This is a genomic window from Zhongshania guokunii (assembly GCF_040892635.1).
Lineage (GTDB): Bacteria > Pseudomonadota > Gammaproteobacteria > Pseudomonadales > Spongiibacteraceae > Spongiibacter > Spongiibacter guokunii.
Map to the genome: position 1 here is coordinate 57672 of NZ_JBFRYA010000013.1, position 57671 is coordinate 115342.

Below are 57671 nucleotides of genomic sequence, written 5' to 3' on the forward strand. Positions count from 1 at the left end.
GGGCATCCCCAGCCGAGTGGCGTTTGGCATGGCCTATAACAACGAGCGATTTTTAGGGCGCAAATATGTCTTTGTTCCCCACGCTTGGGTGCAGGCATGGACAGGGAATAGATGGCAGAGTTTTGACAGTGGCTTGGGCAAGTTCACCGCAGGACATATTACGCTGGGTGTCAGCAATGGTGAGCAAAGTGAAGTTTTAAAATTAAACGAACAATTACATCAAATTAAAATCATTTCGGCGGTGCAAATAAAAAGCCGCTGAATGCTACAGCGGCTTTTTAAAGATCACACAAAATACTTAACACATTACTCGTAAGCGACAGGCATCTCTTGCAAGCTTTCATCGCCAGCCACATCAATGTCGGCAATAACAATAGTAGCGCTTGAGCGCACGGCACCAACAACGGTCACCTCTTCAATTAATTGCGTAGGCTCATCGGCAAATACACCCAGCGGCAACAAAAAGACAGCAGCCAAGGAACAGGCCACAATTTGAATAGATTTAACACCAACACGATTAGATAACATACACACTCCGCCTTTTTGCAGATCAATATCAAGATAGAAAATAAAAGTGGCCAAAACACCGCAGCCAGAGGAGGAATTATCGTGTAAAAATGTTACATGCTAATGACGTTAATATGACAATTTCAGAGAAACGTAGACATAAGTAAAAGGAAGCTCTCCTCGTGAGTGCAATGTATTACTTAATTGCACACTCTAAAATGCTTATACTTATAGACTTTATTAAACCCCGCCTTAACAAGCATCCCGTCTTAGACAAGATTCAACACGCAAACTATATTCCAATAAGTAGTTCCGAATTCGACCAATCTGGCAATGCCGGAGGGTAAGAATATGGCCATGTCACCCAGAATTGCAGCTCACCTATGTAAAGTTGGCGTTCATTTCGACTTAGTCAGCCACGCCCACACTCGCAACAGCAAGCAATCCGCTGCAGCAGCTCAGCTGCCCCTAGAAAAAATCGCCAAGGCTATAATTGTATGCGATGAAGATCGCTATCGAATGTGCGTCATACCCGCTCACCACCGCCTTATGCTAGACCGAGTTAATACTCATATGCATAGCCACTACCGACTGGCGACCGAGGAGGAATTAGCATCGCTCTTCGATGACTGCGAAGTCGGTGCGGTACCTGCACTAGGCCAGGTTTACGGTATGCCGGTTAGCTGGGACGAAGAATTGAATGACACCCAAGACATCTATATTGAGAGCGGCGATCACGAGCACTTAATCCATCTCAATCACGGCGCTTTTTTAGAGCTGATGGGTGGCCAAGATCACTTCCAAATGAGCTGCCCAGAAGACGACCACCTCAGTTGGATGATTCACTAAGCTAGTGTCTACCCTACCTGCCTAGCTTAGCTCCTGCATCCACAGGGGCAACGTTAATTTGCGATCATCACTGCGTTGGCGCAGCGTCGCTAGTTGAGGGCGCACTGGTGGGCACGCTCAGCGCAGACGAGCCCACGCTATCAATTAAATCTCCGCTTAACACCAGCCCTGCGTTGGGAATATTCAAGGTATCATCGAGCAAACTGCCGCTGAGCATGTCACCGCCAAGCACCAAGCCGACATCAAGCAGGCCATTCGTACTGGCTAAAAAATCACTGACCACCGGTAGGCTTTGCGCCGACAGGGCACCGCTCCCCGCCAGCGCAACTATAAACACAGCGCTCGAACAAATTCCTTTCGCATTAATAGTAAACATATTCCCCTCGCAAGCTTTAGCGCTTCAAAACCATATAAAAACAGTAAGTTAGCACAAAATGTCAAATAGGGGGCAATGAGCGTGCACCACCAGCACTGGCAACGTGAGAGGCTTCACACTTTTGGAAACGCTAGGCTAGGTGCCTTAATTATTGTGGCTCGCCGCTCCTAAGCCCGCAGCCAAAAACTCGACCAAGAGTTTTATCTTCGGCGATAAATTGCGGCTATGCGGAAACAGTGCCCAGATACCCTCTTCGGGCTCACGAAAATGGTCTAGTAAACTGATCAAACTGCCTTCATTAAGGTGGGCCTGCACATAATAATCGGGCAACTGAATTAGCCCTACCCCTTTTAACGCGGCATCAACAAGCGCATGACCGCTATTGCAGTGGATATTGCCCGACACGCGGATATTCCGCGACTTGCCCGCCTCCTGAAATCGCCAGATGTCGGAGCCGCCAACCAAGCAATTGTGCTGTTCTAATTCAGCCAATGAGTGAGCAATGCCATAGCGGTTCAAATAACTCGGCGCAGCACAAACATAGCGGGTTCGCGATGCCAGTTTTTTTGCCATCATCGCCGAATCGCTCAACGTGCCGATTCGAATCGCCAAGTCGTAGCCTTGGGTCACCAGATCGTCGAGCTGGTTGCTAAGCTGGCAATGCAACTCCAGTTGCGGATACTGCAACACAAAATCATTTACTAGCGGCATTACGCTCTCTTCGCCGTAGGTAATCGGCGCGGTCATTTTAATTTTACCGCGCGGTGTAGCCTGTAAATCTAAAATAGCCCGTTCAGCCTCTGCCAAGCCATCCATCAAGCTCCGGCAGTGTTGGTAGTAAACACCGCCATTCTCCGTCATAACCACTTTGCGGGTGGTGCGGTAAAACAACTTGGCGCCTAGGCGGTCTTCCAAGCCGCTGACTTGCCGGCTGACCTGCGCCACTGATACCGCCAAACGCCCAGCCGCCGCAGTAAAACTGCCGGTTTCGGCTACGGCAACAAATTCAGCAAGGCCCTGCCACTGATTCATTATTACATTCTCGTAAAAGTGTTTTGTATTTAAGGCCATTATCATCAATCGAGAAACAATTACAATGTAGGCATTAAAATCACACCAGCTATACCGCAGCCACCACAGAGAGATCGCCATGTCTGAGCAATTTATTAAATCCAAAGCCGCTATTGCTTGGGGTCCCGGTCAGCCACTTAAAATCGAAGAAGTCGATGTAATGCTCCCCAAGGCGGGCGAGGTATTGATTAAAATCGTCGCCACTGGTGTTTGCCACACTGACGCCTTCACCCTCTCTGGCGACGACCCCGAGGGCATATTCCCCTCCATTCTCGGCCACGAAGGCGGTGGTATTGTTGAACAAGTCGGTGAAGGCGTCACCAGCGTAAAAGTCGGCGACCACGTAATTCCTCTGTACACCCCCGAATGCCGCGAGTGCAAATTTTGTAAATCGGGCAAGACCAATCTTTGCCAGAAAATTCGTGAAACCCAAGGTAAAGGCCTGATGCCCGACGGCACCACTCGGTTCTACAAAGACGGCCAACCGATTTTCCACTACATGGGTTGCTCAACCTTCTCTGAATACACCGTGCTGCCCGAAATCTCCCTCGCCAAAGTGAATCCTGCCGCGCCTCTAGAAGAAGTTTGTTTGCTTGGCTGCGGCGTCACCACCGGCATGGGCGCTGTGATGAATACCGCCAAGGTAAAAGAGGGCGACACCGTTGCTATTTTTGGTTTGGGCGGCATTGGCCTGTCGGCCGTGATCGGCGCGGTGATGGCCAAAGCCAGCCGCATCATTGCCATCGACGTTAACGAGAGTAAATTTGAACTGGCCCGCAAGCTCGGCGCCACCGATTGCATCAACCCGAAGAACTTCGACAAGCCGATTCAAGAGGTGATAGTTGAACTGACCGACGGCGGCGTTGATTTCTCTTTTGAGTGCATTGGCAACGTTAACACCATGCGCTCGGCTTTAGAGTGCTGCCACAAGGGCTGGGGCGAGTCGATTATTATTGGCGTAGCCGGCGCTGGCCAGGAAATTTCAACCCGCCCCTTCCAACTAGTAACGGGACGAGTCTGGCGCGGCACCGCCTTTGGTGGCGTACGCGGCCGCACCGAACTACCAGACTACGTAGAACGCTATTTAGCTGGCGAATTTAAGCTCAGCGATTTCATCACCCACACCATGCCACTCGAAGACATTAACGAAGCCTTTGAGTTAATGCATGAGGGCAAGAGTATTCGCTCAGTTATTCACTACTAGTCCTCCAGCCCCCACAAGGACGCGCCGCTGAAAAGCGGCGCGAATCGCAAATGAGCATAGAAAACATTAGCAACAACAAATGCTTTGGCGGCTGGCATAAGCAGTATCGCCACCGCTCTAGCACCCTCAACTGCGAGATGCGTTTTGCCGTTTTTTTGCCCCCCCAAATCAATACCGGCGTAAAAGTACCGGCACTGTACTGGCTATCGGGACTAACCTGCACCGACGAAAACGTGATGCAAAAAAGCGGTATACAGCGTGTTGCCGCTGAACTTGGCATCGCCATTATCGCCCCCGACACCAGCCCTCGCGGCGACGACGTCGCTAACGACGACAGCTACGACCTAGGCCAAGGCGCAGGCTTTTATGTTAACGCCAGCCAAGCGCCGTGGAATCGCCATTTCCATATGTACGACTATATCGTTAAAGAGCTGCCGGAAATTATCGAGCAACACTTCCCCATATCTGAGCAGCGTGCCATTTCCGGCCATTCCATGGGCGGCCACGGCGCACTGACTATCGCCTTAAAAAACCCCGAGCGCTACAGCTCGGTATCGGCCTTCAGTCCAATTAGCTCACCGGTAAACTGCCCTTGGGGACAAAAAGCGTTTACGGCGTATTTGGGCGCTGAACAAGCAGATTGGAAGGCCTACGACAGCTGCGAACTCATTAACAACGCAACTCGGTTTGTACCCGCACTTGTCGATCAAGGCAACGATGATCAATTTCTAATTGAGCAGCTCAAGCCGCAACTATTAGAAGCCGCAGCCAGGGCTAAAAACTACCCACTGCAACTCAATTACCACGACGGCTATGACCACAGTTATTATTTTATCGCCAGTTTTATAGAGTCACACCTGCGTTTCCACGCCAAGTATTTACGCTAACCCTAAAACGCTAGCTAATTCCTTGGCGTTAGAACGCCAAGGAACCAAGCCTGCCATTTCGAGTCAAAGAAGTTCATTCACAACGCCCCTACGAACACCGTGTTTCCTGCTCAAGCAGAATCAGCGGCGCTCGCCCTTAATCGCGTGGAGTAATGCATGATGAACAATAAACTAGGCCGAATTGCCGGCTATTCACTTATCGCCGGCCTGGGTCTGTCGTTATTAACCGCCTGTGGCGGCTCCAGCAGCAACGGCTCAGCCAAATCATCTACCGCGTCATTTTCCGTCACCGACGCACCTGTTGATGACATTGACGCCGTAAAAATCACCTTCAGCCGCATCGACCTCAAACCCGCCAATGGCGACATTGTCAGCCTGACCTTTGATGAGCCCGTGGTCATCGACAACCTTCTCGACCTCACCGGCAATGCCGCCAGCCCGATTATTTCTGACGCTGTAGTACCCGCTGGCGACTACCAATGGCTGCGTATTTTTGTGACCGGTGGTTTCCCCGATTCTACTGTGCTGCCCAAGCTCGGTAACGAAACCGACCTCTTTATACCCGGCCAGCAAAATGGCAATGCCAATAACAATGGCACGCCGCGCTCATTAAAACTGAATACCGGCTTTACCGTTCCCACCGGTGGCAACGCCGATTTCACCATCGACTTTGTACTTCGCAAAGGCCTAACCAAACCCGCTAACTCAGACCACTATCTACTGCGGCCGGCGATGCGCTTAGTGAACAATGTCGAAGTTGGCACTATTAGCGGCACCGTAGACAACACCGTGATCGCCAGCAATGCCTGCGGCCCCACCGGTATCAGCGTGTACCTCTACGAAGGAGATTTAAACGCAAACTCACAAGTACCGGACGATATCTACGACCCCAATATTAATGCGGATATAGATGAAGTGAGCGACGACGTGAGCGGCCAGCGCCCCATTAGCAGCGCTGAAGTCAGCATGAATGACAGTAGCGTTTACACCTTTGAAATTGGCTTTGTGCGCGCTACCGAGGCCGGCTATAGCCTAGCACTCACCTGTCAGTCGAGCTTAGACGACGCAGCCTCAGACGACGACATTAACTTTATTGAGGTATTGCCAGTGGTAGTCACCGCCAATCAGACCTCCGAGCTGAGCTTTACACAACCACTATAAGCACCGCCACATTACAACGCAGGGACGCGTTGTAATCGGCAAACTGCTGACCATCACTTTGCTAAATATTGATCCCAACACACCCGCCGCGTGCGGCGAATATACTCATACGTCGAGCCCGGCCAGTTATTGGTGATTTTATCGCCATCTTTATACCAACTTGCGTTAATCGTATTCCATGCCATATTGGCCAAACGCTGCTGAAGCTCGGCATTGTATTGTTGCTCTGCCTCAGTTTTCACCTCAATCGAACGACGCCCATCCCTATCTAAAACCTGAATACAGTCTGTGATATAGCGCGCTTGAGCCTCCGACATAATCACAATCGAGTTGTGGCCTAAATTGGTATTGGGGCCATACATCATAAATAAATTTGGGAAACCAGCAGTCATCATTCCCAAATATGCCTGAGCACCGCTACCCCATGCCTCGCGCAGACTCAGGCCATCCTTACCCACGATCGTCATTGGCGCCAAAAACGGATTAGTTTTAAATCCTGTGCCATAAATGATGACGTCGGCGGGAATTTCTCGGCCATCTGCGGTTACCACACCGCATTCAGATAAGCGCGCAATACCGTCTACATCCAGCTCAACATTTGCTCTCGCCATCGCCGCATAATAGTCATCAGACACGAGTATACGCTTGGCGCCCATCGGGTAGTCGGGGGTTAACTTGGCCCGTAATACGGGATCACAAATATATTTTTTTATATAACGACGATGCATCCACAGAGCAATGCGCCGATGCAAGCTTCGGCCCTGCATTATTGGATAAATCAGCAGCTCATTGCGCAACCAAATACTAAATCGATAGTAGCGAGCCACAAGGGGGATACGCGCCGACAGCCACTGCTCCCAAGCTTTATAGGGCCTGTCGAGTTTGGGAATAACCCAGTTCGCACTGCGCTGAAAAACCGTGAGCTTCGCCACTTGCGGCGCAATTTTCGGAATAAACTGCAGCGCGCTGGCGGCATTGCCAATCACCACCACACGCTTGCCTGCGAGTTCAACGCTGCTATCCCACGCCGCCGAATGAAACTGCGGCCCCACGAAGCTAACTTGCCCCGGCAGTCGCGGCGTAAATGGATGATGTAACTGCCCTACCGCAGTAACTAAAAACTGGCACTGCCACTCATCACCGTTAGCGCTGCGCAAATGCCAGCACTGCGCCGCCTCATCATATTGCGCGCTGCCAAGCTCCACGCCAAAATGAATATGCGCATACAAGCCGTATTTTTTGGCGGTGCCCTTTAAATAATCAAATATCTGCCGCTGTTCAGCCCATTTATACTGCCAGTCAGCATTGTGTTCAAAGGAGTAGCTATACAGCGCCGAGGCAATATCGCACTCCGCGCCCGGATAGTGATTCTCTCGCCAAGTACCACCAACCTCGTCGGCTTTTTCCAAAATAGCAAAATCACTGATCCCTGCTTTTTGCAAATGGATAGCGAGACCCATACCCGAGAATCCGGCACCAATAATGATGATTTTTCGCGCATTAATCTCTGCCACTGCCAATCCCCAGCTTGTTGTACTTTAGATCCTGCAAAGGTAGCACCGCCACCGAAGGCATTGCTAAGCTGCCCAGCCAAACATGGCCGTCGTACTCATTTGCGCTGGTCACCGTATGATAACTTCCACTCGCAGACTGAAAATTGAATTTAACGCTGCCATCCAAGCTTAAACCGACAACAAAACCATAGTGATCCGCGGGCACAAGTAACTCGGCAGGTAGGCCACCCAAAAGCTTCCTTACAAAAGGATGATCCGCTAAAGCATCAATTGCCCTGTTGCGTACGGCGGGCATCGCCAGCCAAAAAGTATCAAGGCCATTAAAACTAATGTTATCCGGCATACCAGGTAAACCGTCTATAAAGGTATCGCTTGATCCGGCCTTCGCCCCCTTCAGCCACAATCGTGTCACTCTCGATGCGCCCGTTTCATTGACCAATACATATTGATCTTCAGGGCCGAGCGCAACACCGTTCGCGAAATACAAATCTCGCAAATGCACTTTAGTTTGACTGGTCGCTGGCGAATAACTCAGTAAACGTCCTGTAGCGCTGGCCTCAATTAAATCGTAAATATAGTCGTGCAAACCAAAGCGGCCTGAGGCATCGCTAAACCAAATAATGCCATCCTTAGCCACATCCACGTCATCAATAAAACGTAACGACGGATCATCGGTATAGGCGACCAATGTGCTTACCTCCCCCGTGGGTGATACCGACAGCAAGCCCTTAAAAGCATCTGCCACAATCAAATTTCCTACGCCATCAAATTGCATGCCCAAGGGGCGACCGCCGGTATTAACAAACTCCTGCGCACTGCCCTCCACCAAGCGACCATCATCCACGGCAAAACGTACAATACGACCATCTTGATAACCGGTATAAAAACGACCATCAGGACCTCTTACGATATCCTCTGGGCCTGTGCCGATATTTAGCAAGTGTATGAATGCCGCGGCTAAACGCTCATTCTCCGCGAACACACCACTCAACCCCTCATTGGCAGGAGCGTTAAACGCCACCGGCTGAATAGGCGAACGGGCATGTAGCGCTAGGCACCCAATGACTATTAGTAAAACTACAATAGCGCTTGCTCGGAAAAAGCGTCCCATTACACATCCTCTTATCATTATTAATTGCCCATATACCGCAGCAGCATTCTCTGCCACGGCTGGCGTTTAAGGTTAGCGCAAAGAACTGGCGGCGCCAGCGCAATAGCGCTATGCTAAATTTAGCATTTGACGACAAAATTGTTTTCAAGCAAGGACCCAGACCATGCGCCCCGTTATTCGCTCGTCCTCCCTCAGTGGCTATCAGGAGCTAGTTCGCGAACTGGGCGCAGACCCGATCCGCTTCATAGAGCAATTAAACCTAGATCCACAACGCTTAGGTGATTTCGATTACTTAATTTTTTACCACCAGCTGATGCAAATATTAGAAACCTCAGCCGTAGAATTAAATTGCCCCAACTTCGGTTTACTATTATCTAAAAAACAAAATCTGGAAACCTTGGGGCCAATAGCCATTATGGCCAAGGCTTCCAACACCGTGGCCGATGCCATGGTCTGCATTGCTCGGTATATTTCCTACCATAGCCCCGCCCTAAAACTCTCGCTTGACGACAAAACCGCCCCCAGCTTCCCCCGTCTCGTAATTGAAATCAATGTGCCAGAGTTGCCCTATCGACGCCAAACCATAGAGCTGGCAATGGGCTTAGCCGCCAATGTGCACGGACTGCTCACTGAATACCGCTACAAACCCGATGTGGTATTATTCCGACACACCCGTGAACTCGACATCAAGCACTACCGCCGTCACTTTGGCTGCCCAGTTTTATTCGGCCAAGAAACAAATGCACTGGTCTTAACCCCCGAACAAATCAATTTACCCATTCGCACCGCCAATACCTTCCAGCGCGAGATGATGGCCAACTATGTCATTAAGAAAAATCGCGCCAACCCAGTCACCTTGGTCGAACAAACTCGATTTATTGTCAACCGCTTAATGCCTGCGCAACGCTGTAACATCAAAAACATCGCCAGCGAAATGTCCATGCACCCGCGCACCCTGCAGCGCAGGCTCAAAGACGAGGGCCACATCTTTGAGCAAATTCTCGATGAAATACGCCGCACCGAGGCGCAGAACTTATTGGCCGAACAGCGTATGCCTATGGCGCAAATTGCAGGTTTACTGGGCTACCAGGAACAAAGCTCGTTTAATCGGGCGGTAAAACGCTGGTTCGGCGTAACCCCAAATAACTACAGAAAGTCCTTTCAAAACAAGGAAATCCCAGCAAATTAAACTAGGCTATAGGAGGTAAGTCCTGCCAAGGGGGCTCCATCGACTGTCATTATTGCCAGCCGCACCTGTCATCAAATGCCAATATTATGTCGTCAAATGCTAATATATTCACTGTAAACTTCGGCATTGTGCATCTTCAAATATCAAACACAAAAACAAAAATATCTCTGCATTAATCTGGAAGGATTTTAGCCATGCCAAAACGCTCTATTTTGCCAATGCTCAATGGGAAAACACTATTGCGCAGCAGTCTCTACATAGCCATTGCCACCAGCGCTAACGCCGTCAGCGCGGCCGCCATGCTCGAGGAGGTCCTCGTTACCGCCCAAAAGCGGAGCCAGAGCACCCAAGATATACCCGTAGCCGTCACCGGCATGACCGACACCCAGCTGGACAAATACGGCTTTGAAAACGCCAGCGACATCGCCGCTCAAGTACCTAACATGCAGGTCAGCGGCCCCTACGGCGACATTCAGCCCATTTTTTCGATTCGCGGCGTGAGCATGTCCGACTACAGTTCCAACCAAGCCAGCCCCATTGGCGTCTACGTTGACGAAACCTACCTCGCCCCCGTTTACAGTCACGGCGCCAACTTTTTTGATATCGAGCGTTTAGAAGTACTGCGCGGCCCCCAGGGCACGCTCTATGGTAAAAACACCACCGGTGGTGCTATCAACATCATTACTCGGACACCACAGTTCAGTGATGAGCCTAGCAACTTCATTAAACTCGGGGTCGGCAGCTACAATGCCACAGTCGCCGAAGCTGGTGCAGAAACCATCGTCATTGATGACATTCTCGCAGTGCGCGGCGCAGTCAGCTTTAAGCGTGACGACGGCTACGCGGAAATTGTCGGCAGAGATGAAAATGGTGCCCAAACAGACTTCCAAGGTGGCAGACTCGCCCTGCACTTTGCACCTAACGATACTTGGGACGCAGTGTTCAAATACACCGTTTCTGGCAACGACGCTCTTAGCACCCCTGCCAGAAACGAAGGTCGTACCGATCTTATCAACTCGCCCCATTCGGACTATACCGGTTATTCTCGCGAATCACGCAACTTAGACTTCAATGAAACCGAAGCTAACCAGGTTGGCGCGCTGATCACGAATACCAGTATTGGCGGGCTAACGCTAAGCTTTGCTGGTGACAATTTCACCATCACCTCGGTGTCGTCTTACTACGACGCAGACTATTACCAAAAAGCCGACACAGACGGCTCACCCGACGATATGCTAACCATCACGTGGTCGTCAGACGCCATCGGCTACAGCCAGGATCTGCGCTTCTCATCTGAGTTCGACGGCATGTTTAACATTATTGCCGGCGTCTACTACGGTGCCGAAGACCAGTATATGAATAATCTATATAGCGTCTTTGAAACGCCACCGGACGTGCGCGTTGGATTTGCAAAACCAGACACCGCACAGCAGTACCCTTTCCTACTGGACTTCGGCATACTCGATCAGCGCTTGGAAACTCAAAAAACCAGTGCGGCCGTTTATTCACAAATGCGCTTTGACTTAACCGAGCGCTTTGGTATGGACCTTGGTCTGCGTTACACCAAAGACGACAGCACCCTGTCCTACTTTAACATTTCTCGTCTTGGCTACGATGGCAGCCCTCGCGGCACCTATGTTCCCGGAAATACTACAGGGGTTGATGACGCGTATATTTCTGCGCCACTGTCGCAGTCACAAATTATTGATTTGCTAAACGATCCGGCATCATTATTGACGTACACCAACGCTGGCTACACCCACGGCGCCTACACGCTGGATTCGGCACCGAAATTAAAAGCCAGCGAAGCTGAATGGACAGGCAAACTAGGCGCCGATTACCGCATAAATGAAGACCTTATGGTGTACGCCAGCGCCAGCCGTGGCTACCGCGCAGGCAGCTATAATGGCGGCGCTTACTACATAGCACGACCACTAGAAACCGCCTATGCCTCACCAGAATACATCGAGGCGCTCGAGCTAGGCTTTAAAGCCGACCTTCTGGACAACACCATGCGATTGAACGCCGCACTGTTTTCCTACGACTACACCGATCAGCAGTTTATTAACGTGGTTGGTTTCTCCAACTTCCTAGAAAACGCTGGCGGCTCAACTATTCAAGGCTTTGAAGCCGAACTGTGGGCTCGACTCGGCGAGCGGCTAACCCTGCAAATTGGCCTTGGTTATCTAGAAACCGAGTACACTGAACTTACCTTGGCCAATACCGAGACTATCGCCGATGCCGACGACCGTGTTGACCTCAGCGGCAATGAGCTGATATTGGCGCCCAAGCTAAACTACAGTATTTCCTTGGACTACGACGCCCTAATTACCGAAGCCGGCTACCTAAGCATCAATGCCAATACCAACTTCCAAGACGACCAGTGGTTTAGTGCTTACAACGACGACAATGGCTACGGCCAAATCAGCCAAGAAGCCTACTGGGTATTCAATGGCCGAGTAAGCTGGCACGCATCGGATGACAGCTATACTGTATCTGTTTGGGGTAAAAACCTTGCCGATGAAGAGTACGATGTTTACGGTATTAATCTGCAAGCTGGCTTTGGTCACGACAACTACCTGGGCGGCCAACCTCGCACCTTTGGCGCAGAAGCAACCTATCGTTTCTAAGGTTTTAACGTCATATCACTGACGCTAAAACACCGCTCATTCAGTGCTGCGCAGGGAAGTGCAGCACTAACAACCCCCAACAGCACCAACCACGTTAAACGTAGACCCGTCTTTAGCCTCCCCGCCCACCCACAAGCAAACACCCTGACTAAGCTGCGCTATCTACGTATTGAAAGCCCAGCATCGATTTCGGCACTATAGAACTCTGAATCCATCCATTCCGCAACACAGCCGGGATAGGAGCAATAATAAGATGACCCCTACAAAACTTGCCAGTATCAAGCCCAACCCTATTTCACTAGGACAGCTATTGGTATCTGGCGGATTTATTACAACCGGCACCTTGCAACAAGCCCTGAGCACCCAACGCTGGAGTCGCCGCCGACTTGGTGAAGTATTAGTACAACGCGAAGAACTCAGCAGCATTGAAAAAAAGGCCGTACTCAATCTACAGAAAACCCTTACAGAATACGCCCATGCGATTCAACCGAACGGCGAGATGCCCAAGTCATTACAACTTAGCTTGGGCCAGCTACTTTTAGATCACGGTGAAATCACTCAACAACAACTCAATGACGCATTAGCCGAGCATAGCAGCCAGCACCGGCGCCTTGGCGAGGTGCTAATTGACCAGCAACTGCTCAGCCCAGGTCGCCTTGCCTGCTGGCTGCAACTCCAGAAGAAATTATTAAGTGCCGCCGCAGTGGCCGCGTGGATGATAACCGGCAGCTGTAATGTCGCCGCAGACGAAAACCCGCAAAGCCTCTGGCAGAAATTTGTAAGCGGTAACTTGATCCACTCCAACTCCCCCGACAGTAAAAACGCATGGGGGCAGCAAAACACAGACAATTTACCCAGACTAAACATAAAGCACCGCGACCTAAGCGAATTGAGTCGCAGTCGCGACGGCACCCTCACCCTTAAACTTGGCCAAAAAGGCCTGAACATTGTTAAGCGGTTTTAGTTACTCTAATCCCGTTAACCGCTTATAAAACACCCAACATCAAGGCCGCATAGCAACGGCCTCAGAACGCCTTCCCTCGCCCCAAAACTACAATTTTCAAAACATTTAATAGCGTCACGCCCAGACTGTGCAGCACGCTATTTAGGCATATAGCTTGACAGCATACTGATTTATCCATAAATTATACGCATGCTAACAAAATAGCTTCCGCGCAATCCTAGCGCTAGCTGTGAGCCTTGTATTGGAAAAATAAACCAGCACCCCAGCACTAGCACAAACCCGCTACGCTAATGCCAACTCTCTTTAGTTAAAGGCCACACCCCGCCTGTATGGATCTTTCAATAAAAAACACAATTCGCAATGCCGCCACTAAACGGTTACTTGCATTTTCCATTTTTGCTGCCGCCAGTTGCGCGAGCCTCGCCGTTGAGTTGGGCAGAATAGAGGGCTTTGGCCCTGTTTCGCGCGGATTTGCCGGTGGCGGCGTCGCGCATGGCACCGGCGCGGCGGCCATAATATTAAATCCAGCTGAGCTACTTTCTAACGAGCCAGGCCACGAGCTCATGGTGCAAGTGTCTGAGATCCAAGCCGACATTAATGTTCGAAATGAACAGACTCATGAAATTGTGCGCACCGCGAAGTTAGGAAATAATCGCGGCCCCTACGATTTACCAGAAGTAGCCTACAGCTACCGCGGCGACGACTGGGCGTTTGGCGTGGGTCTTTTCGCAGCCGCGGGCTTTGGCATTGAATACGGTCGCGACTCCTTCCTGTCTACAACCAGTACCGGCAATGTTGCCACTGGCCTTGAAACTTCTGCGCGCTTAACAGCGCTGCGAATCCCAATCGCATTCGCTTGGCAACCAACAGAGACCGTCCGCCTAGGTGCGGCCTTGGATATTGTTAATTTAGGCATTAATGTCGCAACACTCTATGACGCTAAACAAGTAAAAATGCTGGTTCAACAAGACCGCGCCTCTGGTGGACTGGCCACCATAGTAGGCGCTCTTCCCACGCTTGCCGGTGTGCATCTTAATTTCGTTAATGATCATCCGATCGCCGGCGGACTGTCGGGCTGGGGAATTGGCGGCAGAGTCGGCGCCTCATGGCAAATGAGCCCGCAAACGAGTGTTGCTCTGGCCTATGAGTTCGAAACTCGGTTAACCGACTTAAGGGGTAAAGGTCGGCTGACGGCTGTCGATATTTTAAATAATCAAATCCCTGTAGATGGCCAAGGCCGGTTTGAAGATATGCAATTGCCCGCGGCATTTGTTGTTGGCGTGTCTCACCAAGCGACACCAAGCTTAGCCGTGGTCGCTGATTTGCGCAGAACTTATTGGAAAAAAATGCTTGGCGATGCTCGCTTTTCTTATCGAGCCGAAGGCGGGCTTTTCGATGGGCAGGAACTGAATGCGCTATTACCAATGGGCTTCAATAATATCACCTCGCTTACGCTGGGCGCCGAATGGTCACCCAACGATAGCTGGACCTTCCGCAGCGGCGTATCCCACGCTGTACAACAATTGGTTAAAGACCGTAACTTTAGCGGCACCTTTCCAACCCTAACCAGAAACCACTTTGTTGCCAATGCCAGCTACCTTTGGCAATCAAAATACGAGCTGACCTTTGGCTGCACCTACGCGTGGACCCCGCCAGTGCACAACCCAGGCAACAATATCGGCAGTATTCCGCCCATCAAAGGACGGAACCACCAGATAACCCCAGTTATTTCATATCGGCTTATGCTTTAAGTGGCGCCGTCGCCCAACTTTAAGATTTGCACTCTTTACCAAGGCGCATCAAAACAAAACAGCGCTTACAAAGAAACGAGTAAATTTAAAGTTTAGGGCGCCCCCTACCTTAAGCCGCTGAGTCCAACGCTTCTAAGGGGCCAAAAAATTCATATTGAATATTAGCCACCGGCACCTCTAGATCTTTCAATGCGCTGTAGGCAGCAACCATAAACCCCTTAGGCCCCAACAAATATACATCTACATTGCGATCTACCGGCAGTAAATTAGTTAACACCGCGTGATTAATCTGACCTTCAAAATGCGGCTTATCACCGGCCTCTGGCTTTTCATAACAGTAACTCACCTTGAGCTTGTCATTGCCTTCGGCCAGCTCATCGACCTTCTGCTTAAAGGCGTGATGCTTGCCATTCATTGCCGCGTGAATAAAATGCACTTCGCGCCCCGCCGTAAGCGCCGGATTCAGCATACTCATCGCAGGCGTTATACCCACGCCGCCAGTTAGCAATACTAAAGGGCGCGCTTCGCTGTTAAGCGTAAAGCTGCCTGCAGGTGGCGTTAACTTAACAATATCGCCTTTATTAAGATTGTCGTGCAGCGCATTAGAGACCACACCGTTTGGCTCGCGCTTAACGCTGATGCGATAATAGTCGTTACCAGGTTGATCAGACAAGCTGTAATTTCTGCGCACCACCGCGCCGTTAACGTCGGTGATAATAGTAATGTATTGCCCTGGCAAGTAGCTGCATATGGCCTTGCCATCAACAGGCGAGAAATAAAAGGAAGTAATAACATCGCTCTCTTTCTGTTTATCCACCAATACAAACTCACGCTCTCCGCGCCAGCCACCATTACGCTGCTCATTGTGCTGATAAACTTGCTCTTCGGCACCAATCAATAAGTCTGCAAGCTGCTGATAGGCCTCTGCCCATGCGGCAATTATTTCGTCGCTGGCCACATCACCCAACACTTCTTTAATGGCCGCCAACAAACACTCGCCAACAATGGGGTAATGCTCCGGCAATATATTTAGTGCCACATGCTTTTGGACGATTAAAGCCACCGCATCACCCAATACCTCGAGCCGATCCAAATTACTCGCGTAGGCGACAACGGCATTGGCTAGCGCTCTGGGCTGGGTACCTTGAGCTTGGTGGGCCTGATTGAAATAGGCTTTAACCGCGGGGTAGCGGTTAAACATCAGCGGATAAAAAACCGCGGTGATTTCATCAACCTTGGGGCCGACTGCAGGTAGCGAGGCTTTAACCAAATCTTTACTGTGTTGTGACAACATTGAGCGCTCTCCAGGTAATTTTCGACTTTGCGCGGCCTAATCCATTCTCTAAGAATAGCGACCTTGCACATACCTTATCAATTACCATACCAACAACTAACTTGTTGATTTTAAAAAACTAATAACGTAACGTTGTCACTTAGACACACCGCATAGGTTGTTTTTTTGACAACACACGAGGTTAATATGACAACCAGCCAATTTACCCAGTCTTTGCTCGCGATCGTTTCTGACCTATCGCAACCCTTATCTGAAGGCGAACGCTACCAGCGCCTGCTGCGCGCGGTAAAACAAGTGTTTCCCTGCGATGCCACCGCCCTGCTACGGCTTGAGCAAAACAAGCTTATTCCGCTCGCCATTAATGGGCTTAGCGAAGACACTCTCGGACGGCAATTTGATATTGACCAGCATCCTCGCCTAGCCGCTATTTTATTGAGTCGCAATCCCGTGCGTTTTGATGCCGACTCGCCCTTACCTGACCCTTACGACGGCTTAATCGACGTTGGCAGAGATGGCCTACACGTACATGACTGCATGGGCGTAGCACTGCATATTGACGGCAAACCTTGGGGCGTGCTCACTCTTGATGCCGCGGCCACCGGCACTTTTGACGATACCCGCACCACGGAGCTCGAAGCCTTTATTCGGCTAGCCGAAGCCACCGTAAAAGCGGCAGAGTTAATACGCAGTTTAGAGACGCGCCTACAGCACGAGCACCAAGTAGTGCAAGCGGTATTGGCCGAACGCAGCGGGCAAACCATGGTAGGCAAAAGCGACGCCATGCAGGTTTTGCGGCGTGAAATTGGCGTAGTTGCCGAATCGGATCTTTCGGTGCTCATTTGTGGCGAAACGGGCGTCGGCAAAGAGCTAGTTGCCCAGCAGATACATCAACACTCGAATCGTGCAGACGCCGCGCTTGTCTATGTAAACTGCGCAGCGCTACCAGAAAACTTAATAGAAAGTGAGTTGTTCGGCCATGTCAAAGGTGCCTTCTCGGGCGCCACCCACTCCCGCGCAGGCAAGTTTGAACTGGCCAATGGCGGCACCTTGTTTCTAGATGAAGTGGGTGAAATTCCGATTGCGGCGCAAGCTAAGTTATTGCGCGCTTTGCAAAGTGGCGAGATTCAGCGCATTGGCAATGATCAGCCGCTATCAGTGGATGTGCGAATCATTGCCGCCACCAATCGCAATTTAAAAGAAGAAGTGTCTGCGGGCCGCTTTCGGGCAGACCTCTACCATCGCCTTAGCGTATACCCCATTCAGGTCCCCCCCCTGCGGGAGCGGCAGCGCGATGTATTACTGCTCGCCGGCTTTTTTGTAGAGCAACAACGACGACGTCTCGGCTTGCAAGCTGTGCGCATAGAACCCAGCGCCCAAACCGAATTACTGCGTTACGACTGGCCTGGCAATATTCGCGAGCTAGAACACACCATCAGCCGCGCCATGCTCAAGGCAAAAAGCCTCCACCCAACAACGCCATCCTTGCTACACATTTGCAACACCGACTTAAACCTAAACCCAAGCAGTACGCCGATCGTTAGCAGCGGCGTCAGCGATGCGCTCGCCGCGCCGGAAGTCGTGAACTTAAAACAAGCAACCGACGATTTTCAGCGTCAAATCATTTCGCAATCTTTAGCCAGTAATAATGGCAACCAAGCGCAAGCCGCCAAGGATATAGGTATGGATAGGAGTAATTTTTACAGACTAAGAAAGCGCTTAAATATTTAAGGCATTCCGATGTCGTGCACACGAAGGACTCATGCAGGCAATTCATCAGAGTAAATCGTAAACCTCAGCCGAACCCGAGGCCCGACTTACTCGTCAAAACTCAATCGTCTTCATTGGCCTCGCGAATCCGCTCGCGGCGCTCGGCCTCTTCTGCCATCACGGCTTTGATTTCCATTAACACCGCATCCACGTCGGCAGCTTCGCCGCTGTCTTCAAATAGGCCCGTTAACTCGGTGTCTTCGTTGAGCTCGCCCTCTTCATACAGCGCCCAAATTTCATCGGCGTAGCGGGTTTGCAATAACTCAGGGGCGTATTGACCGTAGTATTCAGTCATATTGTTCACGTCCCGCGCCAACATACTATGGGCGTTATTATTGCCCGCAGCATCCACTGCCTGAGGAAGATCGATAATTACCGGGCCGTATTCATCGACCAGCACATTAAATTCAGATAAATCGCCGTGAACCAGACCCGCGCAAAGCATAAGCTTAACGTAGTGCATAACCACCGCATGATCTTCTATGGCTTGCTCAGCGGGCATCGACACGTCATTCAGGCGCGGTGCTACCCCACCCTCCTCGTCTGTCACCAGCTCCATGAGCAACACGCCATCAAAACAACCATAGGGCTGCGGCACCCGCACTCCAGCTTTAGCTAGACGATAGAGGGCATCGACTTCGGCGTTGTGCCAAGCATCTTCCTGCTGTTTACGACCAAACTTAGAGCCTTTCTCCATAGCGCGTGCGCGGCGACTATTGCGAACTTTACGGCCTTCTTGGTAGAGCACCGCCTGCTTAAAGCTGCGCTGAGCAGCCTCTTTATAGACTTTAGCGCAGCGAATTTCTTCGCCACAGCGCACCACATAAACCGATGCCTCTTTGCCGCTCATTAAAGGCCTAAGTACTTCGTCAACAATGCCATCGTCAATCAGCGGCTGGATACGTTTCGGTGTTTTCATTGCGCCCTTTTTAGGTCTTGGTAAAGACCGTTGGAAAATAGCTGTGAGTCAGCGCCGTGCAGCCATTGTAAATGGCCAAGCAGAATTAGGCGACCAACGCCACGCACTCAGTTCGTGCAGCTAAAGCTTAATGGGTTTTCATAGCGAAGGCACTGATAATGACAATACGCCTGCCATTTACCCATGTTTGAATACAATCGGGCTTATTGCCAAGGAATAATCACACAAACCTAGACCCAGCCTCTGCCAACTGACGCCGCGCCCCCAGAAGCAAGCTATTTTACGGCGTATAACCGCGAGAAACGACCTTAAATTTCGGCACTTGGCTACGCAGGGCAAATATGGAAGGTTTCCGACAAGCGCTGCTACACCAGCGCCCGCCTCAGAGAATCGCAATCAGGCGGTTTTATTTTCCCAATCGCTGCTGCTGACATCGGAGTTTGAGATTGTGGATGACGACTCCTCAACTGATCTTAGCTGCGGGGCGTCATGCTTCTTTACTTGGCTGGCACCAATGAACTGACCGCCCGACTCAATTACCAATTCGCGCACTTTAATCTCGCCACTCACCTGACCAGATGCGACTATCTCTAAGCGATCCGCATCCACCTTGCCATCGAGAATACCACTGACCAAAACCCGCTTAGCACTTACGTCGCCAGTAAAGCGACCACTGCTGCCAATAGTCACATCGCCGTCGGAGTTTAATTTACCCTCCATCACACCATCGAGATGAAAGTTATCCGTTAGCTTGACGTCGCCGTTAAGGGTGGTGCCAGCTGCGACCACCGTCGTTCTGGGGCTACCGTCTGTTTTCTTAGTGTTTTTGCCAGAGAATCCCATTTGATTTTTTCCTCGCGAGTAAAAAGTACGTCGTAATTTTCCCAAGACCACTCCATGAACGGGCCTGGCGCCAAACGCCGATGTAAATGCCGTACCTCGTAATGCAGGTGTGGCGCACTAGACATCCCTGTATTACCGCTATATCCCAATAAATCACCCTGCCGTACGTAATCACCAATGCTCACTGCAGCTTTGCTGAGATGACCGTACAGGGTAGTAAAACCAAAATTGTGATTCAATTTAACGAGACGGCCAAAACCGCTGTCATTCATACCCGCCCACTCAACCACACCATCGGCGGTTGCATAAACCGGCGTGCCGACACCAGCACGTAAATCGGCACCACCGTGCAGCGCCATACGCCCTAGCACCGGATGATTACGCATGCCAAAGCGACTAGTAACATAGGCATCTGAAAGTGGATAACCGCTGGGGATAGTGCTGAGCATATAGCGCTTTTCTGACGCAGTTTGGCTGGCGGTATCCAAACGCTGATACAGCGCAGCGTCCGGCGCTGGACTAAGACCAATCATGGTTTCGATCGTACCCAGCTCATCGCTCATCACCGACAAAGCAGCCACTTTCTCTTCAACCGTGGCCTGCAATTGCTTCTGCTCGCTCAGTAAGCTCTGATTTTTCTGCTTTATCAGCGCCTGGTAGGCCTGTAGCTCGCCTACTTCCTTATTTAAGCTACCGAGCTGATAAGACAAAAAGTAAATCGCCAAAAAGCCACCTAAAAAGCAGGTCGCCAAGAAAATACCAATACCTGCTACAAATCGGCGCATTAATTGAGTTACGGTATAGTGCTTCGCACCGCTATAACTTGTTATTGTGATTCCGTAGTGCTCTCGCATTCAATTTCTCGTGTATCAGGATGCCAAAAACACCGTTTTAAGCTTTTGCATATAAAGCTACCACAGCTCGGATCTGCCCTGTCGGACGACAATGTTTGCGGGCACAATTCATGCCCAAGTCAATACAGCTGGGCCGATTATGTTATTAGTTCGCATTAGATGCAAATTGTGCGCTAATTCAAACCATTACAAGGGCAAGCCAGATATACCTTTAAGAGCGCCGCCAACACCCAAGCGACCGAGACCACTAAATCGAATTAACGAGGAAAAACACCGTTGAGCGCACTTATTCCCCTCGTGAGCAACCCCGTTTACAGCTATCCCTTCGATGCCCACCACCGCTTCCCCATGGAAAAATTCTCATTATTATTTAACCACTTGCGTGCAAAAGGGATCGCCACCGAGCGCAACACCTTACGGCCAGGCTCGGTGCGCAGCGACATTTTGGCGCTCGCCCATTGCTCTCGCTATATCAACGACTTTTGCAATAATCAACTTAGCCCCAGTGCCGCCCGCCGCATGGGCCTCCCGTGGAGCGAAGCCCTAGTCCGACGCAGCCTTATTTCACCCAACGGCACCTTGCTCACCGCCCAGCTGGCCCTAAAACACGGCATAGCCTGCCATCTTGCCGGTGGCACTCATCATGCCCATTACGAATTTGCCTCAGGCTTTTGCATCTTTAACGATCTTGCAGTTACTGCGCGCACCCTGTTGGCGCAAAAAAAGTGCAACGCATTCTGATTTTTGACTGTGACGTACATCAGGGCGACGGTACCGCGAGCATTTTACAAAACGACACGGCGGCGTTTACCTGTTCCGTCCACTGCGATAAAAACTTTCCCGTGCGCAAGGCCCGCAGTGACCTCGACATTGAAGTGAGCGTCGCTTGTGGCGACAAAGAATATTTAGCGCTAGTAGCTAGCGGTCTGGAGCAGGCCTTGGCGCTATCGCAGCCAGATTTGGTACTTTATGACGCTGGCGTCGATATCTATGAAAACGACCCCCTCGGCCTGCTCGACATCAGCATTGAGGGCATTCGCGCGCGCGACCAACTGGTATTAAAAACGTGCGTAGCACGGGGGATTCCCGTGGCTACCGTGATTGGTGGGGGCTATGACCGCGATCAGCAGGCCTTAGCCGAAAGACATGCGATTGTGGTTGAAGAGGCCGCTAAACTATTTACACACTTAAACTAAAAAGCGGCCCGAAGGCCGCTTAGCGATCACAGCTACGGTGAATTTAAAGTTGCAGCTGACCGAGGAAGCTGCCCAGCAAACCTTGCAATACGGTCAAGGGGTCAGCATTGGGGTTTAATATTAAGGCAGCTTGCAAATCGCTCACCAAACCACAAGTTGCATCAAGCGGTGTCGTTGCTAATGGACAGGCGCCACCGCCAGCCATTGCCGACGCCACTGGGCCCAACAGTATATCCAAGGGCGTACCCGTCAAGCCGTCACCGCCTTGAGCCGACAAAGCTTCTTGAATCGGTGCCAATTGATCCAGCACAGCATCCAGAGGCGTACCTGTTGTACCGCTGTCACCGCCACCAGCTAGCGCTTCAGTGATGGCCGACTGCAAACCAGCAAGTGGAGTGCCGCTCAGCGGAGCAAGCAATTCTTCGCTGCCAGCACCAAACAACTCAGTAAAGTCGCCTTCGGTTAAGCCACTAAGATCACCGCCGAGCAAAGCCGTTAACGCAGCAACCGCCGTTTCAACCTGACTACTAACAATCGGGCCTTGGTCAGCCTGTTCCTCAATAAACGCAATCGGCGCCACCTCGAGCAATAAATTATTCAGCACATTACTTAAGGTAGACGTCACTGCCGCCGACGTAGCATCCGAATCCATCGACTCCAGCGCTGCCGTTGTCGTCGCCAAATTACTAAACGCTTCATTCAAGGTCACCAACATGCCACCAAGCACCGGCGCGTCAACCACCTGCCCGCTTGGATCCTGAGCAATAACCGACGCCAGACCCTCACTAAACGCCGTGCTCAATTGCTGCATCAGCGCCGCTGCTGATGGCGCCTCGCCGCTGCCGCCGCCATTCGCAGCCGCAATCACCGGTGCTAAAGCATCACCGAGTGGCGCCAACGGGGTACCAGCTAAAGGATTACTGCCGCTTTCACCAGCACTACCGCCAGTGCAGCTAGCACCAGTTAACGACGCCAGCGCCGCGGGAAGATCTGTCGCCAACTCCGTCACCGATGCCTGCAAGCCCGACTCAGAATCGGTCAGCAGCGCCGCGGGATCTGCTAAGGCCGCAGGATCTACCTGCACAAGAATGGAATCTAAAATATCGAGAACGTCAGTAACAATGAAGCCGCCAACGCAATTTATCGCACCTTCCAGCGGGGTACCAGCCGCCGCGCCGGCGAGCTGGGTAATAACCTGTTCAGATAAAGGCTGCTGAACTGCATCTAAGGGACCGTCGACCTCGGAATAACCCGACGTAACCGGCTGCTCTGCCGGAGTTGCACCACCCGCTTTACTGCCGCCACCACCACTGCCGCCACCGCAGCCGGTCAACGCCAAACTGGCACCAAAGCCCACTGCCAGTAAGGTTTTATTAGAAAATAAAAACTTCATACTAAATACTCCGTTAATTAGCTTAATTAAAATGATCGATATCCGCTTAAAAACACGTCCATTTACCTTAGCCTTCCGCGGGTTTTGTGTTTATTACAGCGTTTGGGCGTGTTATTGGCAGTAGATCAAAAACGAGCAATAGATGAAGTAAGGGATAACCGAGGAGAAGCCCGCCATTAGCGCGAATAGCGTCACAAGCTGAGCAAATATCCGGTAGCGAGGGCCTTGCCGTATCTTGTAAAAACAACATCGCGCTTTAACGCCCACTAGGGAATAATGTCGGCTTTGCATGGAATTTTTATTTTATGGCCCACGCCTACGACTGGGACTACCCCAGCCCGTTCACCTTAGATTTCAGCGTTGACGCCAGCCATATCGACGGAATCGGCCATGTTAACAACGCGGTTTATGTCGATTGGTGCCAACAAGCAGGCTGGGGGCATTCACTCGCGCTGGGCCTCAATCTCGACAATTATCGCGACCTAGACGCCGCAATGGTGATTCGCCGCGCCGATTACGACTATATTCTGTCAGCCTACGCTGGCGAAGAATGTGTAATGGGGACTTGGCTTACCGGCAATGATGGCAAACTCACCATGGAGCGACACTTCCAATTGCTTCGCAAAGCCGACGGTAAAAGCTTACTGCGCGGAAATTGGCAGTTGGTGTGCATTCGCATGAGCAATGGTAAACCGCGCCGAATGCCGCCCGAATTTAACAGCCGCTATGGCGACGCGGTGATTGCCACACAAACCAGCCATTCCGTGTAGAATAAGATCGACAAAACTTCATCCCCTTATCACAGAGAGAGCCCAACGGTGACCAATCAATACGCCGAACACCCCGCCATGTTTCGGAATAATCCCTTAGGATTCATCCTAGCGGTTATTCTTATTCCCGCTGCCATCGGCATTCTTATATTGATGGTCTGGTATTTGCGGTGCAAGTCCACCAAATTAGAAATAAACGGCAATGAAGTCATATTGGAAAAGGGCTTAATGAGCAAGGAGCGCACCGAACTGTCGGTGAGCGGTATTCGCACTGTAAAAATCAATCAATCCTTTTTTAACCGCTTATTTAAAGTTGGCACCGTGTCTATTTACACCGCAGGCGACAGCCCAGAAATTCAAGCCGCAGGTATGCCCCGCCCAGAAGTGTTTCGCGAACTGGTCAAAGCTGCGCAAGCCTGAGGACGCCAAGCATGAGCGATAAAATGCCCAGCGACGACCGCCAAGCCGTCAAGATTGCAGTAGCGTCAATTGTGATCCTTGCCCTGCTCGGCGTCGCGACCATGCTATTCCTACCGCTGCTTGGCGCGTTTATCGACCAGCACTTTAGCGCCGGCATGGGTTTAAAAGACGCCGCTGTGGTGGCGTTTTTCACCACCGTTGCCACCCTTGTGATCTTTGCTGTGGCCGCCGGCGACGGTCTGTTAGGCGAGCTGCAATTTATGCTCAGCGGCTTCTTCGGCTTTTTCTTGGTGTTGTGGCTGCTAATTGCGTGGATCTTTTAATGGGCAAAATCCCGCTGGAATTTCGCCATGTTTGACCTCGGCGACCTCACCCTAACGTTTTGTTTTTTTGGCGTGCTCGCTTATTTTTGGCGCGCCCAAGGCACCCGCGAACTCGCACTGCGCGCCACCCGAAAACACCTAGACCAGCAGCAACTACAGCTATTAGACGGCCATGTCGCACTGCGTGCGGTGTGGTGCAAGCCTGACGCTAATGGCCAAATTAAACTCTGGCGCCGCTATATATTTGAATTTACCGCCACCGGTCACGAGCGTTACAAAGGCCAAGTCGTTACCCTCGGCAATCGCATTGAAGGCTTTGAGCTGGAACCCCACCGTTTTCCTAACGACATAATTCACTAGGCCGCCCCTCGCCGCCGAATATAAGAAACTCCCTATGCGCCACGGCACTAGCTTTAATCCCGAACAAGATGTTAATTGGAAAACCCTAAAAGAGCTGATTCCCTACCTGTTGGCATTTCGCCAGCGGATTGGCTTTGCCCTGCTCTGCCTCGTGGCCGCCAAAGTCGCCAGCGTCGGCCTACCGTTTATACTCAAACATATTGTTGACCAGCTCGACAGCAAAGATCAGCCCGCCATTGTCATCCTGCCCTTGGCACTGTTGCTCGCCTACGGCGCGCTGCGCTTTGCCAATGTGTTATTTGGCGAATTGCGCGACACCGCCTTTGGTCGTGTCACTGAAAGTGCCATGCGCAATATCGGCCTCACGGTCTTTAAACATCTGCACTCCTTAGATTTAGATTTTCACCTCAATCGCCGCACTGGCGGTTTATCTCGCGACATCGAGCGCGGCACCAATGGCATTAATTTTCTGCTGCGCTTTATGGTGTTCAATATTGTGCCCACCTTTATTGAGATTGGCTTGGTGGTGGTATTGCTCGGCTGGCGCTACAGCATTTGGTTTGCCCTTATCGTACTGATTGCCGTGGTTTGCTATGTGGCGTTTTCCATTTATGCCACCGAGCGCCGTACCACTTATATTCGCCGCGCCAATGAGGCCGAGTCGCGCAGCAGCAGCCGCGCAGTAGACAGCTTGCTCAATTTTGAAACCGTCAAATATTTTGGCAATGAACACTACGAAGCTCAGCGCTATGACGAAGAGCTGGCCAGCTGGCAATTGGCGCGCCGTCAAAACCGCCTCAGCCTGTTTGCCCTCAACGCCGGCCAAGCCCTGATTATTGCCGCTGCGATGACCGCCGCGATGGTCCTCGCCGCCAGTCAGGTGCAGGCCGAGAAAATGACCCTCGGCGACTTTGTGCTGATCAACGCCTTTATGATGCAAATCTTTATGCCCCTCAATTTCCTCGGCTTTGTCTACCGCGAAATGAAAGGCTCTATGGCCAATATCGAAGCCATGTTTGCCCTGCTTCGCCAGCGGCCCAACATCAATGACGTGGCCGATGCCCCCGCCCTGCAATTGCAGGACGGCTGTATCGAAGTCGAAAACCTCTATTTTCAGTACCACGACGACCGGCCTATTCTCAATAACATTAGTTTCAAGGTTGCCGCCAAACAAAAAGTCGCCATTGTTGGCAGCAGCGGCGCGGGTAAATCCACCCTGCTCAAATTATTGTTCCGTTTTTACGACGCCAGTGGTGGTCGAATTCTGATCGACGGCCAAGATATTAAAAACGTTAGCCAAGCGTCACTGCGGACCGCGTTGGGCATCGTGCCCCAAGACACTGTGCTGTTTAATATGTCGATTCTCGAAAACATTCGCTACGGCCGCATCGACGCCAGCGACGAAGATATCCACGAGGCCATTCGCATGGCCCACCTCAGTGACTTTATCGCCCGTCTGCCCAAGGGTGTCGACACCTTGGTTGGCGAGCGTGGCTTAAAACTCTCTGGCGGCGAAAAACAGCGCGTGGCCATCGCCCGCGCCCTGCTCAAAAAATCACCGATTATGATTTTTGACGAAGCCACCTCGTCATTAGACAGCGCCTCCGAGCGCCTTATTTTAGAGGCCATAAAAGATATCGCCCGCGAGCACACCATGCTGGTAATTGCCCACCGCCTCTCTACCGTGGTCGACGCCGACCATATTTTGGTGCTAGACCAAGGTGAAATTATCGAGCAGGGCAATCACGAGTCTCTGTTGGCACAACAGGGACAATACGCCCACCTGTGGTTGATGCAGCAGCGCGAGCGCACGCCCGCCGTCACTGAGTGATTGCCTGAGGTTGGTGAGTCTTATAGTCTGGAGGCAGATTGATGCGCGGCGTATTATTAGTGTCGCGGCGTCACCGCTCAAAATCGCGCACCGCGCCGCTACCGGAGTAATCAGCAAGCAATGAACGACAGCCACGACCTGCGCCTGATTATTGAATCGCGAATACCCGTAATTATTATCGAAACTTGGGAAGAGCGCCGCGCCTTGTCGCTGCTTACCAAGCTTGGTATTCAGCAAGGCTTACCGGTGTTTTCATGGTCGGTCACCGATGGCCTGCGCCGCGCCGATTTTGACCAAGCCGCCAATCTGCCCCACACCGCAGAACCCGAAGCAGTGCTAAAGCATATTCGCAGTCTCGACAGCGCGGGAATTTACGCACTCTGCGACTTCCACCCCTACCTAAATGACGAGCCCCGCAATATCCGCCTCATCAAAGAAATTGCCATGCACGCCGAAGACAGCGGCAAAAGCTTGGTTTTCATCAGCCACGCTTTTAGTATTCCCAGCGAATTTAAACGCCACAGCGCCCGCTTCAGCTTGTCGATGCCCGAGGACCACAAGCTGCGCGCCGCCATTTACAAAGAAGCCCAAAACTTCAGTAGCACCACCGGTCGCAAGGTAAAAACCGACCGCGACGCCCTCGACAAACTTATCAATAATTTACGTGGCCTATCCCTAGACGACGCTCGCAAGCTGGCCCGCGGCGCGATTTTTCAAGACGGCGCCATCACCCACTCAGACCTCAGCAGCGTGAACAAAGCCAAGTTTGAACTGCTGGATATGGACGGCGTATTAAGCTTTGAATACGACACCGAAAACTTTGCCAATGTTGGCGGCCTGAGCAAACTTAAAGACTGGCTAGGCAAGCGCGAACAGGCATTCCAACAGGGCGGCGCCGATTCGCCCAAGGGCATTATGCTGGTCGGTGTGCAGGGCGGCGGCAAAAGTTTGGCCGCCAAAGCGGTCGCCGGTTTATGGGGAATGCCGCTGCTGCGCATGGACATGGGCGCACTCTACAATAAATTTTTTGGCGAGTCGGAACGCAATGTGCGCGAAGCACTTAAGCTTGCCGAGACCATGGCGCCCTGCGTGTTATGGATCGACGAAATTGAAAAAGGCATCGGCAGCGACGATCACGACGGCGGCACTTCCAAGCGAATATTAGCCACACTACTAACGTGGATGGCCGAGCGCCAACACCCAGTATTTGTGGTTGCCACTGCCAATAATATTCAGCGCCTACCCCCAGAGCTGATTCGCAAAGGTCGCCTCGACGAGGTGTTTTTTGTCGACCTGCCCTCAGAACAAGTGCGCCAACAGATCTTTGCCATTCATATTGAAAAACGCGGCTACCCGCTAGCCAATTTCCGCTGCTTGGAGCTGAGCACCGCCAGCGCCGGCTTTACCGGCGCCGAGATTGAACAGGCCATTGTCGCCGCGCGCTACTCGGCCAAGGCTCGCAACGAAGACTTGTGCACTGCCCATATTCTGGCCGAAATCGACGCCACCGTGCCGCTATCCATCACCATGAGCGAACAACTCAACGCCCTGCGCGCGTGGTGCCAAAGTAGAGCAGTAGCGGCAGACTGATAAATAGCGGCTCACCAGCGCAGGCAAAATGGCATAATAACGAGCAGGCACAGCGCCTGCTTTATCGCATCACACTGCTGCATTACTACCAACGGATTATCCATGCCGCTTCTCGCTTTAGAACATTTGCTCTGCCCACTCGACCAGCACCCCTTGCACCGCGACGGCAAAACTTGGCGCTGTAGCAACAACCACTGCTTCGATATAGCCAAGCAGGGCTATGTTAATTTACTGCCGGTGCAGAACAAAAAATCCCTCGATCCCGGCGACAGCCAAATCATGATTCAGGCCCGCCGCCAGTTTTTAGACAGCGGCGCCTATGCCCCCCTCGGCCAAGCTCTGGCAGAAGCCGTTGCTGAGCTCTGCGGCCAACACAGCGAGCTCGCCATTCTCGATGCCGGCTGTGGCGAGGGCTATTATCTCAACACCGTGTGCACGAATTTACTCAACGCCAGACCCGAACTCGCCCTCACCGCCACCGGCTTAGACATTTCCAAATGGGCGGTGCGCACCACCCGCAGCCGTAACTCCGGCATCAACGGTTTAGTGGCCAGCAACCGGCAAATTCCCCTGCCCGACAACAGCCAAGATATTCTGCTCTGCACCTTTGGCTTTCCGGTATTCAGTGAATTTCAGCGGGTAGTCAAAGCCGGCGGCCATATTGTGATGGTCGACCCCGGCCCCGAGCATTTGATTGAACTGCGCCAGCAAATTTACGAAGAAATCCGACGTTCGCCCCCCGCCAGCCTCGCGGCGGGACTCAATGACAAATGGCAACTAAGCAGCGATACCGCACTGCGCTTTAGCACCCCTAAACTCAGCGCCGAATTATTTGAGCAACTGCTGATTATGACCCCCCATCTCTACCGCGCCAGCAAAGCTGGCCGCGAGCGCGCCGCCAAACTCGAAGACTTAGCACTAAGCGCGGATGTCAGTATTCGGGTCATCAGCCACCTAGCCTAGGCGCTACTGAAAACCCTTGCTGCAGTGAACGTGGCCTACTTATTGCTGTCATTTATACAGCTTCTCAAATAAGTGGGGGCGACATCAGCGCGTCACCTTCTGCCCTTATGCTTGTCGATCCGCGTATTCAACTGGGCCTATAGCCAAGGCCCTTATACGAACCAACAAGATGTGTTGCCACACAATAATGGATGGATTCACTATGCAGCAACTCAACGGCCTCGACGCCCTTTTCGCCCACAACGAGCGCCAGCACGCGCCAATGCATATAGCGGCGCTGATGGTTTACACCCCAAAAACCGTTAAACACAAAAAATTTCAACTGCAAGAAGTACGCGGCAGCATTGAGCAGCGGCTATCGCTGTCAGCCATTTTCCGGCGGCGCCTGCTCACCGTGGCCTATAATCTCGACCAGCCCTACTGGCTGGAAGATATAAATTTCAAGCTCGACAATCACATCAAAAGCCACGAACTCAGCGCCAACACCACTGATGAAGATTTTCAGCATTTTCTCGCCGAGCTCCACCGCCAGCCAATGGACATGCAGCGCCCGCTCTGGGAAGCCCACCTCATCAGTGGCATGGATCGCCTGCCCGGCTACGCCAAGGGCAGCTTTGGCCTGTATATGAAGGTGCATCACGCCGCCTTAGATGGCGTATCCGGCACCGATATTCTCGCTGCCCTGCACGGCCTTAAACCCCGCGCATTCAAAGCCGCGGCCGCCACTGACAACTGGCAGGGTGAGACGCCACCAAGCCCTTGGAGCGTCGCCCGCAAAGCCTATATTAATAATCTGCGCAAGCCCTTACAGCTGATTCAGCAAGCCCGCGAACTCATGCCAAAACTGCGCAAGGAACTCGACACCGAACCCCGCGATCACGCCACCCCCGTCAGCTGGCAAAAGTCGCCCTTTAATACTCGCATCGACGCCCAGCGCAATGTGCTGCTGGTGCGCTTTGACTTTACCAGGCTACGCAGTATTCGCCGCCACTTCCCCCACACCACCGTCAATCACGTCATTTTATGTATCATCGGCGGCGCCCTGCGCAACTATTTAATTGCGTTGAACAAACTCCCCAGCAATTCGCTAGCATCGCTTATTCCGGTCAATGTTCGCAGCCGCGATCAAGACAACTGTGGCAACGCCATCAGTATGCTGATTGGCAATTTACGCACCGACATCGAAGACCCTCTACAACGTTTGTTGGCGGTGCGCGACGGCGCTAATTCAGCCAAAAAGCTCAGTGACCATATTGGTCGCAGCACCCTGAGCAACGTCTGTCGTGCCCTGCCCAGCAGTATCGAAGCCGGTGTACTGCGCGCCCTGTCGGCCCTCGCTTACTGGCCCGGAGGGGTCGCCATGCCCGCCTGCACCTTTGTGAGCAATGTACCTGGACCACCAGTGCCGCTGTATTTTAACGACGCCAAATTAGTGGATATGCTCGGCCTCGGTTTAATTATGGATCACGTAGGCCTCTTTCATGTGGCCATGAGCTACAACGGCGTAATGACCCTGTCGGTACTCAGCAGCCCCAAAACCCTGCATGAGCCCGAGCTCTACCGCCGCTGCCTGCTTGAGTCCTTTGCCGCGTTGGATAACAGCGTAAAATCCGCCGCCACAACGAACTAATCTGAATTTGGCCTTGAAATTAGTGAGCAAATCCCCATTTCTAATGTCACATAAACGGATATAAAAACTCGCTCGCTAAGGGACCTCCCTCGATGACGGAAAAACACGCTATCAGCCAGTTGCGCAACTGGCTGACTTCGCAAATTATTGGCCAGCAAAGTTTGGTCGACCGCTTACTTATCGCCCTGCTGGCCGACGGCCATTTACTGGTCGAGGGCGCACCTGGGCTGGCTAAAACTAAAGCGATTAAAACCTTGTCTGACGGTATCGCGGCCAGTTTTCAGCGCATTCAGTTTACCCCCGACTTGTTGCCCGGCGATGTTACCGGCAGTGATATTTACCGGCCAGAAACCGGTGCCTTTGAATTTCAGCCCGGCCCGATATTTCACAACTTAGTCTTGGCCGACGAAATCAACCGCGCGCCCGCCAAAGTGCAATCGGCGCTGCTAGAAGCCATGGCCGAGCGTCAGGTCAGCGTGGGCAGTAACACCCTGCAGCTGCCGCCCTTGTTTCTGGTAATGGCCACCCAAAACCCATTGGAGCAGGAAGGCACCTACCCGCTGCCAGAAGCCCAGCTCGACCGCTTTTTAATGCACGTGAACGTCGCCTACCCCGACGCGGCGGCAGAACTGGAAATTCTGCGCCGCGTGCGCGCCGAAGCCAAAGGCGAGATTAGCCAGCCCGAGCCTCTCAGCCAAGACATCTTGCTAGCGGCCCGCGAGCAGATACTCAATTTACACATGGCCGAAGCGGTAGAGGAATACATGGTGCAGCTGGTTATTGCCAGCCGTGAACCCGCCCGCCTCGACGCCGAGTTAGCCGGGTGGTTAGAAGTGGGCGCCAGCCCCCGCGCCACCATTGCCCTCGACCGCTGCGCCCGCGCCCACGCCTGGCTCAACGACCGCGACTACGTTAGCCCCGACGACGTGCAAGCCATTGCCCACGACGTATTGCGCCACCGCCTTATTCTCAGCTTTGAAGCCGAGGCCGACGGCATTCGTAAAGACCATATTATCGACCGCCTGCTGCAGGTGGTGCCGGTGGCATGAGCAGCCTGCCACGGGGCAATTTTAGCGCGCCGGTTCAGGGCGCCATTGTGGATCAGCAGGCGCTGATCCACACCCGTTTTGCCGGCGCACAATTGCGCGCCACCCCCAAGCGCCGCCATTTTGCCAAACAGAGTGGCAGCCACGCCTCGCCGGTAAAAGGCAGGGGCTTGGCCTTTCATCATGTGCGGGAATATCAGGGTGGCGACGAAATTCGCCATATCGACTGGCGAGTCACCGCGCGCACCGCCAAAGCCCACACCAAGATATTTGAAGAGGAAAAAGAGCGCCCAGTAGTGCTCTGCCTAGACCAGCGCAACAGCATGTTTTTTGGCAGTCGCCACTGTTTCAAATCGGTGCTCGCCTGCCACGTTGCGGCCACCCTCGCTTGGGCCGGCTTAGACAATAACGATCGGGTTGGCGGTTTGGTATTTACCGACAGCCAGCACCGCGAAGTGCGGCCGCGGCGCAGTCACCGCGCAGTGTTAAATTTTATACACACCGCCGCCAGCTACAATCAGCAATTGGCCGACACCAGTGCAAGCGGCGATGAGCTTATCGATGCGCCGCAAAGTCTCGCCAAGGCCTTTGAAGAATTGCGCCGCATCACAAGGCCCGGCTCCACGGTATATGTCGTCAGCGATTTTAACGGTTTTGAACAAGACGCCGAGCGCCAGCTTCATCTCATTGCGCGGCACAACGATGTTATCGCCGTTGCGATTCAAGACCCACTCGAAGACAGCTTACCTGGTGCGGGCATGTATTCGGTCAGCAATGGGCGGGAGCGTTTGCAGTTAATGGTTAACCCCGCGCTGCGCCAACAATTTCACGAGCGCCGCGAGCAAGCCCAACTGCGGCTAAAAGCCAGCTTGCGCCGCGCCGGTATTCATCATATTTCACTGGCAACCGATGCGCCGTTTTTTGACACCTTGCAACGGGGCATGATGGGCAAATGAATCTCGTCATGACAACACCACTATGAATACGCCTAGCCCAACCCAGCTCCCAGCGGGTGCAAATCCCCTAGACCAGCTAGCGGATATTCATCTGCCCCCCGCCGTTCCCAACTTTCCTTGGGCACTGGGCTGGTGGGTAGTAATTATATTATGCCTTTGTTTAATTGCAGCCGCTTACTGGCTGTGGCGGCACTACCGCCGACGCAGCGCCTACCGCCGCGCCGCGCAATTAGAATTAGCCGCCCTAAAGGCCATCGACAACGACGCCGAGTTTGCCCGCCAGCTCAATCAATTATTGCGAAGAGTTGCTATTCATTGCCAACAATCTAAACCCGCTGCGCCTGCACTAGCTGGCCTCAGTGGCGAGCAATGGCAAACCTTTATTTACTATGGCTGCGGCGCTAAACCCGCGTTTACCGAGGCCAATCTCGATGCCTTGTTTGCGGCAGCCTATCAGGCTCACGCCGCGCCCCTAGATCGCCAGCAGCTGCTTAAGCAAGCGCAGCAGTGGATCGCCCGTCATCGGAGCCATTATGTTTGAATTGCAATGGCCATGGATTTTTGTGCTACTACCGCTACCCCTGCTAGTCCGCTGGCTGTCTAAAGCGCAAACCAGCGCCAGCGGCGCCGCACTGCGGGTGCCGTTTTTTAGCCAATTGCGCAGCTTAAGTGGCGAGCAATCGGCCCCCGTACACAGCAGTAATAAATTCGATTTACTGCTGATGTTACTGCTATGGATCGCCCTCTTGCTGGCCAGCGCCAGACCAATTTGGATTGGCGACGCCGTTGCCATGCCCACTAAGGGCCGCGACCTTATGCTCGCGGTCGACATCTCCGGCTCAATGTCGCAAGAAGACATGATCATTCAAGATGAGGCGCTGCCGCGGATCACTGTTGTTAAAGCGGTCGTTAATCAATTTGTACAACAGCGCCGCGGCGACAAGCTCGGCCTGATCCTGTTTGGCAGTCAGCCCTATATTCAGTCACCCCTGACCTTCGACCTCGACACCGTTAACACCTTAATGGACGAGGCCCAAGTTGGCTTTGCGGGTAAACAAACCGCCATCGGCGACGCCATTGGCTTTGCCATAAAGCGCCTGCGCGAACGACCAGAAAACAGCCGAGTCGTGGTGCTCCTTACCGACGGCGCCGACACTGCCAGCAATTTAAACCCCCTCGAAGCCAGCAAATTAGCCGCTGCCGAAAACATTAAGATCTACACCATCGGTGTTGGCGCCACTGAGATGCGTGTACCCGGTATATTTGGCAGCAACTTTGGCGCGCGCACCGTCAACCCGTCGGCCGATCTAGATGAAGACACCCTGCAAAGCATTGCCGACACCACCGGCGGCGCCTATTACCGCGCCCGCAACCCCGCTGAATTACAGGCCGCGTATGCCGCCATCGCCGCATTAGAACCTATTGACCAAGAGCAGGAAATGCTCCGCCCCGAGCGCTCGCTACTGCACTGGCCGCTGCTCTTCGCCGCCGGCCTGTGGCTGCTATTAGCGCTCAAGCGCAATCTACCCGAACTCGCGCCCCGCAAGCCTGCGCCAAACCAAAATGGGGGCACGCTATGACCCTGCCAAGCTTGCACTGGATACGCCCAGACTTACTGTGGACAGCGATTCCCCTAATCATCGCCGCCTTGCTCCTCGCGCGGCAAAGCCGCCAGCAGGGCGCTTGGCAAAAGCATATCGACCCCAGCCTACTACCCTATTTGCTTGACGGTAAAAGTGGCGCCAAACCCGCTCGATCACTGACATTATTATTTTTGCTTAGCGCCATCGCTTGGCTCGCCTTACTTGGCCCCGCTTGGGAGCAAGCCCCCACCCCGCTCTACAAAAACACCGAGGGCATGGTGGTGGTGCTGGATTTATCCCCGTCGATGTTGGCGGAAGATATTCAACCCTCGCGCATTCGCCAGGCGCGCTTCAAACTCCGCGATCTATTGCAGCTGCGCCAAGATGGTCAAACCGGCTTAGTGGTATTCGCCGCGGATGCCTTTGTGGTGGCACCGCTCACCGACGACGTAAACACCTTGCTCACGCTGATTCCCGGCCTGCACCCAGGCATGATGCCGCAGATTGGCAGCAATCCGCTGGCCGGCGTAACACTCGCCAAAGACCTGTTAGACCAAAACGGTGGCAGCGGCAGAATTCTGCTTATTACCGACGGTATCAATAAAGCGCAGTTAAATGGCTTGCAGAAATTCCTCGACGACAGCCCCTACCCGCTCTCGGTATTGGCGGTTGGCACTCGCGACGGCGCCCCCATTCCCCTGCCCGAGGGCGGCTTTGCCAAAGACAGCAGCGGTAATATTATTGTGCCCGCCCTTAGCGTTAGCGAGCTGCGCGCCTTGGCGAGTTCAGGCAATGGCGATTATCGCGAACTCAGCTTAGACGACAGCGATATCCGCGCCTTAAACCCCGACGCCGCCAGTAGCGCAGAGAGCGCCACCGGCAAAAATTCCGAGCGTCAATTTGACCAATGGAAAGACGCTGGCGCGTGGCTAGTCTTATTGCTATTGCCATTGAGCCTACTCGGTTTTCGGCGCAGCTGGCTACCCAATGTGCTGCTACCGCTGCTATTGCCGCTACTATTACTCGCCCAGCCAAACACCGCCAATGCCCTAGAATTTAACGACCTATGGCAAACCCCAGACCAGCGCGGCGCAGCCTTATTAGAGCGCGACCCCGCCGCGGCTGCCGAGCAATTTAAAGACCCCGCGTGGCGGGCCAGTGCCCAGTATCGCGCCGGCGATTATGCCGCAGCCGCCGAGAGCTATGCCCAACTTAGCGGTAGCGATGCCGCCTATAATCGCGGCAATGCGCTAGCAAAGGCTGGCAAACTAGAGGAAGCCATCGCCGCCTTCGAGGAAGCACTGGCACAAGACCCCGACATGAGCGATGCCCAGCGCAATAAAGCCATTGTCGAGGATTTGAAAAAGCAGCAAGAACAGCAGCAGGACCAGTCACAAGACCAATCCCAGAAAGGCGACGGCGACAAATCAGATAAAGATCAACAGTCTGAATCATCTGATCAGCAAGACCAAGATGGAAAAGACAACAACCAGAAAGAAAATCAAGACGGCAAGCAAGGCGACTCATCGCAACAAGATAAATCTGAGCAGCATAATTCTGATCAAAAAAATAGCGGTAAGAATGATCAGCAAAACGACAAGTCAGAATCCCAAGACGCTACCGAGCAAGATCAAGCCGAAAGCAGTGCTGATCGAGAAAAGCAGCAGCAAGCGGAGCAGCGCAAGTCTGAACTCGCCGAAGACTACGCCAAACAAGCTGCCGAGCAAAAGCCTGGAGAAGACGCTCCAGACGCCGACCCCAAAGAAAACGGCAAGCCCGCCGGCGCAGTAGAGTCCCAAGCGCCGCTGAGCGAAGCTGACCAATCAAAAGAGCAATGGCTGCGCAAAATACCGGATAACCCCGACAATTTATTGCGCAACAAATTTCAGTATCAACACCAGCTCCGCCAACATCGCGGCGAGCAAATCGAGAGGGAGGATTATGCGCCTTATTAATCCCATTAGCCTTGCCCGCACCCACTACGCCACAGCGAGCACCACCCAGCCTATGAAGCGACATTCAGCCCACCGCCACTTTGGCGCACTGCAATTGGTGCTTATTTTATTCAGCATACTAAGCGGCATGCCAAGCGCGTTTGCCGACACCAGTGTGCGCGCCAGTGTTGATCGCAACCAAATATCCAGCGAAGAAACCTTTATATTATCGCTGGTCGCCGACAGTATTTTATTCACTGACGAACCCGACATCAGCGCGCTGGAAAATGATTTTCACGTTATTAGACGCCAGCAAAGCAGCCGCACCAATATCATCAACGGCAAGGTAAATAGCAGTCGCCAATGGGACTACACCCTCGCCCCCAAGCGCGAGGGTAATTTAACCATCCCCGCCATTACGATGGGCAAATACCAGACCAGGGCGCTGACCATATCCGTAAGCAAAGCGAGCAGCCAATCGCGGGGCAGTAATGGCGACAGCGTGTATTTAGAATCCGACGTCACCCCGCGCTCAGCCTATGTGCAGGGTGAGCTGCAATACACGGTGAAAATCTTTACCTCGGTGAATTTCTTAGACGCTTCCCTAGAAGCACCCGAAGTGGATAACGCGGTAATTGAAGCCACCGGCGAGCAGCGCTATCAAACCTTGGTAGACGGCCGCTACTACCAAGTTATTGAACGTCATTATTCAATCTATCCGCAAACCAGTGGCGACCTGACAATTCCGGCGCTTACCTTACAGGCGCGGGTTGAAGGCTATCGACCATCAATGCTCGACCCTGGCCGCCTTGTAGTGAAGCGCAGCCAAGAACATCGACTCAAAATTATGCCGCCACCAGCAGAGTTTAAGGGCGCGGTATGGTTGCCCGCCAAGGAGTTAGTGCTCAATGAAAACTGGAGTAAAGACCCCGACAATATTCGAGTTGGCGACTCCATCACCCGCACAGTAAGTATTCAGGCCGACGGTTTACTGGGCTCGCAGTTACCGAGTTTGCCCATTTATACATTGAGTAATGCCAAACTCTACCCCGACCAAGCCAAGATAGAAAAAGGCGACGAACAATCGAAATGGACTGGCATCCGCAGCGAATCGATGGCGATTATTCCCACCAAAGCCGGCGAATTTATTCTGCCCGAGGTGCGGATTCCCTGGTGGAACACCAAGACTAACAAAACCGAAGTAGCCGTCTTAGCCGAGCGCCGCATTACGGTTAGACCGGCACTGCTCGGCAATGGCAGTAACAATACTGACGCCACGCCAAACAACTTGACGGCAGGCGGCACCAGCCAAGCGGCCAACACAGCTAGCAATCCGAACCCCAATAATGACGACGCAACGAGCACCGCTACCAGCCCGCTACTGTGGTCGCTTATCGCCCTGCTCTGCCTCAGCAATGCCGCGTTTGCCGCCGCGTGGTATCGCGCTCGCCACAGCACGCCAAACGCTGCCAACAGCACCAAAGCAGAGGGAAAAACAACGAGTGAAAGCCAGGCATTTAGCCAATTGAAAAAGTGTGTGCAGAGCGCCGCCGCTGCGCCAATGCTGCGCTCGGCCCTAATTCACTGGGCTCAGGCCCATTACCAGCAAAGCTTAAGCCTAAGCCAATTAGCACAACGCGCCAGCGAACTTAAGCCCTATTGCGACGCCCTCGATGCCCAATTATTTTCCCAGCAAGGCGGGGAAATCGATGCAAAGGCCCTGATTGAGGCAGTTAAAACCCTGCGCGGCAGAACCGCCAAAAGGAGCGCAGAGACCGCCCCATTAGCGCCACTGTATCCGTCTAAGGTTTAAGCGCGGTGCTCAGGTTCTGGCGGATTGCGCAATACCAGCACGCCGCCAATCACCACACAGAGAATGCCTACAAGGGTTAGCTGGTCTGGAATATGATCCCAAATCAACCAGTCTAAAAGCCCGCTAAACACCACCGCAAAATAACTAATCGGCGCCGACACCGACGCCGAAATATAACGGTAGGCCAAGGTATAAAGCACAAAGCCCAAATAAATCACCACGCCCATATACAACAAGCCCAGCCACGCCGTGCGGGGAATGGGCTGATAATTAAATAGGAAGAAGGGCAGGCTAACGATGACCGAAATCAAAAAGTAGTAAAACAAAATTCTGTTTTGAGGCTCGCCCTGCATTAACTCGCGGGTGCTCACCATCGACACCGCCAACCCCAACGCAGACAACAGGGCCAATACATGCCACAGACTAAAGCCGGCAAAACCCGGCTTTAGTACCAGTATTACCCCGACAAACCCCACCACCAAGGGCGGCCAGGCATGGCGGCTCACGCGCTGCTTAAACCACAGTAAAAGCACCAATGGCACCATCAGTGGCGCCGAGGCCCGCAACAAGGTCGCCTCAACCAGTGCGATATGCGTTAGTGCGAGGTAAAACAAATAGAAACACGCACAGCCGCTAATGCCGCGAATTAAGTGTAAACCCGGCCGCGTAGTCACTAGGCCCGCTCGCCCAGAGCGTAATATAGCGGGCAACGCAAACAGAAAGCTTAGACCGTATTGCACCATAACTATCGCAGAAACATGAACTTCTTGGGAAACGTGCTTACCCACCGCCGCCACCGTACTCGATAAAAACACGGTAATTAACGACAGCGACAATCCAGTTAGCAATTGCTTTTGAGGGGCAGAAATAATCAATGACTAATCTCTAAAGTCCGGCAGATAGCACACCCACCTCGTCGAGGTAGTATCAGGCTGGCACTATAAAGAGCGCGCTGGCATTTAGCTAGTCCGTAATGGGGGCGCAAAAAAGCCCGCAACCCACGCAAGATCACGTGGGTGCGGGCTTAGTCATGCCAATATGAAGCGAAATTTACTTGCTAGCGCCGCACTTGGCTTCGCCACATTTGCCTTCTTTAGCGGCTTTATCGGCGCCGCATTTAGCTTCGCCACACTTGCCTTCTTTAGCAGACTTATCGGCACCGCACTTGGCCTCACCACATTTGGCTTCTTTGGCCGCTTTATCGGCGCCGCACTTAGCTTCACCACATTTGCCTTCAGCGTCTTTGGCGTAATTCGCCAACTGATAGCCACTGCTCATTACTTTGGCGGCAAAGGGGTTGGTATCGGCTACAGCAACTGAGGCCATAGAAGAAGCGAGCATTGCAGCACCAAACGCAGTCATTGCAGTTTTTTTCATGTTGTCATCACCTTGATAAATTAATTGTTTAAATTGGTCGCCGCATGACGACTCTGCTCATTAGAGGTATTCAACCAGCCAGTGTTACAAGCCCCGCAAAAATAATTCACTATTTTTATCTGTAACAAGTTTAAGCGCACCGCGTCTTATTGCTAATCGTACAGCATAAGCTGCATTGCCAATATTCTACGGAGTTTAGTTCATGGTAGATTTTTTAAGTTACTTATACCGCAGTCAATATTACATCACGCGCGTATTTCGGCCCGTCGACGGACTGCCAGCCCTTGGCTTAAGGCTGTATTTGGTGCCCGTTTTTTGGATGGCGGGCAGCAGTAAAATGGCCAGTTTTAGCGCCACCGCCGAATGGTTTGGCAACCCTGACTGGGGCTTGGGGCTGCCCTTTCCCACCCTATTAGCATTTTTAGCCACCGCCACGGAGCTAGCCGGCGCACTGTTGCTATTATTAGGCCTTGCAACACGTTGGATTGCCATTCCCCTCTCTGTCACCATGATTGTGGCGGCGCTGAGCGTGCACTGGCAATTTGGCTGGCAGGCCATTGCCGATGCCAGCGCCCCCTTTGCCAACGAGAGAGTTGTGGAATCGGTAAACAAACTCACCGCCGCCCGCTCGTTACTCGAGACCCACGGCAATTACGACTGGCTAACGTCGAGCGGCAATATTGTTATTCTCAATAACGGCATTGAGTTTGCTGCGACCTACCTATTAATGCTACTGGCTCTAATCGTATTAGGCGGTGGCCGCTATGTGAGTGCCGATTACTGGCTAAAACGTAAATTTCAGTCCCTGCGATGCGAGAAAACCGACTACTAAGCTTTAATTTTTTGAGGAAATTAGCGCCGCTTGGTTGCGCAAACGCAAGAGGATCAGTGACACTATGGGCTTAATCTGGGTTTGGATGCCGCAGTGTCACAGTCTGTTCTTGATCAACAGTTTATTGAGCGCCTGCAAGCCGGTGACAATAGCGCCTTTAAAACGCTAATCAGCAATTACCATAGCAAGTTGCTAATTGTTGCTAGAGCGATCGCCGGTGATGTGTTTGCCGAAGATGTAACTCAAGAAGCATGGGCATCGATTTATAAGGCCATTGGCAAATTTGAGGGACGCTCAAGCCTGTCGACCTGGATGATTCAGATTGTGAGTAACGAGGCTAAGTCGCGATTGCGCAGAGAAAAGCGCCATAGTAGCTATGGGGATATTGACGACATCCAGACCAGTGTCGACCCAGCCAATTTTGACAGCAGCGGCCACTGGAGTAGCCCGCCGTCGCGCTGGGAAATTAACACCCCAGAGTTAATGCTGCAGGAAGATCAATTGCGCCGCTGCATTGAACACACATTGACGATATTGCCAGAAAACCAAAAAGCGGTGTTTTTACTGCGCGATGTTGAACAAACTAAATTAAATGATATCGCCGAAATTCTTGCCATTAGCGAAGCCAATGTGCGGGTTATTTTACACCGCGCCCGCCTCAAACTTATGGCCGTCATTAACCACTATCAGGAGACCGGGGAATGCTGAACTGCCAACAATTTACCGATCTCGCCAGCGACCATCTCGACGAACAATACCGAGGCTGGAAGCGCATTGATATTCGACTGCATCTTATTATTTGCCGGCACTGCCGGCGCTTTAACCGTCATCTGGACCACAGCCGTCGCACCGGCGCGGCCTTGGCCAAGCAATTGTGGCAGATTGACTCAGCGAATAGTGAGCAGGTGTTCTCGCAGATACTGCAGGCGACTAAGTCAGCTGACGACAACTAGCTTAGCGCCCCTTCCGGCAAATAAACACGGAACTCGGCACCTTTACCAAGCTCACTTACCACCTCAATACGCCCTTCATTTTCTTCCAGAATACGTCGGCAAATAGCCAAGCCAATGCCGGTACCTTCGTCGCCACTATTGGCGTGTAAGCGCTCAAAAACCCCAAACACCCGCTGGTGATAATGACCAGCAATACCAATGCCATTGTCGCGAATAAAAAAGCCAATCTCACTTTGATTAGCGCTGTCGAGGGGCCCAATTTCTATTAACGGTGATTCCTGATCACGACTAAACTTAATTGCATTATCTAAAAGTTCGAAGATCAATTGATGCAGCGCTGGCGGCGACATATTAACCGTCCCCAAGGGCTGACGACGTAACTCTGTGGCGTATTTTGTCAAGTTCGCATCGTGTTCAAAAATAGCGCGGTCGAAATACTCATCGAGTACTATCGGACCCGCAGGCACAAGCGAGTGTGGCTCGCAGTATTTTTGCAGATCCTCGATCATCACAGTCATACGCTGGGCGGAACCAACCATGGTCTGCAGCCATTTAGATTCGTCCTCGCCCAAGTTTTCGGCCAGCCGTTCGTTTAACAATTGACCAAAAACCGAAATCGAGCGCAGTGGTTCTTTAATATCGTGAGCGGTTACTCGCGCGTACTCTTCCAGCGCGGCATTAGAGCGCTCCAATGAATCGTGGTTTTTTTCTAGTAAATTTTTCATTACCCGGGTTTCGGCCAGCTCTTTGGTACGCTCATCAATTAGCGTTTCTAAATCTTTTGTTAACCGCTCTACCTGCTGCTTTTGGCGGCGATTTTCGTCGGCCTCTTCGCGCAACTGCTGATTGAGCACTAGCAACTGGCTATTACTGGGTATTGCCAAGGCCTTGGGTATAAGCGGCCACACTAAAATGGCCGTGCCCACCGAGGCGATGGCGGTAATCAACTTAACGCTACCACTTAGCCAGTAAGCGCCGTACCAAACGTTAAATATATTAATGAGGTGAGTAGCGCCACAGGCAAAAATAAAGATCGCGAACATCACAAAAATATAATTAAACTTGAGATCGTCGCGCTTGCGCACCAAGTAAACCAGCGCCATGGGAATAGTAAAATAAGACAAACTAATCACGGCGTCACTAATTACATGGAGGCGAACTAAATCCTCATTCCATAAATAGCAATGCCCGTGAGGGGGCATCTCGGGCCCTAATAATTTTGATAGAAATCCGTTGTCCATAAGCGTTTGTATTCCAATAAGCGCCAAAATCTATTTGGCTATCCAACCAATATATTGATTATTAGCAATTCCCTTTATCCAAGCTCCCTTTTATAGCAATATCACCAATGCAAGGTAACAGGGGATTCCACCTAGCCGCCTGCTATTGCCAGCCCTAAGAAATCACTCTTTACCGGGATGACTGCTATCCTGCTCAGGGTATTTTGCCGTAATCGACCGGTAGAACTTTTGAATTTCAGCGACATCCTCGGCAAATCCCACGTTGGGATAATACGGGGCAAACAGCGAAACCGTTTTCTTAGCATAGTCTAAGCCCACCGCCACAACCGGCACCTTGGCGGCCGCCGCAATATGGTAGAAACCGCCTTTCCACTGCGCAACTTTGCTGCGAGTGCCCTCGGGCGCAATAATTAGCACCATATCATCGGTTTCTTTAAACAAATCAGCCATTTGCGCAACAAAATTATGTTGACTGCCGCGTTCAACGCCAACCCCGCCCAGCCAGCGCAACAACACCCCAAGCGGGCCAACAAATAATTGATGCTTGCCCATAAAGCGAATTTGGCGCCCTATGCCGCTAGCCACGGCGACCATTAAGAAAAAATCCCAATTGCTAGTATGCGGCGCAACAATCAGTACATATTTCCTAGGCGATGGCTGCTCCGCAGGCAATTGCCAAGACAGCAACCTCATCAAGCAAACGCTTAACACCCTCACTAATTTAAGAAGGCTTGGATAACTGCATATTGTCTTTCTTTGAAGCAAAGCAGCCCCGTTAGTGATGATTGCCACAAGCACCTATTTATTCTAAAACCACCGTGTAGATGGCAGCCATAAGTAGCGATATTACACAAAATCGTGGAAATGCGCTTGCCCCAACTTATAGGCTCTACTATCCTCCCTTTCAGTATAGACACTCATCAGCACTGCGGCGGGCAACCGGGCATAGATAGTTAGTATCCAAGGGAGACCGTTTTTGCCAGCATCAAGCGCCAAGCTCAATCGAGCACTACTCCTGTGCAGCCTGCCACTCTTTGCCAGCGCAGCTCATGCGGCAAGCGGCGACTACCAACTTAGCCCTTTGCACAGCAATCCCGCCGCAGTCCCGCTGCGCAGTGATGTAAATGAATCCCTGCTGCAAATGGATGGCTACTTCTTTGTGGACGACAGTGATGGTCTAGTGCAAAGCATTAAAGAGGCCTATGACGAGGGCCGCTCGCTACAGGGCCGCTCTCGCGGTGTATTGGTTATCCCTGGCGATGAAAGCGCGCTGGTCGCAAGCCTAGAAAGCATGAGTGACGACACCAACGGTTTTAACGTAGGCGCGCATTTCAGCTTAAACACCCAATCGCCGGCATGGCATATCCTTGGTGGTTCAGAATTTCGCGGCACAGAGCGCTTCAACTACGACGAAGCCGACGCAACTCGCCTGCGCTTTGCGACGGTTTTGGGCTTATTTAGCTTTGGCGAGCTGCAATCGTCGATGGAAATATCAGTGCTGTGGTTTAACTTTCTGGGCGCAAACTACCGCTTTAATATCGACGGTTTACCGAACACTCAATTTGGAATCACCGCCAAACTGCAAAATATCAGCCTAATTGAACGCAGTATTCTGATTTCAGAATACGATGAAGAAAAAATCTTCGATGCCGACCGCGATGTGGATCACAACCTGCAGCTGAACGCCGACCTCGGCGTGAGCCACCGACTGGGTGACTGGAGCGCAGGCTTAAGTATTAAAGACATTTACCAGCAAACCATGCGCAGCACCCTTGGCACGCTTTACCAACAGCGCAGCCAATTCACCAGCCATATCGGCTACCAAGCGACGTGGGGCGAGGTTCAACTGAACGCAGACCTCACCCCCCAGGCTGGGTTTGGCGAGATTCCCTCCCAGCGCATTTACGATTTAAACAGCAGCATCCCACTGAGTGAACGCGTTGCACTACTACTGGCTTATCGCTGGTTCGACAGCCCCTATAATGACGACGCACCCACAATCGGCCTGCACTACAACCTAGATCAGCTGCTGCATATCACCGCTAAATTCAGCTACGCCGGCAGCAATGAGCTAGGCGGCAGCATTAATCTACAGCTGCCACTTTAAGGTTTAAGCTGCATCAGCTTTAGCGGGGATAAAGCTCATGGCATGCTCCGTTAAAGCCGTAATCGTCAGCGACGGATTAACTCCGAGATTCGACGACAGCATTGAGCCGTCGCACACCAGCATATTACGGTAGCCAAACACTCGGTTTTGACTGTCGATCACACCCCCATCAGGACTACTGGCCATTCCCACACCACCCATACAATGCGCGGTAGCGGGAATATTAAACAAAACCTCAGTTATCAAACTGCCCGCCATGCCGCCGAGACGACGCGCCGTGCGCAGAGCAAATTCACTGGCCTCGGGAATATGCGCAGGTATAGGGTCACCCACGCTCACCATGCGCTTGCGCCACGGCCAATACCAAGCCCGCCGGTACTGCATATCAATATGGCCATCGAGTGTCTGCATACACAGTAAAATAATAGTCTGGCGAGCCAGACCAAAGGGAATCAAGGATGTGACTGCTTGCTTGGGACTTTTTATCAATAATTTCAGCATGGTGAAAAGCCAGTTGAAAATCCGCCGCCAATCGGGCTTGCCCCGAGTCATCGCGGTAACCAGCAGCCCCATGGCGTCTGATCCACGCGGGTAGCGAGTGGCTTCAATATGAGTTTTATCATCGAGATAAATACCCGAGCCAATGGCAATACCGGCATCCATATTTTGCTCGCCGGGCAGGCGCACACCTATTAAAGACTCGGCGTTGGTTCTAACCCGCCGCCCTAATTGGCTGGAGATATTCGGCAGCGAACCCTTGTCGCGAAGTTTAAACATCAGATCTTGAGTGCCCAGCGACGACGCTGCAAACACCACCGCCCGCGCTCGCCAGCGGCGGGTTTTGCGAAACAGCAGCGAGGTGCTAGATACCGTAGTGATTTCATAGCCGTCTTCCCCATCGGCCTTACCGTTAAGGGGCACCACATTTACCACCTTGGTTTCGGCAAACACTTGGGTGCCCTGCTTCTCGGCAAAATACAGATAATTTTTATCGAGACTATTTTTAGCGTTGTAACGACACCCAACCATACAGCCACCACAGGCAATACAGCTATTTCGCTCAGGACCCTCGCCATCAAAATAAGGGTCTGGGTAGGATTTACCCTGCGCCTCGCCCTCATCGCCAAAAAACACCCCTACCTGGGTTTTATAAAACGATTCGCCACAACCCCAGTCTTCGGCGGCCTCTTTTAATAGGTGATCGGCTGGGCCAAGGATGCGATTCTCGGTAACACCGAGCATTTTTTGAGCGCTTGCATAGTGCGCCGGCATTTCTGCCTGCCAATCTTTTAGGCCCGCCCAGCTACCCTGCTGCCAAATCTCCGGTTTGGGCACCAATAGTGTATTGGCGTAAGTAATCGATCCGCCGCCCACGGCATTACCGTGCAACACCAACACATGCTTAAACCAGCGCAGATTAAAAAAGCCTTTAAGGCCGAGCATTGGTCGCCACAACCAGCGATGGAAATGCCAGTTTGAACGAGGATAGGTTTCGGCGCTCCAGCGACGACCCATTTCCATCATGCCAACCTTATAGCCTTTTTGGCTCAGGCGATGAGCTGCCGTTGAGCCGCCAAAGCCAGAACCAATAACCAAATAATCGAAATCATAATCCACAGCCCAACCACTCCCCTTGCTCGCAAAGTCCGCAACCGATTCCGGCAAACATAACGCCATATACTCGCGAGCTCTTTATTTGACAACACAGCATGTCACTTTACATCTGACAGTGGCTCATGTCAAAATTACCAAATGACCGAAACCAAGCTAAAACCACGCCGCTACCGCGGTGCCAGTGGCGACCAACGCCGCGCCGAGCGCTGCCAACAGCTCCTTGATGCGGGCCTCTTTGTTTTTGGCGACATTGGCTATCCGGCTAGCAGTGTGCGCAGTATTTGCGCCGCGGCAGGGCTTACCGAACGCTATTTTTACGAATCCTTCGCCAATAAAGAGGCCTTGCTCGCCGAAGTTTACCAAGCGCAAACCGACTACCTAAAAGAGACTATGCTGCAAGCCTTTGCCAAGGCCGAGCGCAATAGCGAAGCCTTTGCCCGCGCCGGGCTGCATGCCTTTTTCGATACCTTGCAAGACAAACCAGCAGTTGCACGCCTGCTGTTATTTGAAATTCTTGGCGTGAGCGACACCCTCGACCAGCTCTACTACGAGGCCATGGAAGAATTTGCAGTGCTGATTCGCTCACTGGCTAGCTCGCTGGGACTTGCCGATATTAGCGAGCGGCCAGATCAGGATATTATTTACGCTGGGCTCGTTGGCGCTGTCATTCAAATAGCGCGGCGCTGGGCGCTCACTGGCTATACCGCCCCCATTGACTCCGTAATTAATAGCAGTCTGTTTCTGTTTGTTGCCACCGCCAATTACGCTGCACCAACCGCATAAACACGCCCCATTGAGCCCCACAACTGCGACGCGCCATCGCTCAGATACAACCAAGAAAACCCGCCCCCAAGACATTACTCGAGCTACTGCACTATAGTTATGCTGCCACCACTAATTTGGTACAGGTAGGGACTTTTATGTAATAGCGTGATAGTTTACGGAGTCAACATAGCACTAACGATTTACCAAAGCTGGGCAGCCCCTAGGTACTACAGCAGCTCGGTATCCGTTATTTACTGGCACTCACCCATGGCCGTGCCACCAAACATGCAGGTTTAGCCGATGAAAATGCATTTCCCAGCCCTCATCATTTGTTCCGCCGTCTTGATTTCGGCCTGCGGTGGCTCTAGCTCCTCCACTAGCAGCCATAGCAATAACAAGCCCACCACCGGTAGCGCGCCACAAAATCGCTATGCAATGGCCAATGGCTGCTACGCACTGCAATCAGCGCAAACCGACAAATACACCGTCGCCGCAAGTGATGGCAGTTACAGCAATACTGCTGCAAGTGTCGCTACTGCCGAAGCCTTTTACATGCAAGCCGCAACCCTCGGCAAATATTTGTTTTACAGTAAAGACAAACGCTTACTCACCGCCGACACCGCAGCGATTAGCGGCGAAGCCGTGGCAAGTGACGCGGCCATTTGGACCATAGATAAAAACCAATCCAGCAATACCTTTAGCATCGTATCTGAAAGCACCTCGCAGACCATGCAGCTCGACGACAGCAGCAAACTAATTGCCGGCCCCGCCACAACGGCGCCAGCGGCCCAGTTTAACTTTGTACCTAGCACCAACTGCACCAACTACCCAGAAATGCCAACCGCGATTAGCGGCGAAACCTTTAAGGGCAGCGGCGCTGATAAACCCATTATCGGCTTCGCCGATGTTCACACCCACATGGGTATGTCTAGCGAGATGTCTTACGCTGGCGACGTTGGCCCCTCGGCAGGCGGCGTACTTTACGGCCAAGTTATTCACCGCTTTGGCGTTGATCACGCACTGGAAGATTGCGAAGAATTCCACGGCCCCAACGGTATTCGCGACGCCAATAATATTCTCGAAACCGACCCTACAGGCACCCACGAAACCAAAGGCTGGCCGACCTTCGTCGACTGGCCGCAGCGCAACTTCTTAACCCACCAAGTGATGTACTACAAATGGGTGGAGCGCGCCTACTTGGCCGGCTTACGGGTAATGGTTAACCACGGCACCAATATCGCTGCGCTGTGCAAAGTGGGCCAAAGCTACTCGCTCATGCCAGACGCCGACTGCGACGACATGAGCGTTGCAACCAAGCAGGTTGAATACCTTTACGACGTGCAAGACTATATTGACGCCCAATCTGGCGGCCCCGGAATGGGCTGGTACCGCATTGTAAAATCACCACAAGAAGCCCGCGAGGTTATTAACGAAGGTAAATTGGCGGTAATTCTCGGTGTAGAAGTCGCCCAAGTATTTGACTGCGGCGTGACATTTTTACCCGGCGGCGGCGAACAACGACGCTGCGATAAAGCCCAGATTGACGCCGAAATTCAGCGCTTATGGGACCTCGGCGTACGCCATGTTTACCCCTACCACGACATTGATAGCTCCTTGGGCGGCACCGGCATATTCAGTGGCGACGTTATTAACTTCCTCAACTTTTTAGATACTGGCGCGTTTTGGAAAACCACCGAATGCCGTAGCTACCCGGCCGACGAACCCTCGGTTCGCACCCCAGGCACAGAGATGACCACCGCCATTCCCGGCAGCGGCGACGACCCACTGTCGCAGGCTATCTTTGAAGCCACCGGCGGACTCACGCCACTCTACCCGCCAGGCAAACGCTGCAACCAGCGCACCGTTACCGACTTAGGTGAATACGCGCTGCGCGCCCTAATGACCCGCGGCATGGTGATTGACATTGACCACGCGGCCTATCACAGCAAAGACATTATGCTCGACATTGCCGATGAGCAAACACCTAAATACCCGCTAGCTTCATCCCACGACGCCCACGGCGGCCTTACTAGTGATCAAGTAGTGCGCATGCTGAAAAATGGCGGCGTCGTCTACCCCTACAAAGGCAACGGAATTAAACACAAGGAGTTTTTAGCCAAACTGAAATTCTGGCGCACAAAAGCGGGAATTAGCGACTCTGACCAAGTGTTAGGTTTAGGTTATGGCGCAGACGGCAATGGCTTTGGCGGCCACCCTGGTCCGCGTGGCGGCGACTCTGAACCGGTGCAGTACCCCTTCCCGCTGTTTAGCGGCGACGACTGGGGATCACAGTTTGCCAACTTTAAAACCGTAAACGTTAATATGCTGACCATTCCCGAAAGCGGAAAATACTGGCATATCGACGAAACCGGCATGTCGCATTACGGCTTGGTCGCCGACTTTGTTGAAGAAGTGCGCCTTGAAGGCGGCAAAGAAGCCCTCGACGCGCTGTACAACTCAGCCGAAGGCTATGTGCAAATGTGGGAACGCGCTTATAACCGCAATGGCAATGTAAGCAGTGCGCCATAAGCTGGTTTTTATCGGCTGTGCAGCGCTACTGCTCGGCGGTCTCTGGCTACTCCTTAAACCGAGTAGCCAGCCTGCAATTGCAGCGACCACAACCCTACACGAATACAATTTTGTGGTTAACGGTCACTACGAATCTCAACGAATTCGGGTGACCCAAGGCGACACCGTAAAAATTGAAATTCGCAGCACCCAAAACGATCAACTGCATTTACACGGCATAGACAAACACCTGCACATCGCGGCCGACACCCCTCTCAACTTTGAATTTGTAGCAAGCCAACCCGGACGCTTTGCGCTGGAACTGCACGATAGCGGCATTCAGCTGGCTACGTTTGAAGTTTATCCCCACTAATGCATATACTCAGCCGCACCCAACAAATCGGTGCCAGTGTATTTGGCCTAACGCTAAGCAGCATTGCGCAAGCGCACTCCTTCGGCGAACCCTACACACTACCCATGCCCTATTGGATGTATATCTATGGGGCTATAGCAGCGCTGGTTTTATCATTTTTAATACTCGGCTTTTTTTACCGCGCCGAGCAGGCCTCGCGGCCACACAAACAATGGCCAATTGGCCACCCACGTTTATTCAAATTCGCTAGGGCCATAAAACTCAGCACACTATTAAAAAGTATAGTGCTGCTGAGCTTTGGCCTAGCAATTGTCAGCGGCCTCATTGGCAATCAAGACCGCTACCGCAATTTCAATATGACTTTTTTCTGGATCAGCTTCGCGCTCGGCGCCAGCTATCTCAGCGCGGCATTTGGCAACTGGTACCAATACCTTAATCCATGGCGAGTCATGCTCGCGCCGCTAAAGCGATTTAGCCAAGGCCGCCAAACCTACCCTAGCCAACTCGCCTACTGGCCCGCCGTCGGCCTCTATATGGCCTTTATCTGCCTAGAATTATTTGGCAATACCAAACCCTTTTCGCTATCACTCATCCTAATCAGCTACACCATCATTAATACACTGGCGGTGTGGCGCTACGGCAGCCAAAACTGGTTTAAATATGGCGAGCTATTTTCGGTCATGTTTCAGCTCATCGCCAAGATGGCGCCACTGCACTACCAGCCAAGCGCCGAGGGCAAATATAAACTCCAGCTACGTATGCCCTTCAGCGGCTTGCTAGAGCAGCGTGTAGAGCACGGCAGCTTACTCGTCTTCCTATTATTTATGCTGTCGTCCACCGCATACGACGGCCTACGCGAAACCAGCCTGTGGTTTAACCTGTTCTGGAAAGACCCTTTGCATATCCTCGAGCCGCTGCTGGGCGAACACCCGCTATACGCTTACCTAAGCCTGCGCCCGTGGTATATCGGCTTCGAAACAGTGTGCCTATTGCTATCACCCTTTCTCTACCTAGGCTTATTCAGACTATTTTTGTGGCTGGGCAAACTCATCACCCAAACCAAACTCTCTGTTAGCGAGCTGGCACTGCGCTTTGGCTACAGCCTGTTGCCGATAGCCTTGGTCTACCACATCACCCACTACTACACCCTGCTACTCAGCCAAGGCTTAAAAATTCGCGGCCTCATCTCAGACCCCTTTGGCTGGGGCTGGAATCTATTTGGCACCGCCATAAGCGGCCGCCTACCAGTACTGCCAGACATGGGCTTTATTTGGAATAGTCAGGTATGGCTTATTCTGATCGGCCACGTCGCCAGCGTTTACCTCGCCCACGCCGAAGCCCTGCGCAGCTTCCCAAGCCAGCGCCAAGCCAGCCTCAGCCAACTGCCCATGCTCTTACTAATGGTTATCTTCACTGGTGCAGGCTTATGGATACTTGCGCAGCCGCTACAAGGCTAAACGAAAAGCCTATAAATACCGGCAAAACCGTATCCGAAAAATCTAATTGGCATTAATTTAAACTTATTCGGCAATAGGGCTTGCAAGAATTAATTTCCGCTCCTATAATGCGCGCCCTGTCATAGAGAAAACGACAGCAGATCAGTTGCGGGGTGGAGCAGTCTGGTAGCTCGTCGGGCTCATAACCCGAAGGTCGTAGGTTCGAATCCTGCCCCCGCTACCAATTTAAAGAACGGCAAATCAGTTACTTACTGGCTTGCCGTTTTTTTTCGCCTGTTGCTTTTAGACCCCCGTGACACTCCGTGACGTTTTCCGTGACACTTTTGAATTCAGACCCGCCCCGAGCAAACGACTCTATGACCTTCGGTCACCACGCCACGATTACAGCAGTGATAAAAATAGCCCGAAGCAGTAAAGCCTGACGAGCCAACAAGATCAAACCAAGGTTCGCGCAACTCTCCAGCCCACCGATCAACTTGCACCAAAACACACAGAATAGGAAACTGGCGGTCGCATGCCAATAACATCATTCAAGACACCCGCGCCAAAGGCCCATATAAATGCAGAATATATCAATCGTTGTAACCTCCCCTCCATCCCAAGAACTCTCTGATGGTGCCTTGAGGTAGTTGACGAATACAATAACTCGACAGTTTGGGACGATACATTTGAAACCGACTATGACGCATCAAATGAAGCTCAACGCATCATTCGAGACGACGGTATTTGCGCACTAATTGGCCCAGAGGGAGACGAAGAATGGGACTAGCAAGCTCAAAACCACGAAAGACCGTAACGCAAAAGATAGCACGCCAACTTATCTCATTGAAATTTATGGAAAGCGCGATATGATCAGGAGCACGGAATATATGGCAGGCATAACGGACCCTAAGCTATGCTTTGTCGCCCACACAAACAACGGCGGATATAAATCCATACTTGCTACCGAATGCTGAAGCCCCTCGAGCAACTTTTTCGCTAACCTAGATAGCATCGCACAGGCAACCAAGGCATTGCGACGCAAATGAGCCGCAACGACTACAAAGCCACGATTGATGGCGGCCTTATACTTATTAGATTCAAGGAATGATATGTTAGATATTTGTATACGCTGCCCCTCTAAAGATTGCGAAAAATCCAAGATCGAGACTTTTGATTTTTGCCAATACGGCGTCGCATTTTACAACACAGGTAGTATCATCAAAAAGAAAGAGGAGTCCGTCACTTTAAGACATATATCGCACAATTTAAGGCATGAACTAAACAAGGTCCTCCAAACAATTGTTGCTGAAGCCTCCCTTATTGACCCAAATGTAAGCACTAAGAGAATAGATTTAGATAATCCCGCAAGCAAAATTGTTGGCGCAACCGTAATAATTGATCAGTTTATAGAAATGATTGCAGGGGTAAATGAGTTTCATCCAAGCTCTCATTATTCTGCAAATTTAGATAAAAAGACTAATCTTATAAAGATTCTAGATAAATATTCAAAAGTTTTTTCTTTGATCGTAAATACACGAAGATCCAAAAATATAAATTTTAACTTTGAAGTAGACAAGAAAACGGACATCACCTTCGCCTCACATATTATCGAGTACATAATCTCAATCATGATAGATAATATTTGGAAGTACAGTATTGATGGAAGCACCGCCACTGTTTCTAGCATCAAAATTAATACAAGCGACATTAACCTTAAGTTTATTAATATTTCAAGACCTATTCTTGACTCGGAAATGATATTTGAAAAAGGCTTCCAGTCTAGAAATGATTCCGAGGGTTTTGGGTATGGCCTATATTGGGCACAAGTACTTGTACAATATTATAATGAGCTAAGCAAAAGGGATTCTGATTTATTAGAGTTAACTCATGAGCAAAATTTATTAGAAAACGAACAAGCTAAGCAAACCTTTATAATCAGGAACCTTAGATCATGAAGCATAAGCCACTAAACGGACTTGGCAAGCTCCTAATGAAAATCGACAATGTAAGCATATGCATCATAGACGACGAGGATGTTTACTTTAATAAGGCCATGTTAAATACGGCTAAAAATTCAGGTTTCAATGAAATTGATAGATATTCAAAAATAGATTACGCACTGCTCGACAGATTGCAAAAAAATCCATATGACATTGTCGTATTGGATGTACAAGGTATAACGGAGCCCTCTATCGCGAAGGATGGGATGCAGATAGCGTCACTGTTAAGTCGAACTACTTGTAGCTATATTGTAATTACATCAGCGCATCAATTTCACTTGATAAATGATATGACTAAAGTAGATTACATAATGGAGAACAAGATACAAACCACAGCTGATTTTATAGATGAACTGATAGAAATAGTAGATGACTTTATTAGTAAAAAAACATCTTTCTACAAGAAAATTATTTTTAAAATTGGCTTTTCAATGTTCAAGAAAAGCATTTCACAATAAAATCAGATAGCACGCCCGATTCGGGATATGTGACCGTACGTATTTCGCCCAAATCCGGACTCGATGAGCTCAATATCGTGCCGGATTTCCGTTCATTACCTACAGCTTAGGCAGATATTAAATCTTAATCTCCCTCTATATATCGGAGCAAGTCCTTCGGCTCACACTCAAAATAAACGCATAGTGCATTTATTGTATCGGTGTTGGTGTTATAGCCAGGAACATTAGCAACACGAGTTAGTGTAGCTCGACTAATACCAGTGACCTCAGATACCTCTCCCACCGTTATCCGCCTTTTCTCGCGAAACGATTTTTCGTCTAGAAGCTGTTTAAACAATATCCGAATCACGTTGAAGCCAACCCTTGCCACACCCAATAATGCGCCCAGTGTACCAAATTAATCACAAATGAGCATTTTAGCGCTTGACTGATTCTTTATAGCGCAATATGATTCACTTAAGCACCCAATGAATCATATGTGAGCCAAGGAGAAGCACATGACTACGACATACCTTACAACCGAAGAACTATCTGAGCGTATCAAATATGACGTACGCACCATTCGGCAACAACTCAATGACAGTGTATTGCTAGAGGGTAAACACTACATAAAGCCATTTGGTCGGCGAAAAATTCTCTACATCTGGGAAGCTGTTGAAGAGGAGATGTTGGCGCGGAAGTCTCCCAATGACATTGAAATCCCTATGGCGAACGGAGGTGTGTGCTATGGGTAAGGTTCGGGTACGGCCTGATACAGGCAGGCTGCTTCTAGATTTTTCGTATCAAGGAGCACGCTTTCGGGAACACACAGCGCTGCATGACAACGCCCAGAACCGGAAAAAGGTACAAGTACTTCTCGACAAAGTAGAAGCCCGAATAAAGCTTGGGGAGTTCAACTATTCTGAGTTTTTTCCTGGCAGCAAAAACATTCAGAAATTTCTGGAGGTAGATCCTAACCACACCAATACGAGCCAAACGCAGCTTGTACGGGTACAAAACAGGAGCGTCCCCGCGAAGCATTCAACAAGGGCACCGCTTTTTGAAACTTTCGCACGCCAATGGCAAACCGAAAAGAAAATAGAGTGGCGGGCATCTCATGCCCGCAATATTGAATCGGTGCTTTCAAATTCGCTCATCAAGTTTTTCGGCAAGCGCGCGTTATCCGATATCACTAAAGCCGAGATTCTCGAATTCCGCTCAAAACTGGCATCGAAGCCCGGCCGTGGCGGTAAAGAGCAGATTGCAGCCAAGACCATCAATACCCATATGGCGCTATTGAAGGCCATTTTGGAAGAGGCCTCAGATCGCTATTCCTTTGAGAACCCTTATAAGAACATCAAGCCCCTCAAGCTTCAGCGCAGCCATGTTGAGCCATTTTCCCTAATAGAGGTTAACCGCATCATCGAATCGGTACGCGAAGATTACCGCAACTATTATTCGGTGCGCTTTTACTCGGGCATGCGTACCGGCGAAATCGATGGGCTTCGCTGGGAGTTCGTCGATTTTAAGCGCGGACTGATCGCTATCAGAGAAACACTGGTTCAAGGCAAGACCGAATACACCAAAACTGACGGCAGCCAGCGGGATATTCCCATGCTAGGGCCAGTTAAAGCCGCACTAGAGGCTCAATATCAAGCAACCGGCAAGCTCAGCCCTTATGTATTTTGCAACACCGAAGGCAAGCCCCTAGACCACAACAATATTACTAAGCGTGTCTGGTACCCCCTACTCCGCCATCTAAGCCTGAAGATGCGGCGACCTTATCAAACCCGCCATACCGCTGCGACACTATTACTGGCTTCCGGTGAAAACCCCGAGTGGGTCGCTAGGTTTCTCGGCCACGCCAGCACCGAAATGCTGTTCAAAGTGTACTCACGGTATATACCCAATCTGACACGACAAGACGGCTCTGCATTCGAGCAAATGCTTGGCGTACAGGATGAACGGCACGCAGCCCAATAACACAGTAGGGATAAGGGGAAATATTCATGACAAATGAAACGAACGATACCAATTTTATCGCTTTGCTCACCCTAGGCGATATGCGCTTACTCAACATCAAGGTACCGGAACATCTTGCAGATGATCCTGATGACGCTGTACTAGGGCTACCACGCAGTGCCGCACTTATGCTCGCGGAACGCATACTGAACATATGGGAAGTGCCGCAGGGAGACATAGAAGCATTTCTAACTAACATCGCTGATGAAGCATTAAGCAACCTCCTCGTTATCTATCAGCTACTGCAGGTCCTATTTCCCAGAAATGAGCCAAGTAAGTATGTACACACAAACAATAAGAACTACGACGGCCGGACAACGTGGCAAGCAATTCAGAACGGCGAATCGCTAAAGGTCCGCAAATACCTAGAACATAAATCACTTGGGGGCGGCTGGTAAACCAGATTGGCTATGCCCTGCCCCTAATTGAATATCGATTAACAACAACACCAATTTATACGGAACAAAGATGATGGCGCTAAACGCCAACAGGAGACGCTATGAACACATTAACTAAAGAGACTGCCCGCTCACTGGCAAAAGTAATCAACAGCCGCCTTTCGACCTGTTACAACGATGATTTAGTCGCTATTCTCGGTACCGGTCGCGAATCGAATAATGAACAAGCCGTACAATCATGGCTATTGTCTCGCTTCGCCAACATCGAAGTCGGGCGCACAGACATGCTAATGGAGTACGCCTTAGAAGTGTTGATTCAGCACCTCGATGACCTACGATTGAATGTGGCCATTGGCGGCAAATCAGAGCAAAAAACACCGCAAAGCTTCATCCCAGCAAAAGCCCTTACTGAAAGAGAGCTACGCTGTATCGCTCGCGCAATTTATTTGCTGATTTCGAATGAACAATCAAAGCCCTACCTAGATGCACTGATCGAAGTAGTGCTGAAAGGCGACGGCAATACTATTGAAAAGATTACGGCATGGGTTTTCACCCATACGCAGATTTATAGCTATTTCCCCAGCGAACTGACATTGCCCTTAGCGCAGCGCTTGATGCACAAGCTGAAGCAGGCTGGCGAATCATATTAGATTAAAGCGACAACAAGTGTGGGCTTACACAATCGAATTGCCAGGCAGTGGCGCGGCGGTGAACCCAAGCATAAACAACATTATGTAGGCGTGCAGGTGTAACTTAGGTTCACCTATTATTTGGCCTGTAGATTCACTCATAAGATACCCCTGGCGGGTTTATGGTATGGCCACTTTAGAACTCAGCCGAGGGCTGGTATTGGTGCTAGAGCCAGACGCCTTAGCGTTCAGGCGGCATTGCATTAACTGGCAAAAA

At 51.6% G+C, this 57671-nt stretch carries 55 protein-coding genes, 1 tRNA gene and 1 pseudogene (1 of these 57 only partly in view); 40 read left to right on the top strand and 17 right to left on the bottom strand.

Going from position 1 to position 57671, the window contains the following annotated elements:
* Nucleotides 1–262, top strand: the end of a protein-coding gene (locus AB4876_RS14305) for a transglutaminase-like domain-containing protein (protein ID WP_368382457.1). 1205 nt of this gene lie to the left of the window's left edge; the window shows 262 of its 1467 coding nt (coding positions 1206–1467); its start codon lies beyond the left edge, outside the window; its stop codon occupies nt 260–262.
* Between the two features lie 44 nt (nt 263–306).
* Here AB4876_RS14305 and AB4876_RS14310 read toward each other — a convergent pair whose 3' ends face one another.
* Nucleotides 307–528, bottom strand: coding sequence for a hypothetical protein (locus AB4876_RS14310; RefSeq protein ID WP_368382458.1), 222 nt, complete (start codon nt 526–528; stop codon nt 307–309).
* A 336-nt stretch (nt 529–864) separates the two neighbouring features.
* Here AB4876_RS14310 and AB4876_RS14315 point away from each other — a divergent pair, with 336 nt between their 5' ends.
* Nucleotides 865–1356: an aminoacyl-tRNA deacylase gene (locus tag AB4876_RS14315; protein ID WP_368382459.1), complete on the top strand. Its 492-nt coding sequence runs from the start codon at nt 865–867 to the stop codon at nt 1354–1356.
* Nucleotides 1357–1423: 67 nt separating this feature from the next.
* On the opposite strand, the gene AB4876_RS14320 is transcribed toward AB4876_RS14315, so the two are convergent.
* Nucleotides 1424–1732 carry a hypothetical protein gene (locus AB4876_RS14320; protein WP_368382460.1) on the bottom strand — a complete coding sequence of 103 codons (309 nt, stop codon included), beginning with the start codon at nt 1730–1732 and terminating at the stop codon, nt 1424–1426.
* Nucleotides 1733–1876: 144 nt separating this feature from the next.
* Complete coding sequence (locus tag AB4876_RS14325; protein WP_368382461.1) at nt 1877–2764, bottom strand: LysR substrate-binding domain-containing protein; 888 nt, start codon at nt 2762–2764, stop codon at nt 1877–1879.
* Nucleotides 2765–2882: 118 nt separating this feature from the next.
* Here AB4876_RS14325 and AB4876_RS14330 point away from each other — a divergent pair, with 118 nt between their 5' ends.
* The 3 genes from AB4876_RS14330 (at nt 2883) to AB4876_RS14340 (ending at nt 6055) form a co-directional block, all read left to right on the top strand.
* Nucleotides 2883–4007: an S-(hydroxymethyl)glutathione dehydrogenase/class III alcohol dehydrogenase gene (locus AB4876_RS14330; protein ID WP_368382462.1), complete on the top strand. Its 1125-nt coding sequence runs from the start codon at nt 2883–2885 to the stop codon at nt 4005–4007.
* 50 nt (nt 4008–4057) lie between these two features.
* Nucleotides 4058–4894 (top strand): S-formylglutathione hydrolase, encoded by an 837-nt coding sequence (fghA, locus tag AB4876_RS14335; protein ID WP_368382463.1) that lies wholly within the window; start codon nt 4058–4060, stop codon nt 4892–4894.
* A 156-nt stretch (nt 4895–5050) separates the two neighbouring features.
* Entirely contained in the window at nt 5051–6055 is a 1005-nt protein-coding gene (locus AB4876_RS14340; protein WP_368382464.1) for a DUF4382 domain-containing protein, read from the top strand.
* 53 nt (nt 6056–6108) lie between these two features.
* Here the strand turns inward: AB4876_RS14340 and AB4876_RS14345 are convergent, their stop codons facing one another.
* Together AB4876_RS14345 and AB4876_RS14350 are read right to left on the bottom strand one after the other, a co-directional pair.
* Complete coding sequence (locus tag AB4876_RS14345; protein ID WP_368382465.1) at nt 6109–7569, bottom strand: flavin-containing monooxygenase; 1461 nt, start codon at nt 7567–7569, stop codon at nt 6109–6111.
* Nucleotides 7556–8551 carry an SMP-30/gluconolactonase/LRE family protein gene (locus tag AB4876_RS14350; RefSeq protein WP_368382466.1) on the bottom strand — a complete coding sequence of 332 codons (996 nt, stop codon included), beginning with the start codon at nt 8549–8551 and terminating at the stop codon, nt 7556–7558. Before AB4876_RS14350 ends, AB4876_RS14345 begins: the two co-directional genes overlap by 14 nt.
* Nucleotides 8552–8843: 292 nt before the next feature.
* On the opposite strand from AB4876_RS14350, the gene AB4876_RS14355 reads away from it, so the two are divergent.
* From AB4876_RS14355 to AB4876_RS14370, 4 genes are all read left to right on the top strand, one after another.
* Entirely contained in the window at nt 8844–9869 is a 1026-nt protein-coding gene (locus AB4876_RS14355; RefSeq protein WP_368382467.1) for an AraC family transcriptional regulator, read from the top strand.
* A 194-nt stretch (nt 9870–10063) separates the two neighbouring features.
* Complete coding sequence (locus tag AB4876_RS14360; protein ID WP_368382468.1) at nt 10064–12499, top strand: TonB-dependent receptor; 2436 nt, start codon at nt 10064–10066, stop codon at nt 12497–12499.
* A gap of 253 nt (nt 12500–12752) precedes the next feature.
* The gene (locus AB4876_RS14365) at nt 12753–13463 is read left to right on the top strand and encodes a cyclic di-GMP-binding domain-containing protein, MshE-related (RefSeq protein ID WP_368382469.1); all 711 of its coding nucleotides are present in this window, start codon (nt 12753–12755) and stop codon (nt 13461–13463) included.
* A gap of 329 nt (nt 13464–13792) precedes the next feature.
* A complete protein-coding gene (locus AB4876_RS14370) occupies nt 13793–15214 on the top strand; it encodes an OmpP1/FadL family transporter (protein ID WP_368382470.1) in 1422 nt (473 codons plus the stop codon).
* A 109-nt stretch (nt 15215–15323) separates the two neighbouring features.
* Here the strand turns inward: AB4876_RS14370 and hmpA are convergent, their stop codons facing one another.
* Entirely contained in the window at nt 15324–16508 is a 1185-nt protein-coding gene (gene hmpA, locus AB4876_RS14375; protein ID WP_368382471.1) for an NO-inducible flavohemoprotein, read from the bottom strand.
* Nucleotides 16509–16694: 186 nt separating this feature from the next.
* Here hmpA and norR point away from each other — a divergent pair, with 186 nt between their 5' ends.
* The gene (gene norR, locus AB4876_RS14380; RefSeq protein ID WP_368382472.1) at nt 16695–18236 is read left to right on the top strand and encodes a nitric oxide reductase transcriptional regulator NorR; all 1542 of its coding nucleotides are present in this window, start codon (nt 16695–16697) and stop codon (nt 18234–18236) included.
* 100 nt (nt 18237–18336) lie between these two features.
* Here norR and AB4876_RS14385 read toward each other — a convergent pair whose 3' ends face one another.
* From AB4876_RS14385 to AB4876_RS14395, 3 genes are all read right to left on the bottom strand, one after another.
* Nucleotides 18337–19194 (bottom strand): PA4780 family RIO1-like protein kinase, encoded by an 858-nt coding sequence (locus AB4876_RS14385; RefSeq protein WP_368382473.1) that lies wholly within the window; start codon nt 19192–19194, stop codon nt 18337–18339.
* A 396-nt stretch (nt 19195–19590) separates the two neighbouring features.
* Entirely contained in the window at nt 19591–19983 is a 393-nt protein-coding gene (locus AB4876_RS14390; RefSeq protein ID WP_368382474.1) for a bactofilin family protein, read from the bottom strand.
* Complete coding sequence (locus AB4876_RS14395) at nt 19941–20822, bottom strand: peptidoglycan DD-metalloendopeptidase family protein (RefSeq protein ID WP_368382475.1); 882 nt, start codon at nt 20820–20822, stop codon at nt 19941–19943. The genes AB4876_RS14390 and AB4876_RS14395 overlap by 43 nt, the downstream gene beginning before the upstream one ends.
* A gap of 417 nt (nt 20823–21239) precedes the next feature.
* Between AB4876_RS14395 and AB4876_RS14400 the strand changes: the two are divergent.
* A pseudogene (locus AB4876_RS14400) lies at nt 21240–22087 on the top strand (histone deacetylase family protein).
* Nucleotides 22088–22130: 43 nt separating this feature from the next.
* Here AB4876_RS14400 and AB4876_RS14405 read toward each other — a convergent pair.
* Complete coding sequence (locus tag AB4876_RS14405; protein WP_368382476.1) at nt 22131–23480, bottom strand: hypothetical protein; 1350 nt, start codon at nt 23478–23480, stop codon at nt 22131–22133.
* A 305-nt stretch (nt 23481–23785) separates the two neighbouring features.
* Between AB4876_RS14405 and AB4876_RS14410 the strand changes: the two genes are divergently transcribed.
* The 14 genes from AB4876_RS14410 to AB4876_RS14475 all read left to right on the top strand — a co-directional run bounded on the left by AB4876_RS14410 (nt 23786) and on the right by AB4876_RS14475 (nt 38699).
* The gene (locus tag AB4876_RS14410; RefSeq protein WP_368382477.1) at nt 23786–24250 is read left to right on the top strand and encodes an acyl-CoA thioesterase; all 465 of its coding nucleotides are present in this window, start codon (nt 23786–23788) and stop codon (nt 24248–24250) included.
* Between the two features lie 48 nt (nt 24251–24298).
* Nucleotides 24299–24670, top strand: a complete 372-nt coding sequence (locus AB4876_RS14415; protein ID WP_368382478.1) for a PH domain-containing protein — start codon at nt 24299–24301, stop codon at nt 24668–24670.
* A gap of 11 nt (nt 24671–24681) precedes the next feature.
* Nucleotides 24682–24993, top strand: a complete 312-nt coding sequence (locus tag AB4876_RS14420) for a hypothetical protein (RefSeq protein WP_368382479.1) — start codon at nt 24682–24684, stop codon at nt 24991–24993.
* 27 nt (nt 24994–25020) lie between these two features.
* The gene (locus AB4876_RS14425) at nt 25021–25353 is read left to right on the top strand and encodes a DUF3301 domain-containing protein (protein WP_368382480.1); all 333 of its coding nucleotides are present in this window, start codon (nt 25021–25023) and stop codon (nt 25351–25353) included.
* Between the two features lie 34 nt (nt 25354–25387).
* Nucleotides 25388–27184: an ABCB family ABC transporter ATP-binding protein/permease gene (locus tag AB4876_RS14430; RefSeq protein WP_368382481.1), complete on the top strand. Its 1797-nt coding sequence runs from the start codon at nt 25388–25390 to the stop codon at nt 27182–27184.
* Nucleotides 27185–27304: 120 nt separating this feature from the next.
* Nucleotides 27305–28774, top strand: a complete 1470-nt coding sequence (locus AB4876_RS14435) for an AAA family ATPase (RefSeq protein ID WP_368382482.1) — start codon at nt 27305–27307, stop codon at nt 28772–28774.
* Between the two features lie 102 nt (nt 28775–28876).
* The gene (locus AB4876_RS14440; RefSeq protein WP_368382483.1) at nt 28877–29737 is read left to right on the top strand and encodes a putative RNA methyltransferase; all 861 of its coding nucleotides are present in this window, start codon (nt 28877–28879) and stop codon (nt 29735–29737) included.
* 202 nt (nt 29738–29939) lie between these two features.
* Entirely contained in the window at nt 29940–31367 is a 1428-nt protein-coding gene (locus AB4876_RS14445) for a wax ester/triacylglycerol synthase family O-acyltransferase (protein ID WP_368382484.1), read from the top strand.
* A gap of 92 nt (nt 31368–31459) precedes the next feature.
* Nucleotides 31460–32416 (top strand): AAA family ATPase, encoded by a 957-nt coding sequence (locus AB4876_RS14450; RefSeq protein ID WP_368382485.1) that lies wholly within the window; start codon nt 31460–31462, stop codon nt 32414–32416.
* Nucleotides 32413–33369 carry a DUF58 domain-containing protein gene (locus tag AB4876_RS14455; protein ID WP_368382486.1) on the top strand — a complete coding sequence of 319 codons (957 nt, stop codon included), beginning with the start codon at nt 32413–32415 and terminating at the stop codon, nt 33367–33369. Before AB4876_RS14450 ends, AB4876_RS14455 begins: the two co-directional genes overlap by 4 nt.
* Nucleotides 33370–33391: 22 nt before the next feature.
* A complete protein-coding gene (locus tag AB4876_RS14460; protein ID WP_368382487.1) occupies nt 33392–33910 on the top strand; it encodes a DUF4381 domain-containing protein in 519 nt (172 codons plus the stop codon).
* Complete coding sequence (locus AB4876_RS14465) at nt 33903–34949, top strand: VWA domain-containing protein (RefSeq protein WP_368382488.1); 1047 nt, start codon at nt 33903–33905, stop codon at nt 34947–34949. The genes AB4876_RS14460 and AB4876_RS14465 overlap by 8 nt, the downstream gene beginning before the upstream one ends.
* On the top strand, nt 34946–36907 hold the full coding sequence (locus AB4876_RS14470; RefSeq protein WP_368382489.1) for a VWA domain-containing protein: 1962 nt from the start codon (nt 34946–34948) through the stop codon (nt 36905–36907). Before AB4876_RS14465 ends, AB4876_RS14470 begins: the two co-directional genes overlap by 4 nt.
* Nucleotides 36894–38699 carry a BatD family protein gene (locus tag AB4876_RS14475; RefSeq protein WP_368382490.1) on the top strand — a complete coding sequence of 602 codons (1806 nt, stop codon included), beginning with the start codon at nt 36894–36896 and terminating at the stop codon, nt 38697–38699. Before AB4876_RS14470 ends, AB4876_RS14475 begins: the two co-directional genes overlap by 14 nt.
* Here the strand turns inward: AB4876_RS14475 and AB4876_RS14480 are convergent.
* Together AB4876_RS14480 and AB4876_RS14485 are read right to left on the bottom strand one after the other, a co-directional pair.
* The gene (locus AB4876_RS14480; RefSeq protein WP_368382491.1) at nt 38696–39574 is read right to left on the bottom strand and encodes a DMT family transporter; all 879 of its coding nucleotides are present in this window, start codon (nt 39572–39574) and stop codon (nt 38696–38698) included. The two genes, AB4876_RS14475 and AB4876_RS14480, sit on opposite strands and share 4 nt — an antisense overlap.
* A gap of 175 nt (nt 39575–39749) precedes the next feature.
* Complete coding sequence (locus AB4876_RS14485) at nt 39750–40076, bottom strand: HvfA family oxazolone/thioamide-modified RiPP metallophore (protein WP_368382492.1); 327 nt, start codon at nt 40074–40076, stop codon at nt 39750–39752.
* A gap of 202 nt (nt 40077–40278) precedes the next feature.
* Here AB4876_RS14485 and AB4876_RS14490 point away from each other — a divergent pair, with 202 nt between their 5' ends.
* The 3 genes from AB4876_RS14490 (at nt 40279) to AB4876_RS14500 (ending at nt 41861) form a co-directional block, all read left to right on the top strand.
* The gene (locus tag AB4876_RS14490; RefSeq protein WP_368382493.1) at nt 40279–40908 is read left to right on the top strand and encodes an HvfX family Cu-binding RiPP maturation protein; all 630 of its coding nucleotides are present in this window, start codon (nt 40279–40281) and stop codon (nt 40906–40908) included.
* Nucleotides 40909–41001: 93 nt separating this feature from the next.
* The gene (locus AB4876_RS14495; RefSeq protein ID WP_368382494.1) at nt 41002–41616 is read left to right on the top strand and encodes an RNA polymerase sigma factor; all 615 of its coding nucleotides are present in this window, start codon (nt 41002–41004) and stop codon (nt 41614–41616) included.
* Nucleotides 41610–41861: an anti-sigma factor family protein gene (locus AB4876_RS14500; protein ID WP_368382495.1), complete on the top strand. Its 252-nt coding sequence runs from the start codon at nt 41610–41612 to the stop codon at nt 41859–41861. Before AB4876_RS14495 ends, AB4876_RS14500 begins: the two co-directional genes overlap by 7 nt.
* Here the strand turns inward: AB4876_RS14500 and AB4876_RS14505 are convergent.
* Nucleotides 41858–43102 (bottom strand): sensor histidine kinase, encoded by a 1245-nt coding sequence (locus AB4876_RS14505; protein ID WP_368382496.1) that lies wholly within the window; start codon nt 43100–43102, stop codon nt 41858–41860. The genes AB4876_RS14500 and AB4876_RS14505 overlap by 4 nt on opposite strands.
* A gap of 162 nt (nt 43103–43264) precedes the next feature.
* A complete protein-coding gene (locus AB4876_RS14510; RefSeq protein WP_368382497.1) occupies nt 43265–43795 on the bottom strand; it encodes a 1-acyl-sn-glycerol-3-phosphate acyltransferase in 531 nt (176 codons plus the stop codon).
* Between the two features lie 283 nt (nt 43796–44078).
* On the opposite strand from AB4876_RS14510, the gene traF reads away from it, so the two are divergent.
* Nucleotides 44079–45209 carry a conjugal transfer protein TraF gene (traF, locus tag AB4876_RS14515; RefSeq protein ID WP_368382498.1) on the top strand — a complete coding sequence of 377 codons (1131 nt, stop codon included), beginning with the start codon at nt 44079–44081 and terminating at the stop codon, nt 45207–45209.
* 3 nt (nt 45210–45212) lie between these two features.
* Here traF and choxAB read toward each other — a convergent pair whose 3' ends face one another.
* A complete protein-coding gene (choxAB, locus tag AB4876_RS14520; protein ID WP_368382499.1) occupies nt 45213–46886 on the bottom strand; it encodes a cholesterol oxidase in 1674 nt (557 codons plus the stop codon).
* Between the two features lie 75 nt (nt 46887–46961).
* Here choxAB and AB4876_RS14525 point away from each other — a divergent pair, with 75 nt between their 5' ends.
* The 5 genes from AB4876_RS14525 (at nt 46962) to AB4876_RS14545 (ending at nt 52149) form a co-directional block, all read left to right on the top strand.
* Nucleotides 46962–47606, top strand: coding sequence for a TetR/AcrR family transcriptional regulator (locus AB4876_RS14525; RefSeq protein ID WP_368382500.1), 645 nt, complete (start codon nt 46962–46964; stop codon nt 47604–47606).
* 282 nt (nt 47607–47888) lie between these two features.
* Nucleotides 47889–50117 (top strand): peptidase M19, encoded by a 2229-nt coding sequence (locus tag AB4876_RS14530; protein WP_368382501.1) that lies wholly within the window; start codon nt 47889–47891, stop codon nt 50115–50117.
* On the top strand, nt 50107–50469 hold the full coding sequence (locus AB4876_RS14535; protein ID WP_368382502.1) for a multicopper oxidase domain-containing protein: 363 nt from the start codon (nt 50107–50109) through the stop codon (nt 50467–50469). The genes AB4876_RS14530 and AB4876_RS14535 overlap by 11 nt, the downstream gene beginning before the upstream one ends.
* A complete protein-coding gene (locus AB4876_RS14540) occupies nt 50469–51926 on the top strand; it encodes a hypothetical protein (protein WP_368382503.1) in 1458 nt (485 codons plus the stop codon). Before AB4876_RS14535 ends, AB4876_RS14540 begins: the two co-directional genes overlap by 1 nt.
* A 146-nt stretch (nt 51927–52072) precedes the next feature.
* A tRNA-Met gene (locus AB4876_RS14545) sits at nt 52073–52149 on the top strand.
* A gap of 106 nt (nt 52150–52255) precedes the next feature.
* Here the strand turns inward: AB4876_RS14545 and AB4876_RS14550 are convergent.
* Nucleotides 52256–52456, bottom strand: coding sequence for a hypothetical protein (locus AB4876_RS14550; RefSeq protein WP_159269998.1), 201 nt, complete (start codon nt 52454–52456; stop codon nt 52256–52258).
* Between the two features lie 561 nt (nt 52457–53017).
* Between AB4876_RS14550 and AB4876_RS14555 the strand changes: the two genes are divergently transcribed.
* Both AB4876_RS14555 and AB4876_RS14560 read left to right on the top strand, forming a co-directional pair.
* On the top strand, nt 53018–53863 hold the full coding sequence (locus tag AB4876_RS14555) for a hypothetical protein (RefSeq protein ID WP_159269996.1): 846 nt from the start codon (nt 53018–53020) through the stop codon (nt 53861–53863).
* Nucleotides 53860–54366 (top strand): hypothetical protein, encoded by a 507-nt coding sequence (locus AB4876_RS14560; RefSeq protein ID WP_159269994.1) that lies wholly within the window; start codon nt 53860–53862, stop codon nt 54364–54366. Before AB4876_RS14555 ends, AB4876_RS14560 begins: the two co-directional genes overlap by 4 nt.
* A 124-nt stretch (nt 54367–54490) precedes the next feature.
* Here the strand turns inward: AB4876_RS14560 and AB4876_RS14565 are convergent, their stop codons facing one another.
* On the bottom strand, nt 54491–54736 hold the full coding sequence (locus tag AB4876_RS14565; RefSeq protein WP_368382504.1) for a helix-turn-helix domain-containing protein: 246 nt from the start codon (nt 54734–54736) through the stop codon (nt 54491–54493).
* A gap of 127 nt (nt 54737–54863) precedes the next feature.
* Between AB4876_RS14565 and AB4876_RS14570 the strand changes: the two genes are divergently transcribed.
* From AB4876_RS14570 to AB4876_RS14585, 4 genes are all read left to right on the top strand, one after another.
* A complete protein-coding gene (locus AB4876_RS14570; protein WP_008248011.1) occupies nt 54864–55100 on the top strand; it encodes a hypothetical protein in 237 nt (78 codons plus the stop codon).
* Nucleotides 55093–56328: an Arm DNA-binding domain-containing protein gene (locus AB4876_RS14575; RefSeq protein ID WP_368382505.1), complete on the top strand. Its 1236-nt coding sequence runs from the start codon at nt 55093–55095 to the stop codon at nt 56326–56328. Before AB4876_RS14570 ends, AB4876_RS14575 begins: the two co-directional genes overlap by 8 nt.
* Before the next feature lie 26 nt (nt 56329–56354).
* Nucleotides 56355–56765: a hypothetical protein gene (locus AB4876_RS14580; RefSeq protein ID WP_368382506.1), complete on the top strand. Its 411-nt coding sequence runs from the start codon at nt 56355–56357 to the stop codon at nt 56763–56765.
* Between the two features lie 101 nt (nt 56766–56866).
* On the top strand, nt 56867–57415 hold the full coding sequence (locus AB4876_RS14585) for a hypothetical protein (protein WP_368382507.1): 549 nt from the start codon (nt 56867–56869) through the stop codon (nt 57413–57415).
* The last annotated feature ends 256 nt before the right edge of the window (nt 57416–57671 follow it).

Bases quoted from the DNA above. Each gene is read 5' to 3' on its own strand.
- AB4876_RS14435 (WP_368382482.1), top strand. From the start codon at position 27,305: ATGAACGACAGCCACGACCTGCGCCTGATTATTGAATCGCGAATACCC.
- AB4876_RS14460 (WP_368382487.1), top strand. From the start codon at position 33,392: ATGAATACGCCTAGCCCAACCCAGCTCCCAGCGGGTGCAAATCCCCTA.
- AB4876_RS14355 (WP_368382467.1), top strand. From the start codon at position 8,844: ATGCGCCCCGTTATTCGCTCGTCCTCCCTCAGTGGCTATCAGGAGCTA.
- AB4876_RS14490 (WP_368382493.1), top strand. From the start codon at position 40,279: ATGGTAGATTTTTTAAGTTACTTATACCGCAGTCAATATTACATCACG.
- hmpA (WP_368382471.1), bottom strand. From the start codon at position 16,508: ATGTTGTCACAACACAGTAAAGATTTGGTTAAAGCCTCGCTACCTGCA.
- AB4876_RS14510 (WP_368382497.1), bottom strand. From the start codon at position 43,795: ATGAGGTTGCTGTCTTGGCAATTGCCTGCGGAGCAGCCATCGCCTAGG.
- AB4876_RS14385 (WP_368382473.1), bottom strand. From the start codon at position 19,194: ATGAAAACACCGAAACGTATCCAGCCGCTGATTGACGATGGCATTGTT.
- AB4876_RS14445 (WP_368382484.1), top strand. From the start codon at position 29,940: ATGCAGCAACTCAACGGCCTCGACGCCCTTTTCGCCCACAACGAGCGC.
- AB4876_RS14525 (WP_368382500.1), top strand. From the start codon at position 46,962: ATGACCGAAACCAAGCTAAAACCACGCCGCTACCGCGGTGCCAGTGGC.
- AB4876_RS14430 (WP_368382481.1), top strand. From the start codon at position 25,388: ATGCGCCACGGCACTAGCTTTAATCCCGAACAAGATGTTAATTGGAAA.
- AB4876_RS14310 (WP_368382458.1), bottom strand. From the start codon at position 528: ATGTTATCTAATCGTGTTGGTGTTAAATCTATTCAAATTGTGGCCTGT.
- AB4876_RS14395 (WP_368382475.1), bottom strand. From the start codon at position 20,822: ATGCGCCGATTTGTAGCAGGTATTGGTATTTTCTTGGCGACCTGCTTT.
- AB4876_RS14485 (WP_368382492.1), bottom strand. From the start codon at position 40,076: ATGAAAAAAACTGCAATGACTGCGTTTGGTGCTGCAATGCTCGCTTCT.
- AB4876_RS14530 (WP_368382501.1), top strand. From the start codon at position 47,889: ATGAAAATGCATTTCCCAGCCCTCATCATTTGTTCCGCCGTCTTGATT.
- AB4876_RS14470 (WP_368382489.1), top strand. From the start codon at position 34,946: ATGACCCTGCCAAGCTTGCACTGGATACGCCCAGACTTACTGTGGACA.
- AB4876_RS14365 (WP_368382469.1), top strand. From the start codon at position 12,753: ATGACCCCTACAAAACTTGCCAGTATCAAGCCCAACCCTATTTCACTA.
- AB4876_RS14320 (WP_368382460.1), bottom strand. From the start codon at position 1,732: ATGTTTACTATTAATGCGAAAGGAATTTGTTCGAGCGCTGTGTTTATA.
- AB4876_RS14500 (WP_368382495.1), top strand. From the start codon at position 41,610: ATGCTGAACTGCCAACAATTTACCGATCTCGCCAGCGACCATCTCGAC.
- fghA (WP_368382463.1), top strand. From the start codon at position 4,058: ATGAGCATAGAAAACATTAGCAACAACAAATGCTTTGGCGGCTGGCAT.
- AB4876_RS14330 (WP_368382462.1), top strand. From the start codon at position 2,883: ATGTCTGAGCAATTTATTAAATCCAAAGCCGCTATTGCTTGGGGTCCC.
- AB4876_RS14585 (WP_368382507.1), top strand. From the start codon at position 56,867: ATGAACACATTAACTAAAGAGACTGCCCGCTCACTGGCAAAAGTAATC.
- AB4876_RS14325 (WP_368382461.1), bottom strand. From the start codon at position 2,764: ATGAATCAGTGGCAGGGCCTTGCTGAATTTGTTGCCGTAGCCGAAACC.
- AB4876_RS14425 (WP_368382480.1), top strand. From the start codon at position 25,021: ATGTTTGACCTCGGCGACCTCACCCTAACGTTTTGTTTTTTTGGCGTG.
- AB4876_RS14440 (WP_368382483.1), top strand. From the start codon at position 28,877: ATGCCGCTTCTCGCTTTAGAACATTTGCTCTGCCCACTCGACCAGCAC.
- AB4876_RS14405 (WP_368382476.1), bottom strand. From the start codon at position 23,480: ATGAAGTTTTTATTTTCTAATAAAACCTTACTGGCAGTGGGCTTTGGT.
- AB4876_RS14580 (WP_368382506.1), top strand. From the start codon at position 56,355: ATGACAAATGAAACGAACGATACCAATTTTATCGCTTTGCTCACCCTA.
- AB4876_RS14540 (WP_368382503.1), top strand. From the start codon at position 50,469: ATGCATATACTCAGCCGCACCCAACAAATCGGTGCCAGTGTATTTGGC.
- AB4876_RS14360 (WP_368382468.1), top strand. From the start codon at position 10,064: ATGCCAAAACGCTCTATTTTGCCAATGCTCAATGGGAAAACACTATTG.
- norR (WP_368382472.1), top strand. From the start codon at position 16,695: ATGACAACCAGCCAATTTACCCAGTCTTTGCTCGCGATCGTTTCTGAC.
- AB4876_RS14370 (WP_368382470.1), top strand. From the start codon at position 13,793: ATGGATCTTTCAATAAAAAACACAATTCGCAATGCCGCCACTAAACGG.
- AB4876_RS14315 (WP_368382459.1), top strand. From the start codon at position 865: ATGTCACCCAGAATTGCAGCTCACCTATGTAAAGTTGGCGTTCATTTC.
- AB4876_RS14420 (WP_368382479.1), top strand. From the start codon at position 24,682: ATGAGCGATAAAATGCCCAGCGACGACCGCCAAGCCGTCAAGATTGCA.
- AB4876_RS14550 (WP_159269998.1), bottom strand. From the start codon at position 52,456: ATGATGTTATTGGCATGCGACCGCCAGTTTCCTATTCTGTGTGTTTTG.
- AB4876_RS14465 (WP_368382488.1), top strand. From the start codon at position 33,903: ATGTTTGAATTGCAATGGCCATGGATTTTTGTGCTACTACCGCTACCC.
- AB4876_RS14475 (WP_368382490.1), top strand. From the start codon at position 36,894: ATGCGCCTTATTAATCCCATTAGCCTTGCCCGCACCCACTACGCCACA.
- AB4876_RS14340 (WP_368382464.1), top strand. From the start codon at position 5,051: ATGATGAACAATAAACTAGGCCGAATTGCCGGCTATTCACTTATCGCC.
- AB4876_RS14410 (WP_368382477.1), top strand. From the start codon at position 23,786: ATGGCCCACGCCTACGACTGGGACTACCCCAGCCCGTTCACCTTAGAT.
- AB4876_RS14570 (WP_008248011.1), top strand. From the start codon at position 54,864: ATGACTACGACATACCTTACAACCGAAGAACTATCTGAGCGTATCAAA.
- AB4876_RS14555 (WP_159269996.1), top strand. From the start codon at position 53,018: ATGTTAGATATTTGTATACGCTGCCCCTCTAAAGATTGCGAAAAATCC.
- AB4876_RS14450 (WP_368382485.1), top strand. From the start codon at position 31,460: ATGACGGAAAAACACGCTATCAGCCAGTTGCGCAACTGGCTGACTTCG.
- AB4876_RS14455 (WP_368382486.1), top strand. From the start codon at position 32,413: ATGAGCAGCCTGCCACGGGGCAATTTTAGCGCGCCGGTTCAGGGCGCC.
- AB4876_RS14575 (WP_368382505.1), top strand. From the start codon at position 55,093: ATGGGTAAGGTTCGGGTACGGCCTGATACAGGCAGGCTGCTTCTAGAT.
- choxAB (WP_368382499.1), bottom strand. From the start codon at position 46,886: ATGGCGTTATGTTTGCCGGAATCGGTTGCGGACTTTGCGAGCAAGGGG.
- AB4876_RS14505 (WP_368382496.1), bottom strand. From the start codon at position 43,102: ATGGACAACGGATTTCTATCAAAATTATTAGGGCCCGAGATGCCCCCT.
- AB4876_RS14560 (WP_159269994.1), top strand. From the start codon at position 53,860: ATGAAGCATAAGCCACTAAACGGACTTGGCAAGCTCCTAATGAAAATC.